The organism is Rhizobium sp. Root1204, from assembly GCF_001424965.1.
GTDB lineage: Bacteria > Pseudomonadota > Alphaproteobacteria > Rhizobiales > Rhizobiaceae > Pararhizobium.
Map to the genome: position 1 here is coordinate 233,078 of NZ_LMCZ01000042.1, position 57,281 is coordinate 290,358.

The window sequence follows — 57,281 nt, forward strand, 5'->3', positions numbered from 1 at the left end:
GCGCGGACTGAAGGACATGGAGGCCGCCCACAAGGCCGGAAAGTGGTTGGCCGGTTTCATGAGTTATGAAGCGGGCCACCTGTTCGAACAGAAGCTTGCCCCCTTCGCCGAAGAAAACCGCCGTACGCCGCTGATGTCGTTCGGGGTGTTCGACGGTCCGGCGGAAGGGCATACGCTGGCGGAGCCTAGGCGCCGCGTCGAAAACGAGCCGTTCATCACCGAGCCGCGCGCCAGCTGGAATTTCGAGACCTACAAGCAGCGCTTCGACCGGCTGCACCAGCATTTGCGCCAGGGTGATTGTTACCAAGCGAACCTGACCATGCGGATTGATGCCCGCTGGAACGGCGATCCACTTTCCGCCTTCTGGTCGCTAATCGAGCGGCAGCCGGTCAAGTATGGCGCACTGGTTTCGCTCGGCGGCCCGATGCTTCTGTCGCGCTCGCCCGAACTGTTCTTCCGGGTCGACAAGGACGGCTGGATCGAGACGCATCCGATGAAGGGCACGGCCCGGCGCGGCGCGACGCCTGCAGAAGACGAAGCCCTGATCCGCGAAATGCGGGAGGACCCAAAGTCCCAGGCCGAAAACCGCATGATCGTCGATCTCCTGCGCAACGACATTTCCCGCATCGCCGAGGTCGGCACGCTCAATGTGCCGAAGCTGTTCGATATCGAGACCTATCCGACCGTGCACCAGATGGTCAGCCATGTGCGGGCAAAACTTTTGCCGGATATCGGCATCACCGAAATATTTGAAGCACTTTTTCCGTGCGGCTCAATCACCGGTGCGCCCAAAATGCGGGCAATGGAAATTCTGCACGATCTGGAAGACGGGCCGCGCGATGCTTATTGCGGCTCGATCGGCTTCATCGCTCCGGATGGCACGATGCGCTTCAACGTCGCCATCCGCACGTTGTCGCTGTTTCCGGACGGCGAGGCCATCTTCAATGTCGGGGGCGGCATCGTCTTCGATTCCACCGCCGAGGCCGAATATGAGGAATGCCTGCTCAAAGCCCGCTTTGCCGTCGGCGATACATGGATTGACCGATGAGCGATTTCTCGCTGATCGAAACCATGCGATGGGAGCCCGGCACCGGCATCGTCCGCCTGCGGCTGCATCTCGCCCGGCTGAAACGATCGGCGGGACGGCTGGGGTTTGCGGGGGCGGAGCAGGCAGCAGAGAAGCTGGCCGACATGCAGGGCGAAAACCTACCCCTCCGCGTCCGCCTGACGCTCAGTCCCGTCGGCGAGATTGCCGTCACCACCGCACCGTTCTCCCCGTTGCCCGAGGACACCATCTGGCGTGTCGCAATCGCTTCAACCCAACTCGATTCAACCAACACACTGCTGCGCCACAAGACCACCCGCCGGGAGATCTACGAAGCTGCGCGCGCCGAATATCCGGCGGCAGACGCGGACGAGGTCCTGTTGCTCAATGAAAAGGGCGAACCCTGCGAAGGAACCATCACCTCGATCTTTCTCGATGACGGCACCGGCATCCTGAAAACACCACCAATCTCCTGCGGCCTGCTGGCGGGCGTGCTGCGAACCGAGCTCATTTGCGCACGCCGCGCCCGCATCCAGCGCCTGACACTGGCCGACCTGCAAACCGGCACGCTTTACATGGGCAACTCGCTGCGCGGACTGATCCGTGCAGAACTCCAGCCGGAAAACTGACGCTATTCAGCGGGCGCCGACCGCCATCCGGTCACGGCCGGAATGCTTGGCATCGTAAAGGGCCGCATCGGCACGCGAATAGATTTCCTTTGCCGTCTCGCCCCGCTGCAGGGCGGCAATGCCGGCTGAGCAGGTGTAGGAAAACAAGGGAACCGACAGCAGCGGGCGGGCCGTGCGCACCGTTTCCAGCACCCGGGCGACGATCCACTCCCCTTCGGCCAGAGTCGTTTCCGGAAAGATCAGCATGAATTCCTCGCCGCCGATGCGCCCGAAGCAATCGTGCCGCCGGACGATCGGGTGAACCCGCCGGGCAAAGTCCAGAAGGATCTCGTCACCGGTCTGGTGGCCATAGAGATCATTGATGCCCTTGAAGAAATCGATATCGAGAATGGAAATGCAACCGCTGACGGGACCATGCTGCGGTTGGCTGCAGATCATCGCCTCCAGCTGCGTCATCATGTAACGGCGGTTGGAGATACCGGTCAGCTCGTCGGTTTGCGACGCCTTGAGCGCGAGGTCACGATCCTGCCGCAGGGTCCGTTCGTCGGCACGCAGATGCGTGATGTCATTGGCGATGCACAACATCCAGCCGCTGCGATTGACCGTCTCGGTCATCCAGAGCCAGCGGCCGTCGACCAGATCGGTCTCGAACGCCCTGAATGGCACCTTGCCGCGCCGCGACTGCGCGGAAACGACCCAGGCCTCGAAATCCGGCACGCTGATCACAGTGCCGAGACCAAGCGCATGATTGCGCCGCATCAGGTCCGGCCAGAGCGGGGTTTCCGTCTCATCCAGCGCAAAAGCTGAACGAAAAGTCCGGTTGGCATAACGCAGGCGATCCTGTTGATCGTAGAGCCCGATGAAGACCGCAGTATCATCCCGCAACGACGCCAGTCTCGCCTGTAAGTCATCCATCGCACTGATTCCGTTTCACCGCAGACACGGCGCCAACCATATCGTTCACCATGTCAAATTAATGCGGAATGTAAGACTTCCCCCTATGGGCAATCCTCATGCTTAACAAAACCTTTCCACATGTAGCAAAGCGAAACAATCCTTGCGCTGCAACCGGTAGCGCCGTTCCTCGATGAAAGACGGCCATTTCGAGGAACCCCGGAGGCTTCCTGACCCGAAACGCAAAAGGCCCTGCCGGTCGACAACCGGCAGGGCCTTTGATGGAGAAATGCCTGTTTACTCGGCGGCCGCCGCCGGCTTCAGCACACCGCGACGGATCTGGTCGGCCTCGATCGATTCGAACAGGGCACGGAAATTACCCTCGCCAAAGCCTTCGTCGCCCTTGCGCTGGATGAACTCGAAGAAGATCGGCCCAATCACGGTTTTCGAGAAGATCTGCAGCAGGATACGCGTCATGCCACCATCGACCACGCCCTCGCCGTCGATCAGAATGCCATGCTTCTTCATTTTTTCGATCGGCTCGTCATGGCCGTTCACGCGGGCATGCGACAGGTCGTAATAGGTTTCCGGCGGCCCCGGCATGAATTTCAGGTCGTTGGCGGCCAACTTATCGGTTGCCTCGTAGATGCCGTCGGTTCCAACGGCGATGTGCTGGATGCCCTCGCCCTTGTACTTGCGCAGATATTCCTCGATCTGGCTGGTATCGTCCTTGGACTCGTTCAGCGGAATGCGGATCTTGCCGCAGGCCGAGGTAATCGCCCGGCTCGTCAGGCCGGTGATGCGGCCATCGATGTTGAAGAAGTGAATCTGCTTGAAACCGAACAGTTCGCGGTAGAAATCCCACCACGTGTCCATGTTGCCGCGATAGACATTGTGGGTGAGGTGATCGAGATAATAGAAGCCGACGCCTGCTGGCTTTGGATTGCGTTCGCCGAGCCATTCGAATTCGGCCTCATAGGGCGAGCCTTTTTGGCCATAGGTATCGATGAAATAGAGCAGTGAGCCACCGATACCGACGATGGCCGGTACGTCCAATGCCTTGTCGGTGCCTTCATAGGGCGTCGCGCCTTTTGAGACGGCATGAGCGAACGCGTGTTTTGCATCCGAAACGCGCCAGGCCATGGACGGCGCACAGGGGCCGTGATCCTCGACGAAGCGCATGGCGTGGCTGCCGGGCTCGGCATTCAGAATGTAGTTGATGTCGCCCTGACGCCAGACGCTGATATCCTTGGAGCGATGCTTGGCAACGCAGGAATAACCCATGCGGGTGAAGAGTTCGCGCAGCTTTTCAGGCTCAGGATGGGCGAATTCAACGAACTCAAAACCATCGGTTCCGGCCGGGTTTTCAACAGTAATGCCGGTCGGCGCGGTATCATGCGGGAAGGGGCCCATCGTTCTCTCCTTTGAACGTCAGAATTTGGGGCCATGATGACGGAAACTCCGCGCATTGTGCTTGCATTCTTGCACGATTTGGCAAAATCTACGCACGGATCATGCGTAACTTGGTGAATTGACGCACAGATGGAACAGCTGGACGGATATGACCTTAAAATCCTCTCCGAATTGCAGGGCGATGGCCGCCTGACCAACAACGAACTGTCGGAACGGATCGCCCTGTCGCCGTCGCAATGTTCGAGGCGGCGGGCAAGACTTGAGGCGGAAGGCTTCATCCAGACCTACCGCGCAGTACTCGATCGCGGCCGGCTGGGGCTTGACCTGTTGATCGTCATCGCCGTGACGCTCGCTACCCACAATCGCGACAATGCCAAGCGTTTTGCTGCGCTGATTGCCGACCTGCCGGAAGTGCTGGAATGCTACGCGCTGACCGGCGAAATGGACTATCACCTGAAAGTTGTCACACCTGATCTGGCCGGGCTTGCCCATTTCGTCAATGACGTGCTTCTGCCACATGACAGCGTGCAGCACGTCAAGACATCGATCGTCCTCGCCACGCTGAAGGACTTTGAAGGGCTACCGGTGCGCCAGCGCGGCAGGTCTTAGCGCGGCCGTTTCGCCATCGCCTTTTCGACGGCGGTCAGCCCCGACGAAAGTGCCTGCAAACCCTCCTGCCCTACCAGTTCGGACAATTCCAGCGAATAGTCGCGCGCCAACCGCGTCAGGTCTTGGTACGCTTTTGCCCCGGCGGTTGTCAGCTCGAGATGCTCGGCACGGCGGTCATCTTCATCCCGTGTCCGCTTCAGCCAGCGGCGCTCCTCCAGCGCAAACACGGCACGGCTCACCTTGGTCTTATGCATGGTCGAATGAGTACCAACCTCCGTCGCCGTCATCCGGCCTGAGCTGCCCAACGCCGCAAGTGTGCGCCATTCCGGCCGCGTCATCCCATATTCCGCCTTGTAGGCGGCGGCAAAGCGCAGGGCGATGAATTCCGCCGCGCGATTGAGCCGGAACGGCAGAAATTGATCGAGATCGAAATCGCCTTGCCCGTCGCTCATGACGTCCTTGATGGTTACAAAATAGACAGTTACATTTGTAACCATTGAATGAAGGAGGAACAAGCCATGCTGGAAAAAAACCGGACGGCCACTGTTGATACACTCGCCAACAGCCCGCAATATATGCCCGGCTTCGGCAACGACTTCGAGACCGAGTCCCTCCCCGGCGCCCTTCCGCAAGGGCAGAACAGCCCGCAGAAATGCAATTACGGTCTTTATGCCGAGCAGCTGTCAGGCTCACCCTTCACCGCGCCACGCGGCACCAATGAGCGCTCCTGGCTTTATCGCATCCGCCCGAGCGTGCACCATACCCGCCGCTTTTCCAATGCCAGCTACCCCTTCTGGAAATCGGCGCCGTGCCTTGACGATCACTCGCTGCCACTCGGCCAGCTCCGCTGGAACCCGATCCCGGAACCGGCTGAAAAGCTCAACTTCCTCTCCGGCATCCGCACCATGACGGCCGCCGGCGACGTCATGACCCAGGTCGGCATGGCGGCCCATGCCTATGTCTTCAACGATGACATGACCGACGACTATTTCTTCAATGCCGATGGCGAACTGCTGGTCGTTCCGCAACTCGGCACCATCCGCGTCTTCACCGAAATGGGCATCATGGACGTGGAGCCCTCGGAAATCTGCCTGATCCCGCGCGGCATGATGTTCAAGGTCTCGCGGCTCGGCGAAGGCTCCACATGGCGCGGTTATATCTGCGAGAATTATGGCGCCAAGTTCACCCTGCCGGATCGCGGCCCGATCGGCGCCAACTGCCTTGCCAATCCGCGCGATTTCAAAACGCCCGTGGCAGCCTACGAGGACAAGGAAACACCCTGCCGCGTACATGTAAAATGGTGCGGCAAATTTTATGTCACCGACATCGGCCATTCCCCGCTCGATGTCGTCGCCTGGCACGGCAATTACGCACCGTTCAAATACGATCTACGCACCTTCTCGCCTGTCGGCGCCATCCTGTTCGACCACCCGGACCCATCGATCTTCACGGTGCTGACCGCGCCGACCGAAGAAGCCGGCACCGCCAATGTCGATTTTGTCATCTTCCCACCGCGCTGGCTGGTGGCCGAACACACATTCCGCCCGCCGTGGTACCACCGCAATATCATGAGCGAATTCATGGGCCTGATCCACGGCCAATACGACGCCAAGGAAGAAGGCTTCGTGCCCGGCGGCATGAGCCTGCACAATATGATGCTGCCACACGGGCCGGATGCGCCAGGTTTCGAGAAAGCCTCCAACACCGAACTCAAGCCGGTCAAGCTCGATCATACGATGGCCTTCATGTTCGAGACCCGCTACCCGCAGCAACTCACACGCTACGCTGCCGAACTCGAAACATTGCAGGACAATTATCTCGAATGCTGGGACGGGCTGGAGCGCAAGTTCGATGGCACGCCGGGGATCAAGTAAGGTGGAAACAGTTGCCCGACCTGCAATGATCCTCGCCCCTCATCCGCCCTGTCGGGCACCTTCTCCCCGTCGAGACGGAGAGAAGGACCAAGCGGCAAACTCTGTAATCCCCTCTCCCCGCCTGCGGGGAGAGGGCTAGGGTGAGGGGCAACCCCGCAAAGACATCCGTCGGCCGTGTACTGTAGAACAAACAACGAAAGCCAAAACCATGAAGCTCGCCACACTCAAGGACTCCACCCGCGACGGCCGCCTGGTTGTCGTCTCTCGCGATTTGACCCGCTGTTCCGAGGTCGGCCATATCGCCCGCACGCTGCAGGCGGCACTGGACGACTGGGCCTATGTCGGCCCGCGGTTGAGCGAGGTGGCCGAAGGTCTGGAGACCGGCGCCCAGCCCTCCATCCGCTTCCACGAACATGAGGCCACGTCCCCCCTGCCGCGCGCCTATCAGTGGGCGGACGGCTCGGCCTACGTCAATCATGTTGAATTGGTCCGCAAGGCCCGCAACGCCGAAATGCCGGCTGCGTTCTGGACTGAGCCCTTGATGTACCAGGGTGGTTCGGACTCGTTCCTCGCTCCCCGCGATCCGATTGTCATGGCGGACGAGGCCTATGGCATCGACATGGAAGCCGAGATCGCCGTCATCGTCGATGACGTGCCGATGGCAGCCACCGTCGAGCAGGCAAGGGCCGAGATCCGCCTGATCATGCTGGTCAACGACGTCTCCCTGCGCGGCCTGATCCCGGCCGAACTTGCCAAGGGCTTTGGGTTCTTCCAGTCCAAGCCGTCTTCGGCCTTCTCCCCTGTTGCGGTGACGCCGGAAGAACTCGGTGATGCCTGGGATGGCGGCAAGCTGCATCTGCCGCTGCTTGTCGATCTCAACGGCAAGCCCTTTGGCCGCGCCGATGCCGGCATCGATATGACCTTTGATTTCGGCCAGCTCGTTGCCCATGCCGCGAAAACCCGGCCACTCCGCGCCGGCACCATTATCGGCTCCGGCACTGTCTCCAACAAGCTCGACGGCGGCCCCGGAAAACCGGTCTCGCAAGGCGGCGCCGGCTATTCCTGCATCGCCGAAATCCGCACCATCGAAACCATCGAGAAGGGCACCCCAGCCACCCCGTTCATGCATTTCGGCGATACAGTCCGCATCGAGATGAAGGACAAGGCCGGCCATTCGATCTTCGGCGCGATCGAGCAGACCGTCACGAAATATGAACCCCGCTGAGGCTGCCCCGATGAACGATACCATTTTGTTCGACTACTGGCGCTCCTCTGCCAGTTATCGGGTGCGGATCGCGCTCAACGTGCTGGCCATCCCTTACAAATCAGTGCCTGTCGATCTTTTACGCGGAGAACACAAACAACCGGAACACCTTGCCCGCAATCCGCAAGGGCTGGTTCCGGCCCTGCAGATCGGCGGTCACATTTTGACCCAGTCGCTTGCCATCGTCGAATATCTGACGGAAACCCGGCCGGACACCACGCTTTTGCCCGCCGATCCACTCGGACGCCACCGCGTCCGCGCGCTATCCTATGCAATCGCGATGGACATCCATCCGGTCTGCAATCTCGGGGTCGCCGCCTATGTCATGCAGCAATCCAGCGATCCCGATGCGGCGCGCTCCGCATGGATGCGCAAGTTCATCGGCGAAGGCCTAACCGCATTCGAACGCCTGCTCGACAACCCAGCAACCGGCAGCTTTTGCCACGGCGACACCCCGAGCATGGCCGATCTCTGCCTTGTGCCGCAGGTCTACAATGCCCGGCGTTGGAATGCCGATCTGTCGGCCTGCCCGCGCACGGTGGAGATCGCCGACAGATGTGCGGCGCTACCGGCCTTTGCCGCAGCCCATCCGGATCAGGTTGCCCCAAAATAACCGCGGCAATTATCAATCCACTTTTCCACGGAAGCCGTTTTTGGCACAAGGGTCATACCGGTCGATGACGGCCGCCTGGGAAGAGGCTTTACCATGGATCAGGATTTTCTCATCGACGGACCGGCCGATGCGGCCGTCACCATCCTGCTTGCCCATGGCGCCGGTGCCCCGATGGATTCCACATCGATGAATGCCGCTACGGCAGCGCTTGCCGCTGCAGGGTTTCGCGTCGCCCGGTTTGAGTTCGGCTACATGGCTGCCCGTCGCAGCGCCGGAACCCGAAAGCCGCCCCCGAAAGCTGAGAAGCTGATCCCCGAATACATGGCGGCCATCGCGCGGCTCGGTGCCAGCGGACCCTTGATCATCGGTGGAAAATCGATGGGTGGCCGCGTTGCCAGCATGGCGGCCGACGATCTTTTGCTGCAGGGTGCCATCACCGGCTTGCTCTGCCTCGGCTATCCGTTCCATCCGCCGGGCAAACCCGAAAACTTGCGCACGCAGCATCTCGCTGAGCTGAAAACGCCGGCGCTCATCTGCCAGGGAACCCGTGATGAATTCGGAACGCGCGAGGAGGTTGCAGGCTACGCGCTGTCCGGCAGCATCCGTATTCTGTGGCTTGAAGACGGTGACCACGATCTGAAGCCGCGCAAGGCGCTCTCCGGCTTCTCAACGGCCGATCACCTGAAGAGCATGGCTGAAACAGTCAGGGACTGGTCCGCCGGAATAATCGGGACAGCTTGAAAACGGCCTCGCCTACCATCCACAAACCTGTCATCGGCGCCGTGCTACAAACCGGCTGAGTTGCCGTGCCGCCCTTTATTGTGACAGAAATCTATGCTCTAGGGCCTTTCAACCAGAGGGCAGTCACGGTATGCCCTCCATATCCAGACGAACCCGTCCGCAGGAGATTAAGCGAAATGGCAGAAACAACCTACCCGATTCACGGCGAAATCACGGGCCCGATCGTCATGATCGGCTTTGGCTCCATCGGCCGCGGCACCCTGCCCCTGATCGAGCGCCACTTCAAATTCGACAAGAGCCGGATGGTTGTCATCGACCCGCGCGAAGACGCAGCCGACATGGAAATCCTTGCCAAGCATGGCGTCCGCCACATCAAGGAATATGTCACCAAGGACAACTACAAGGACCTCTTGAAGCCGCTTCTCACCGAAGGCGGCGGCCAGGGTTTCTGCGTCAACCTGTCGGTCGATACCGGCTCTGTTGATCTGATGAAGTTCTGCCGCAAGCTCGACGTGCTCTACATCGACACGGTTATCGAACCTTGGCTCGGCTTCTACTTCGACAAGAACATGAAGAACTCCGAGCGCACCAACTATGCGCTGCGTGAAACGCTGCGCAAGGAAAAGGCCAAGAACCCGGGCGGCACAACCGCGGTATCCACCTGCGGTGCAAATCCGGGCATGGTCTCCTGGTTTGTCAAGCAGGCGCTGGTGAACCTCGCCAACGATCTCGACATCAAGTTCGAAGAGCCCGACCAGCATGACCGCGAAGGCTGGGCCAAGCTGATGAAGAAGACCGGCGTCAAGGGCATTCATATCGCTGAGCGCGACACCCAGCGCACAAAGCATCCGAAGCCGCTCAACGTCTTCTGGAACACCTGGTCGGTCGAAGGCTTCATTTCCGAAGGCCTGCAGCCAGCCGAACTCGGCTGGGGCACCCATGAAAACTGGATGCCGAAGAATGCCAAGAAGCACAAGAAGGGCAACAAGGCCGCCATCTATCTCGAACAGCCGGGCGCCAACACCCGCGTTCGCACCTGGTGCCCGACACCTGGCCCGCAGTATGGCTTCCTGGTCACCCACAACGAATCCATCTCGATCGCCGACTACTTCACGGTCAAGGACAAGGATGGCGACGTCACGTTCCGTCCGACCTGCCATTACGCTTACCATCCGGCCAATGACGCCGTGCTTTCGTTGCACGAAATGTTCGGCAATGGCGGCAATGCGCAGCCGGTCCACCACGTGCTCAACGAAGACGAACTCGAGGATGGCGTCGACGAACTGGGCGTCCTGCTCTATGGCCACGACAAGAATGCCTACTGGTATGGTTCGCGCCTGTCGCTCGAAGAAACCCGCCGCATCGCTCCCTACCAGAACGCGACCGGCCTGCAAGTGACCTCGGCTGTTCTGTCCGGCATGGTCTGGGCGCTTGAAAACCCGACCGCCGGCATCGTCGAAGCCGACGAGGTCGACTACAAGCGTTGCCTCGAAGTGCAGACCCCGTATCTTGGCCCGGTTGAAGGCCACTACACCGATTGGACCCCGCTCGACGGCCGCCCGGGCCTCTTCCCGGAAGACCTCGACACCAAGGATCCGTGGCAGTTCAAGAATATTCTCGTTCGCTGAACTGACTGATTACGCTTGAATATTGAACGCCCGGGGAACGATCTCCGGGCGTTTTTCGTTGTAGATCGAATAATACCTGCCCTGCTCACGCCCTACTCTTGCATTCAACTCCTGATCACGGCATGGTTTTTTCAATCGAAAGACAGCTTTCCGCGCAGCCTCCGGGAGACACATATGAAGCCGATCGCCATCCTGACAGTTCTGTCCGCCGCAGCTCTGGCCTCCTGCCAGGGCGGGGGACAAGTGCGGGAACTGCCGCAAAACCGTCAGGTCGCACCGGCCGGTGTCGAAGGCGCGTGGGTCGATCCGAACGGCATCGTCTCGACATTCTCGGCGGGAACGTTCACCACCCGCACCACGGATACCAACCAGGTTCTGGCATCCGGAAACTACATCAACCTGTCGCCAAAGCTGGTTGAAATCAACATGACCTCGATGGTCCGCAACACCCAGTCCAAGGTCAATTGCGCCATGGTCTCGATGGCGCAGCTCAACTGCACCACGGATTCCGGCGCACAGTTCTCGTTGTCCCGCAAGGGTTGATGGGCGGCTCCTGCCGTTAGCTGGAAGGTTCGCTGCCCCCGTGACCAACCAGCATCGCCATAGCCTTGGCTGTTGCCGCGTCGGCGGGGAAGAACGCCTCGATCGTGACTTCGGACAGGGTCACATCGACGGCAGTGCCAAACACCGTCGTCGTGCTGAGAAAAGACAGCGGGCCTCTCTCGCCCGCCAGAATGAGCGGCACCGCGATCTCGGCATGCCCCGAGCGCTGCGGCTTGCGTGCAGCGCCAGCCTGCGGCGGCACCGGGTAAGACTTCAATTCCTCAAGAAGCGCCGCAAGCTGCGGATCGGCCGATATATCGATATCGTGCGACAGCCGCTTGAGAATGTGCGTGCGCCATTCCCTGAAATTCAGGATCCGCCCGGCAATCCCGTCCGGATGCATGCTGACGCGCAGCACGTTGACCGGCCCCGAGAGCAGATGTTCGGCAACGCCGGAAAGCAGCACCCCGACCGCCCTGTTTGAAGCCAGAAGCGTCCAGTGCCGATCGACGGCGAGTGCTGGATGCGGATCGTGGCCATCAAGAATGCGCGTGATCACACCCCGCGCGGCTGCAAGCTCTGGCGCATCCAGTGGCCGGTCGCGATAAAGCGGCGCAAAACCTGCCGCCACCAGAATGGCGTTCTGCTCCCGCAAGGGGACGGCCAGCGTTTCCGTCAGCCGCAACACCATATCGCGGCTTGGCAGGGCACGGCCCGATTCCAGGAAGCTCAGGTGGCGTTGCGAAATATCGGCGTCGGCGGCAAGCGCCAGCTGGCTCAGCCGCCGTCTTTGACGCCAGTCACGCAACAGGTCTCCGGCAGAGGACGGTTTCTCGATCATGCCACAAATATGGCCGCATCCGGTAAGATCCGCAATTACCTCAGACGTAATCGACTGGACTACCGGACCGCGCCAACATTGCGGTCAGGGCGCTGCAATGGGTGCAGGCCTGTTGGCGAGAAAACGAGGACGGATCATGCCCAAACTCAACGCACTCTCTTTGAAAACACTGCTGGCGATCGATGCCCTGACCTGCGCAGCGATGGGCGCCGCACTGTTGGTTGCTGCCGCTCCGGCAAGCGCCATCACCCAGATTCCGCAAACTCTTCTGCAGGGTGCAGGTCTGATCCTTCTTCCCATTGCGGCCTTCATGGCTCTAACTTCGGCCTTTGCCTTATCATCGCGCTGGGCGGTCGGCATCGTCATTCTGGGCAACGCCCTCTGGACCGCCGCCAGCATTCTTCTGCCGGTCAGCGGGTTCATTGCCCCCAATGCCCTTGGCTGGGCTTTCCTCATCGGTCAGGCAGCGGTCGTTGCCGTCATTGCCAAGCTCGAACTGGATGCCTCGAGAAACCCGCTGGCCGTCCCGGGCTTGTGAACCGCCGCCAGTCTCCCCGAAAACCGATCAGGCGCCGCTGCCCGCCAGCGGCGCTTTCTTTTGTGCCGCCGCCGATTTTAACCTTGCCGGGAGACCGCCGGGAGATAGATGCAATTACTGCTTGATGTCGGCGCGCCCAAATGAAACCATCCGTTCCGGCCCAAGTGTCAAAGCTGTGCTCGATTATGCTGACAACAAACATGAAAAACGGGAGACATCCATGATCAGACATTTGCGAACCGGGCTGATGACAGCCTCGATTTTTGCACTTTCGTCCGGTGCCGCCTTCGCCGATTATGAATTGAACATCCTGCATATCAACGATCTTCACTCGCGCATCGAATCGATCAACAAGTTCGATTCCACCTGCTCGGCCGAAGAAGAGGGCAAGAACGAGTGCTTTGGCGGCGTCGCGCGTTTGAAAACAGCGATTGACGGGAAGCGACAGGAATTGACTGGCAAGAACGTTCTGCTGCTCAACGCTGGCGACAATTTCCAGGGCTCGCTGTTTTTCACCACTTACAAGGGCGCCGCTGAAGCCGAATTCCTCAATCTGATGAAGTTCGACGCCATGACCATCGGCAACCACGAGTTCGATGAAGGCGAAGGCGGCCTGGTCCCGTTCCTCGACAAGGTCACCTTCCCGGTCATCTCGTCCAATGTTCTGGCGGGTTACAAGTCCAAACTCATCGACCGTATCAAGCCTTCGCTGGTGCTCGACGTCGGCGGCCAGAAGATAGGCATCGTCGGCGCGGTCGCCAATGATACCCCCGAAATCTCTTCGCCAGGCGACGACGTGCTGATCGGCGTCGATGTCGATACCATTACCACCGCAGTGCAGGATCTGAAGAAGCAGGGCGTCGACAAGATCATCGCGCTCACGCACGTTGGCTACCCGCGCGATCTCGCCGTTATCGCCAAGATCCCCGATGTCGATATCGTTGTCGGCGGTCATTCCCACAGCCTGTTGTCCAACACCGACGAGAAGGCCGAAGGCCCCTACCCGACAATGGTCGACAACCCCGGCGGCTACAAGGTTCCGGTCGTACAGGCCGGTTCCTACAGCAAGTATCTCGGCGATCTCGTCGTCAATTTCGACGATACCGGCGTCGTCAAATCCGCCAAGGGCGACCCGATCCTGATCGACTCCAAGTTCAAGCCGGACGAAGCCGTGGTCGCCCGCGTCAAGGAAATGGGAAAGCCGATCGACGACCTGAAAGCCAAGATCATTGGCAAGACGGAAGCGGCGATCGACGGCACCCGCGAATCCTGCCGTGCCAAGGAATGCGAGATGGGCGACCTCGTCGCTGACGCCATGCTCGACCGCGTCAAGGGCCAGGGCGTTACCATCGCCATCACCAATGGCGGCGGCTTGCGCGCCTCCATCGACGCGGGCGACGTTTCCATGAGCGAGGCGATTACCGTCCTGCCGTTCCAGAACACGGTCGCCACCTTCCAGATCAAGGGCGCCGATATTGCCGCGGCACTTGAAAACGGCCTCAGCCAGATCGAGGAAGCCGGCGGCCGTTTCCCGCAGGTGGCCGGTATGAAGTTCTCTTTCGATAGAAGCCGCCCGATCGGCAACCGGATTTCGGTTGTCGAGGTCAAGGAGGGCGAAGCCTATGTGCCGCTCGATGCGGGCAAGACCTACAATGTCGTCACCAACAACTTCATGCGCAATGGTGGCGATGGATACAGCATCTTCAAGACCAAGGCCGAAAACGCCTATGACTACGGTCCGGGGCTTGAGACGGTGCTTGCCGACTATCTGACCGCCAACAATCCCTACAAGCCAATGACCGACGGCCGCATCACCGAGATTGCCGCTGCGACCCCGGCAGAACCATCGACGCAGACTAACACCGATACGGCCGTGACCACCGATGCCAAGCCGGCTGCGACCGAAACGGCAACACCGGAGGCCAAGCCAGCCGCAACCGCCGAAAGCAAGCATGTGATTGCCAAGGGCGACACGCTCTGGGATCTGGCCAAGGCCGTTTATGGCAATGGCGAACTATGGCGGACGATTGCCAAGGCCAACGGCAATCCGGCCCCACGCCACCTGGAAATCGGCAAGGAACTGACAATTCCGGCCAAGTAAGACAATATGTCTCTCGTCAATCGGCCGGTCCGGGGTTCCCCGGGCCGGTTTTTCTTTTTAAGAACGGCATGAACCGCAGGCGCCGCTTGCCGTATAAGAAGCGCCAAACACCGTACCTTGCAGGATAAGCCATGACCGCTGCCACTGAAATGACCACCACCAACCACCCGCCCGTCAAGTTTGGCAAGGTGGGTGTGCTGCTGGTCAATCTCGGCACGCCGGATGGCACCGACAAGGTGTCGATGCGGCGTTACCTCAAGCAATTCCTGATGGACCGGCGGGTGATCGAATGGTCGCCGTTCTTCTGGTACCCGATCCTGTTCGGCATCGTGCTGAACACGCGTCCCGCCAAGGTTGGCAAGGCCTATGAGACGATCTGGAACAAGGATCTGAACGAAAGTTACCTGCGCACCTATACCCGCAACCAGGCGGAGATCATGGCGAAATCCTTTGCCGATCTTCCGGGCGTGCGCGTCGATTGGGCCATGCGCTACGGCCAGCCGTCGATCCAGTCGAAGATCGACGAACTGCAGAAGGACGGCTGCGAAAAGATCCTTCTCTTCCCGCTCTATCCGCAATATGCGGCGGCAACGACTGCGACCGTCAACGACGAGGCCTTCAAGGCGCTGTTGAAAATGCGCTGGCAGCCAGCCCTGCGCACCGTCGCGCCCTATCATGACGACCCGGTCTATATCGAGGCGCTCGCCAATTCGATCACCAACCACCTCGCCACGCTCGACTGGGAGCCGGAAGTGGTGCTCACCTCCTTCCACGGCATCCCGCAATCCTATTTCGACAAGGGCGATCCCTACTACTGTCAGTGTCAGAAAACCGCGAGGCTGCTGCGTGAAAAGCTCGGCTGGGGGAAGGAAAAGCTGCAGGTGACGTTCCAGTCCCGGTTCGGACCGGAAGAGTGGCTGCAGCCCTATACGGACAAGACGGTGGAAAAGCTCGGCAAGGAAGGCGTCAAGCGCATCGCCGTGATCAACCCCGGCTTCGTTTCGGATTGTCTGGAAACCCTGGAAGAAATCGCGGTAGAAGCCGCCGAGACATTCCACCACGCCGGCGGCGAGAAGTTCACGCATATCCCCTGCCTGAACGACAGCAAGGACGGCATGACCGTGCTGGAACACGTGGTACGACGGGAATTGCAGGGCTGGGTCTAAACCCCGCGCCTGTTGCCCCACAAAAGCACATGTAACTGCGGCAAAACGCGCGCGCCGAACCAGCGATCCTGCGTCACCCGGTCCACCAGCCAGCGCATGCGTTCGGCGATACCGTCCATGTCGATCCCCGCATCCACCTCGTCGCCACCCGGCGGCGTGTGGTTGCCCGGCTGCAGATAGACGGGCAGTTGCGGATAGCGCACCGCTGCATCGCGGGCGTAGGCATAGTCCGCTTCGTCGAAGACAACGATCTTCATCACGATTTCCGGCCTCCCGTCAGCGGCCTCAAGACAGCGATCGAACAGAACCCAGTCCGTTTCCATGCCACTGGACGGCGGCTTGGGGCTGAGAACCAGCACGTCGAGATCGGCAAACCAGTCCTTCGCCACGGAGCCCTGCGTTTCCAGCGCAAAACGGTACCCGTCCTCACGCCCGAGCTGGATCAGTGCACCGAGCGGCTGGATCGCGGGGTTGCCGCCGGACAAGGACACCGTGACCGGAACCCCGCCTGAAAGCCGCTTCACTTCTTTCCATACCGCCTGCGGCGTCATCGGCGCCCAGTCGTCACGATACCGGCTGTCAACCGCATGCAGGCTATCGCACCAGGAACAGCGATAATCACAGCCGCCAGTACGCACGAACACGGTCGGTAGCCCGATCAACACGCCCTCGCCCTGGATCGTCGGGCCGAACATTTCCGACACGCGAATGAGGCCGGCTCTCGCCTCGGTCGTCACGGCCGGTATTCCGCCCAGGTCTTGGGCGTCTCGCTGACTTTCACCGAAACCGTTTCCGGCAGGCGCGTCTTGCACCAGTCGTAGAAATGCCGCGCCAGGCACTCCGCCGTCACCCGGTCATGCCCGAGGACATCGTTGAGATGGCGGTGGTCGAAGCTTTCGTCGATATAGCGCTTGAGCGGCGACAACTCGTGATAGTCGCGCACGAAACCGTGTTCGTTCAATTCCTCGGCCGCCAGCTCCACCACGACGACATAATTATGCCCGTGCAGCCGCGCGCATTGATGGTCGGCCGGAAGGCTGGTGAGCTGATGTGAGGCGGAGAAATGAAACTCCTTGCTGATGCGAAACATCATTTCACCTCCGTGGCTGAAAAACCGCCGGTGGCAGAAACCCAGAAATCGGCATCCTCGTAGTCCGTCGGATCGGCGATGCCTGCGAGATGAAAGGCCTCGCGCCGTTCGACACAGGTGCCGCAACGTCCACAGTGACGCAGGCCACCCTTGTAGCAGGACCAGGTCTCGGCGAACGGCGTATAATGCCGTGCACCGTCCTTAACGATATCGGCCTTCGATCCGTTCACATAAGGTGCGTAAAGCGTGACGCTGGCATAGCCTTCCGTCGCGTGGTTCTGCATGGCCTGGAACGCGTCGATGAAACCTGGGCGGCAATCGGGATAGATGAAGTGATCGCCGCCATGCACGGCGGTCGCCACAGCATCCGCCTTCTGCGCAGCGGCAACGCCAAAGGCAATTGCCAGCATGATGGCGTTGCGGTTCGGCACGACTGTCGCCTTCATCGTTTCCTCGGCATAATGCCCATCGGGAACGGCGATATCGTCAGTCAGCGCCGAGCCGGTCAGATGCGCTCCGATCTGACCGATATCGATGATGTGATGCGGCACGCCAAGCCGGACGGCGCAGGCTGCGGCGAAATCCAGCTCCTTTTTGTGGCGCTGGCCGTAGTCGAACGAGAGAAGCGCTGTGAGCGTATGTTCGGCTGCCACCTTGTGGGCAAGCGAAACGGAATCCAATCCGCCGGAGCAGATCACGATGGTTTTCATATCTTAGTCCTTGTTTTGACCGGGTAGGCTGCGACCGGTAAGCGAAGGGGCTCTTTAAGCCAAAGAACCCGGTTTGTGAATGGGGAAATCCGCTGACTTCTCAGCCCCGGTTGCGTAGAGTGCGGTGAAGCAAACCATCAAGGGAGAATCACCCCCATGCCCCTGGCCGGACTGGACATCGTCGTCATTGCCTTCGTCGTACTTGTTGTTCTCGTACTTTTCGCAGGCATCAAGACAGTACCGCAGGGATTTCGCTACACCGTTGAACGGTTCGGGCGCTATACCCGCACGCTGGAGCCCGGCCTCAACATCATCATCCCGTTCATCGACAAGATCGGCGCACGGATGAACGTCATGGAACAGGTGCTCGACGTCCCGACACAGGAAGTCATCACCCGCGACAATGCCAGCTGCGCTGCCGATGCCGTCGCCTTCTACCAGGTGCTGAATGCCGCCGAGGCCGCCTATCAGGTCTCCGACCTGCAAAGCGCCATCCTCAACCTGACGATGACCAACATCCGTTCCGTCATGGGCTCGATGGACCTCGATGAACTCCTGTCCAACCGCGAGATCATCAACGACAAGCTGCTGCATGTGGTCGATGAAGCCGTCGGCCCCTGGGGCATCAAGGTGACCCGTGTCGAGATCAAGGACATCCAGCCGCCGAAGGATCTGGTCGATGCCATGGCCCGCCAGATGAAGGCCGAACGCGAAAAGCGCGCTCAAGTGCTGGAAGCCGAAGGTTCGCGCAATGCCCAGATCCTGCGCGCCGAAGGTGCCAAGCAGTCGGCCATCCTGCAGGCCGAAGGTCAGCGGGAAGCCGCTTTCCGCGACGCTGAAGCCCGCGAACGTCTGGCCGAGGCCGAAGCCAAAGCCACCAAGATGGTTTCCGAAGCCATTGCCGCCGGCGATGTACAGGCAATCAACTACTTCGTCGCCCAGAAATATACCGAAGCGATGGCCTCGATCGGCACCGCCCCCAATTCCAAGATCGTGCTGATGCCAATGGAAGCTTCCTCGCTGATCGGTTCGCTCGGCGGCATCGGTGCGATTGCCCGCGAAGTCTTCGGCAATGGCGGCGGTGATACACCCGCACCGGCACGCCAGGTAACGCCGCGCACGGTTCCCGTCCGCAATCCGTTTGATACGGCCAGGCAGGAAGGATGATCGATGATCGAACGCATCATCCTCGAACTTGGCCCCTGGTGCTGGTGGGTGCTTGGCCTCGTACTCCTGGCAGCTGAAGTCGTCGCGCCCGGCGTCTTTCTTGTCTGGATCGGCATAGCCGCCATTATCACCGGCGCCCTCTCGCTTCTGTTCTGGGAGGCCGGTTTCTGGGTCTGGCAGGCGCAACTGGTGTTTTTTGCCATTCTCTCGGTCGCGGCCGCCGTCATCGGCCGCCGGCTCCTTGCCCGTTCGGGCAATACATCGGACGAACCGCTGCTCAACCAGCGCGGCGCGCGTCTCATCGGCCGCACCGCCGTGCTGGAACAGCCGATTCTCGAAGGGCGCGGCCGGATCCGGCTCGACGCAACCACCTGGCCCATCAACGGACCGGACCTGCCGGCGGGTAGCCGCGTCAAGGTGACTGGCAGCAGCGGCAGCCACCTGATCGTCGAAAGCGCCTGAAATTAAAGCCGAATGCCATTTCGGAAAGGAATGGTTAACTACATCCGTTTACGGTTGCTCAACACTGGTAAACGGATTTCCGGGCATTCGGCAGATGACGCCATTCTACCCACGCACGAAGAGGACGAACCTCCCGCGCCCGGCAGCTGCTGCGGCCTGGTTGATGGCTGGCTGCGCGATGTTTTTGCCGCAAACTCTCTCCGCTCAGGCCCTTCTTCCCGCAACGGACGGCACGGCTGCAAGCAACACAACCACGCCGAATGCCGTAACGCTTCCTGGCGCCACGCCGGTGCAGGATGCAGCAATCACCACCGGCTCGATCAGCACCGATGCCGGCGAACCGCTGCTCAACGACCCGATGATCGATGAGGACATGGCCCGCACCAACCTGCGGGAAAATACCGTCGATGGCCTCCGGTCGCAGCTCGATATCGATCGCAACGATGCGCAGGGGATCCGCCTGGGTAGCTTCACCCTGAAGCCGACGCTTGGCCAGACCTACAATTTCGAGAGCAACAAGACCGGCGACTCGAAGGAAAACCGCAGCTATCTGGAGACCGGCCTGAAAGGCACGCTCACCTCGGACTGGTCCCGTCACCAGTTGACGGTCACTGGCGAAGGCACATGGCAGCGCAATGTTTCCGGCACCGGCGAGACCGAGCCGACGGCCGACATCGAAGCGGCCCTGCGGCTCGACCTGTCCGAGCAGACCACAGCGACGCTGAAGGCCGGTTACCATTTCGAGCGCGAGGATTCGTCCGATCCAAACGCCATCAGTAGGGCGACGAGCCAGTCCGACGTCAACCAGTATACACTCGGCGCCGGAATAGAACGCGATTTCGGTATCCTGCGGGGTTCCGCCAAGGTCGATTTCGATCGATACACCTATGGCGACGTGGAACTTGAGAACGGCAGCAGCCTGTCGCGCAAGGATCGAAACCGCAATGCGGGCGCTGTCACCGTACGGGTCGGTTACGAGCTTTCGCCCGCGCTTATTCCCTTCATCGAGGCATCGGCCGGCAAGTCGATTTACGACCTTCGCAAAGACATGCTCGGATACGAGAGATCCTATGACAGCTACGGTGCCCGCGCTGGTATCGAGGCCGATCTTGGCGAGAAGCTCAACGGCGAGATCGCGCTCGGTTATCAGACTTACAGGTTCGACGACAACCGGCTCGATGAGTTGAGGGGCTTCACCGTCGACGGCACGATCAACTGGTCACCGCAGCGCGGTACCAATATCGCCTATGGCGTCTCCACCGGTCTCGATCCATCGACGACCCCGGGGGAAAGCGGTGCCATGGTCTATACGCTGAGCAGCCGGGCAACCCACGAACTGCGCACCGCCCTCGTGGCGCGGCTATCCAACAGCCTGACCTTCCGCAATTTCCCCAGCGGCAATTCAGATGACGAAAAAGTCTGGCTGACGGGTGCCGGCCTTACCTGGGATCTCAACCGCTACCTCGCCCTGACCGGCGATGTCAGCTATGAGCACACGGATCGCGACAGCGGCCCTTCGACCAACATCGCTCGCGTCGGCGTCGGGCTGACGCTGCGCCGCTGATCCGGAAAGTGGTCAAACAAGAGCCCCCACTGACGGTTTCGTCAGCGGGGCTCTTTTTCTATCGGCTGGGCTTATTTCAGGCCCTGAAGCAAAGCCTTCAGCGGGCCTTCCACGCCCGGCCGGATGTCGCCGCGCGCCAGGGCAAACGCGACGTTGGCCAGGATGAAGCCCTCTTTCATGCCGCAGTCATAGGTGTTGCCGCGGAAATGATACCCGGCAAAATCCTGCGTCTGGGCAAGCTTCAGCATGCCATCGGTCAGCTGGATCTCGTTGCCGGCGCCGCGCTCCTGGGTGGCGAGGATCGAGAAGATTTCCGGCTGCAGGATATAGCGGCCGTTGATGAAGAAGTTCGACGGGGCCGTGCCCTGCGGTGGCTTTTCGACCATCTTGGTGATCTTGAACCCGTCGCCGACCTTTTCGCCCGCGCCGACGATCCCGTATTTATGGGTCTGGTCGGGGGCACATTCCTCGACGGCGATGACGTTGCCGCCGCTCTGCTCGTAAAGCTCGACCATGCCCTTGAGGCAGCCCTTTTCGGCCTGCATGATCATGTCGGGCAAAAGCAGCGCAAAGGGCTCGTCACCAACCAGTTCGCGCGCACACCAGACGGCATGGCCAAGACCGAGCGGCGATTGCTGGCGGGTAAAGCTGGTGCTGCCGGCAACCGGCAGAATGCCTTCAAGCAGCGTCAGTTCGGCCGTCTTGTTGCGTTCACGCAAGGTCTGTTCCAATTCGACCTGGATGTCGAAATAATCCTCGATCACATGCTTGCTGCGGCCGGTGACGAAGATCAGATGTTCGATGCCGGCGTTCAGCGCCTCGTCCACCACATACTGGATCACCGGCTTGTCGACGACAGTCAGCATTTCCTTGGGAACGGCTTTGGTCGCGGGCAGGAACCGGGTTCCAAGACCAGCGACGGGGAAAACGGCTTTACGAACTTTACGCTTGTCAGTCATTGACATCTCCAGGATCACGGCACTGTGATTTAAATCGGTTAGGGTTTGTATCAATAGGGAATAAACGTCAAATTGCTATTTTTTTGCAAAGGAAGACCTTACCACCCATTCATGGTAAAGAATTTGTTGACTTCATTTTCGTAAGATTCCGGTCCTGGCGGTTGCCTCCTGGGCCGGACAGCCCGAGAATGGAACCACATGTATGCAACCCATACATGAAGCTGGCTCTAAAACTGTAAATTTGCGCACCGCCGGTCAACCTCCTGATCGCAGCAGAGCGCCGACCAACGGAAACGACAGCTGATGACAAAGACCCGAAACACTCTTCTTCGCTGTGCTGCCGCCGCGTTCATGACCGCCGCAGCCCTGTTTTCCCCGTCGACAGCCTCGGCTGACGCGGGCTTCGAGACCTGGATCAACAGCTTCTATGCCACGGCAGCCAAGAGCGGCATCACCAAGGCAACCTACCGCCAGGCCTTTGCCGGCGTGAAGACACCCGATCCCGATGTGCTGCAAAAGGCTGCCTATCAGCCCGAGTTCAAGAGCAAGATCTGGGAATATATCGACAGCCGCGTCAATCCCTACACCCGCAAGGTTGGTCAGGAGATGTCGGTCAAGCATGGCCGTACGCTCGCCGCACTTGAGAAGCATTTCGGTGTCGACAGGAACGTGCTCTTGGCCATCTGGTCGATGGAATCCAATTATGGTGCCGTCCTGGAAAAGGACGATCGCCTGCATTACGTCCCACGCGCACTCGCCACTTTGGCCTATGCTGACCCGAAACGGTCCAAATATGCCAAGACGCAGCTGATCGCCGCTCTGAAGATCCTGCAGAATGGCGATGTGACCCCGCGTGAACTGAACGGTTCCTGGGCGGGCGCCATGGGCCACACGCAGTTCATTCCGACCAGCTACCTGCTCTACGCGATCGATGCCGACGGCAATGGCCACAAGGACATCTGGAACTCGGTGCCGGACGCCTTGGCGACGGCGGCCAACCTGTTGAAGAAGAATGGCTGGCAATCGGGGCAGACCTGGGGCTATGAAGTCGCGCCGCCGAGAAACGGCAGCCAGTATGCCGGCCAGACGAAAACGGTTGCCCAGTGGGCAGCCCTCGGGTTCACGCGCCCCAACGGCAAGGGCTTCCGCAACGGCGACACCCGGGCTGAGCTGAAAATGCCCGGCGGCGATGGTAGCCCCGGCTTCCTGATGACCAAGAATTTCTTCGTCATCAAGCGCTACAACGCGTCCGACTCCTATGCCCTGGGCGTCGGTCTTCTGGCCGACGAGATTGCCGGCTATGGCGGCATGCAGCAGGCCTGGAGCCGCCCGGATGGTTCGCTCGACATCAAGCAGAAGTTCGAGCTGCAGACCCGACTGAAGGAGCTCGGCTATTACGACGGTGAAGTCGATGGCAACTTCGGCTCCGGCTCGAAAGCCGCAATCCAGGCCTTCCAGAACCGCAATGGCCTCTCCCCCGACGGTGAGCCGACGCAGCACCTGCTGAAGGCCCTGCGGAAATAGGTGCGGCCGGGAGCATCAGACGCTCTCAATTGCGGCACAATGCGGATGCATGCTTCGCGCAACGCCTTTCGAAGGAGAGGCGTTGCGCATTTGTCTAGAGACACTTTCAACGTCAGTGCAGATCAGTACGGAACAGGTGCATGAGCGGCAGAAACAGCAGCAACGGCTTTCACCGGTTGTTCAACGGTCTGATCGTCGTTGCGATCGGCTTGACTGCATTCGTCATGGAACCACCACGCCCGGCGCAGGCGCAGGAGCGCCGTACCATTCTCGACATGCTGTTCGGGTTCGGCCGCCGCCAGCCGCCACCGGTTTATGACGACGCTCCGATCTACGAGCCGCGGCAGAGACAGCCACAACAGCAGCAACGCCCGAAGGCCAGAAAGACGCAGCAGAAAGCGAAACCGGCCCCGGTCGAACCCGCTCCTGTCGTCGTCGAAAAGCTGGAGACCGCCAAGAAAGTCCTCGTCGTCGGCGACTTCATGGCCGGCAGCCTCGGTGACGGATTGAAGACTGCCTTCGAGACAACCCCCGGCATCGTTATCGAAACCCGCGCCAACGGCTCATCGGGCCTCGTGCGTGAGGATTATTTCAACTGGCCGGAAAACCTGCCCGCCTACATCACTGAGACGAAGCCGGCGCTGATTATCATCAGCCTCGGTGCCAATGAGCGCCAGCAGATGGCGATCGGCAGCGAGAAGGAAAAGTTCCGGACTGACAGTTGGCTTGCCGAGTACACCCGCAGGACCGGCGCCTTCGCGGCCCTTGCCCGCAAGGACAAGACGCCGCTGCTCTGGGTTGGCATGCCGCCCTTCCAGTCGACATCGATGACGGCCGACATGGTGACGCTGAACGGTATCTTCCGCACGGAAACCGAGAAGGTGGGTGGCACGTTTGTCGATATCTGGGACGGGTTCGTCGATGAGGACGGCAAGTTCGTTATGACGGGCTCCGACATCAACGGCCAGCAGGTCCGCCTGCGCGGATCAGACGGCATCAACCTCACCAAGGCCGGCAAGCGCAAGCTTGCCTTCTACGTGGAGAAGGACATCCGCAAGCTGTTGGGCGATGCAGCTGCCTCGGCCCAGGACATTCCCGGCGCCGACGGCATGAAGGATCTGGTCGTGGCTGCCCCCACCGCCAACGAAGACATCATCCAGACCCAGCCGATCGGTCTTGACGATCCTGAACTTGACGGCAGCGCCACGCTGCTCGGCGGCGGCGCCACCCTGACCAGCAACGGCAAAAGCCCGCGCGACCGTCTCGTCGAAAAAGGCGAAGTCGCCGAAGCCCCCGTGGGCCGGGTGGATGATTTCCGGCTGTCAAAACCGGAAACGGTGATCAGCAATCCCGTCATTCGCAACTGATACCAGGGATCCTTCGGCAAACAGAGAAACCCCATCCTCCTTCCGCCAGGAGGATGGGGTCTTCAGCAGCCCGCATCTTGCGAATAAGGCTGCCAACCGAGGTCAGGCGGCCGCGAACGGCACTGCGATAAAGGTCTTCTGATCACCGCGCTCGATGAGCAACAGCACCGACTTGCGGCCGGTCTTCACCGCATTGGCGATCGCTGTCTTGACGTCACCGGCACTCACGACAGCCTTGTCGTTGACTGAAACGATGACATCGCCTGCCTGGATACCGGCCGCGGCAGCCGGCTTGTCCGGGTTGACCTTGGCAACGACGGCACCCGTGACATTGTCAGGCAGGTTCAGTTGCTGGCGGACATCCGGCGTCAGGTCGGCAAGCGCCACGCCGATGCTCGGCCCGGTCTGCACCTTGCTGTCATCCTTGGCGGCGGACGCCTGCTTCTGGTCGCCATCATTGCCACCGACAGTAACGCTGAGGTCGACGATCTTGCCATCACGCCAGACGGTCATGGCTTCCTTTGCACCCGGCGACAGATCGGCAACCAGCCGCGACAGATCGTGCGGCGACTTCACGGCCTCATTGCCGACCGTCATGACGATATCGCCCGTCTTCAGGCCCGCCTGTGCTGCGGGGGTACCCGCATTGACGGCAGCCACCAGAGCGCCTTCCGCCTTGGTCAGGCCAACGGCGTCGGCAACGTCTGCCGTTACCGGCTGGATCTGCACGCCGAGATAACCGTGATCGATCGATCCGCTCTTTTCGAGCTTGGCGACGATCTTCTGCGCCTGATCGGAGGGGATGGCGAAACCGACACCAACACTACCGCCATTCGGCGAGTAGATCGCGGTGTTGATGCCAACGACATTGCCTGAGTGATCGACAAGCGGGCCACCGGAATTACCGTGGTTGATCGGTGCGTCGATCTGGATGAAGTCGTCATAGGGGCCGCTGTGCAAATCGCGGCCACGGGCCGAAACGATACCGGCCGTCACTGTCGTGCCAATGCCAAACGGATTGCCGATTGCCAATATCTGGTCGCCCAGCTTCAGGGTATCGGAATCGCCCCAGGCGAGTGTGGCAAGCGGCTTACCGGCGGTGATCTTCAGCACGGCGAGGTCGGACTTCGGATCCGCGCCCAGAAGCTTGGCCGGCAGTTCCGTTCCGTCATCAAGCGTTACCTTGATGTCGATAGCGTTGTCGATGACATGATTGTTGGTGACGATGATGCCGTCGCTGCTGACGATAAAACCGGATCCGAGAGCCATGGCGCGTTCACCGTCCTGGTGTTGCGGCGCCTGTTTCGGCATCGGAATACCCTGCTGCTCGAAGAACTGGCGGAACTGCTCGTCCATCGGCGAATTGCTGCCGCTATCGCTCACGTCGGTCGCCTTCATCGTCGTGGTAATGGTCACGACCGCCGGCTTGTCGAGAGAAACGACATCCGCGAAAGATCCGTTGGTGGCGAGCGGCGCGATGGCAGGTGCGGACGCTGCCATTGCAGTTGTTGAATGGATGGTGAAGGGCAACGCCGCCGCGCCGACCAAGAAGGCGGCTCCGACCAGCGCTGCGGCACGGTGAGTCAGGAGAATGTTAGACATGACAAAGGGTCCCTTACGAACTCGTTGGGGTGCGGCGTCATGGTTCCCGGTCATGGGAACGCGGCGTCGGGTGATCGGCAGCGTTCTTTTCAAGAAGAAACTTCAGAAAACCGTCAGTATTGGCGGAAAATACTGAACTCCCAAGAATTACGCTTGAGATGAATATTATAGGCACTACGAATATTTACAAATTAAAGGTTTATTACCGTTTCATTGCAGCAAGTTAATGTTGCATCGATTCGCGCCGCCATCATTGAGCCCAATTTCCAGCAGTCGCAGAACGGCAAACGCCGCGCACCAGACGGCACGCGGCGTTCCAAACCGGTTTCACCCGCGACCGCGCTGGATCAGCGCGGCAGGGTCGTCGAGCCCATCAGGGCTTCATCGATCGCCCGAGCCGCCTGGCGGCCCTCGCGGATCGCCCAGACGACCAGTGATTGGCCACGGCGCACATCACCGGCTGCCCAGACCTTGTCGACCGAGGTCCGGTAGTCCTTGTCATTGGCAGTCACGAAGGAGCCGCCGCGCTTGTCCTTGCCGATAACCAGCTTGTCGCCCAGATCCTTCAGCACGCTGTCCTTGCCCGGGCCGCTGAAGCCGATGGCGATGAAGGCGAGATCGGCCTTGATGACAAACTCCGTACCGGCAATCGGCTTGCGGCGCTCATCGACCTGACAGCACTTGACGCCGGTCAGCACGCCGTCTTCGCCGACGAATTCAAGTGTCGCCACCTGGAACTCGCGCACGGCACCTTCGGCCTGCGATGACGAGGTGCGCATCTTGGTCGCCCAGAACGGCCAGACGGCCAGCTTGTCTTCCTTTTCCGGCGGCTGCGGCCGGATGTCGAGCTGGGTGACCTTGACGGCGCCCTGGCGGAAGGCGGTGCCAACGCAGTCGGAGGCCGTATCGCCACCGCCGACAACGACGATGTGCTTCGCGCCGGCCAAGATCGGGTCCGACGGCCAGCCGGCGCTGTCGATGTTTTCGCGGCCGACACGGCGGTTCTGCTGGACGAGATAGGGCATCGCGTCATGCACGCCAGTGAATTCGACGCCTGGAATACCGGCATCGCGCGGCGTTTCCGCACCGCCGCAATAGAGCACGGCATCGTGTTCGGCGATCAGGCTATCGACGGTGCGGTCGACACCAACGTTGACGCCGCAATGGAACGTCACGCCTTCGCCGCGCATCTGGTCAACGCGGCGGTCGATGAAGTTCTTCTCCATCTTGAAGTCCGGGATGCCGTAACGCAGCAGACCGCCGGGCTTGCTCTCGCGCTCGAACACGTGAACCTCATGACCAGCGCGGGCCAGCTGCTGAGCCGCTGCCATGCCGGCAGGGCCTGAACCGATGATCGCCACCTTCTTGCCGGTCTTTGTAAAAGCCGGTTGCGGCACGATGTAGCCCATTTCATAGGCCTTGTCGGCAATCGCCTGCTCGACGGTCTTGATCGCTACCGGCGCATCTTCAAGGTTCAGCGTGCAGGCTTCCTCGCAGGGCGCCGGGCAGATACGGCCGGTGAATTCCGGGAAATTGTTGGTCGAGTGCAGGTTGCGGATCGCCTCGTCCCAGTTGCCGGTATAGACCAGATCGTTCCAGTCAGGGATCTGGTTGTGCACCGGGCAGCCAGTCGGGCCGTGGCAATAGGGGATGCCACAGTCCATGCAGCGCGCCGCCTGTTTCTGCACTTCGGGTTCCGACATCGGGATTGTGAATTCGCGGAAATGCCGGATGCGATCCGATGCCGGCTGATACTTCGCCAGCTGCCGGTCGATTTCCATGAAGCCTGTAACCTTGCCCATCGTGAATTCCTGATATCTCTAATCCGAGTAGACGCTCGCTGTGAGCGCGCCAGATGCACCCCCGCGCCTTTCGGCCACCGGGGTGCGTTGTCACAGATCGGCGGTTATTCCGCCGCAATGCCCATCCGCATGCGCTCCATTTCCTCAAGCGCACGCCGGTATTCGATCGGCATGACCTTGCGGAATTTCGGCCGGAACTCGACCCAGTGATCGAGAATTTCCTTCGCACGGGGCGAGCCGGTGTAGTGCAGGTGATTGGAGATCAGCTGGTAAAGCCGCTCGTCGTCATGGCGCGTCATGTCGCCGGCGACATCGACCATGCCCTTGTGCATGAGGTCTCCGCCGTGATGATGCAGCTTCTCCAGCATGTCGTCTTCTTCCGGAACCGGCTCGAGTTCGACCATCGCCATGTTGCAGCGCATGGGGAAGTCTTCACTCTCGTCCAGGACATAGGCGACGCCGCCCGACATGCCGGCTGCAAAGTTGCGGCCGGTTTCGCCGAGCACCACGACAACACCGCCGGTCATGTATTCGCAGCCATGGTCGCCCACGCCTTCGACAACCGCGATGGCGCCGGAGTTGCGCACGGCGAAGCGTTCACCGGCAACACCGTTGAAGTAGCACTCGCCGGAGATCGCGCCGTAAAGCACGGTGTTGCCAACGATGATCGACTTGGCAGCGACGATCTTGGAATTTTCCGGCGGGCGCACGACGATGCGGCCACCCGAGAGCCCCTTGCCGACATAGTCGTTGCCGTCACCGATCAGCTCAAAGGTGATGCCGTTCGCCAGGAACGCGCCGAAGGATTGTCCAGCCGTACCGGTGAGCTTCACCGTGATCGTATCATCCTTCAGGCCCTTGTGACGGTAACGCTTGGCCACTTCACCGGAGAGCATCGCACCCGCCGAACGGTCGACGTTCTTGATATCGACTTCGATCGTCACCGGCGTCTTCGATTCCAGCGCAGGCTTTGCTTGCTCAATCAGCTTGCGGTCGAGAATGTCGTGGATCGGATGGTTCTGCTTTTCGGTCCAGTAGGTCTTTTCCTTCGGCGCATCGACCTTGTGGAAGATGCGGGAAAAGTCGAGCCCATTGGCCTTCCAGTGCGAGATCATCGCATCCTTCTCGAGCAGTTCGGAAAGTCCGATGACCTCGTCGAACTTGGCAAAGCCGAGCGACGCCAGGATTTCACGCACTTCCTCGGCCACGAAGAAGAAGTAGTTGACCACATGCTCGGGCGCACCCTTGAAGCGCTTGCGCAGGACCGGATCCTGCGTCGCCACGCCCACCGGACAGGTGTTGAGATGGCACTTGCGCATCATGATGCAACCGGCAGCAATCAGCGGCGCCGTCGAAAAGCCAAACTCGTCGGCACCGAGCAGCGCGCCGATGATGACGTCGCGGCCGGTCTTCAGGCCGCCATCGACCTGCAGCGCGATGCGCGAACGAAGACCGTTCAACACCAGGGTCTGATGGGTTTCGGCAAGACCGATTTCCCACGGAGATCCGGCATGCTTCAGCGATGTCAGCGGCGAAGCACCGGTGCCACCGTCATAGCCAGAGACGGTGATATGATCGGCGCGCGCCTTGGCGACACCGGCCGCAACCGTGCCGACACCGACCTCCGAGACCAGCTTGACGGAGATATCCGCTTCCGGGTTGACGTTCTTCAGGTCGTAGATCAGCTGCGCCAGATCTTCGATCGAATAGATGTCATGGTGCGGCGGCGGCGAAATCAATCCGACGCCCGGCGTCGAATGGCGGGTCTTGGCAACAGTCGCGTCCACCTTGTGGCCGGGCAGCTGGCCGCCCTCGCCGGGCTTGGCCCCCTGTGCCACCTTGATCTGCAACATGTCCGCGTTGACCAGATATTCGGTCGTCACGCCAAAGCGGCCGGAGGCGATCTGCTTGATCGCCGAACGTTCCGGATTGCGCGAGCCATCGTAGAGCGGCAGGTAACGGTCGGCTTCCTCGCCGCCCTCACCGGTGTTCGACTTGCCGCCGATGCTGTTCATGGCGACAGCCAGTGTCGTGTGGGCTTCACGCGAGATCGATCCGAACGACATGGCGCCGGTCGAGAACCGCTTGACGATATCGGCTGCCGGCTCGACTTCGTCGATTGAGATCGGCTTGCGGCCGATGGCGTCAGCGCCCTTGATCGAAAACAGGCCACGAATGGTGTTCATCCGCAGAGCCGCACCATTCACCATCTCGGCGAATTCGCGGTAACGGTCCTCGGCATTGCCGCGAACGGCATGCTGCAGTGAGGCAACAGCGTCCGGCGACCAGGCATGGCCTTCGCCGCGCATACGGTAGGCATATTCGCCACCGATATCGAGCGTGTTCTTCAGGAGCGGATCGGCACCGAAGGCTGCCTGATGGCGGTTGAACGTTTCCTTGGCGATCTCTTCAAGGCCGATGCCTTCGATCTGCGTTGCCGTACCGAAGAAATAGCGGTCGACCAGTTCGGAGCTCAAACCGATCGCGTCGAAGATCTGTCCGCCGCAATAGGACTGGTAGGTCGAGATGCCCATCTTGGACATGACCTTGAGGATGCCCTTGCCGACCGCCTTGATGTAGCGATAGACGACTTCGCTGCCATCGACTTCCTTCGGGAACTCACCGCGCTTGTGCATGTCGGTCAGCGTGTCGAAGGCGAGATAGGGGTTGATCGCCTCGGCACCATAGCCTGCCAGCAGGCAGAAATGGTGCACTTCGCGCGGCTCGCCGGTTTCAACGACGAGACCGACGGAGGTGCGAAGCCCCTTGCGGATCAGGTGGTGGTGCACAGCCGCCGTGGCCAAGAGTGCCGGGATCGCCATGCGGTCCGGGCCGATCTGACGATCGGAGAGCACGATGATGTTATAGCCGCCCTTGACGGCCGCTTCCGCCCGCTCGCACAGCCGGTCGAGAATTTCCGGCATGCCTTCGGCACCGCGCGTCACGTCATAGGTGAAGTCGAGCGTCTTGGTGTCGAACCGGTCTTCGGTGTGGCCGATCGAGCGGATCTTTTCGAGATCACCGTTGGTCAGGATCGGCTGGCGCACTTCCATCCGCTTGGCATGCGCCATGCCGGCATGGTCAAGCAGGTTCGGGCGCGGGCCGATGAACGAGACCAGGCTCATCACCAGCTCTTCGCGGATCGGGTCGATCGGCGGGTTGGTGACCTGCGCGAAGTTCTGCTTGAAATAGGTGTAGAGCAGCTTGGTCTTGTCCGACATTGCCGAGATCGGCGTGTCGGTTCCCATCGAGCCGATGGCTTCCTGGCCGGTCGTCGCCATCGGCGACATCAGGATTTTCGTGTCTTCCTGGGTGTAGCCGAACGCCTGCTGACGATCGAGCAGCGATACGTCGCGGCGCAGCGCCCGGGGCTCGACCGGCTTCAGGTCTTCCAGGATGAGCTGGGTGTTGTCCAGCCACTGGCGGTAGGGATGCTGGTTGGCAAGGGTCGACTTCAGCTCATCGTCGGAGATGATCCGGCCTTCCTCCATATCGATGAGCAGCATCTTGCCCGGCTGCAGACGCCACTTCTTGATGATGCTCTCTTCGTTGACCGGCAGTGTACCGGCTTCGGAGGCGAGGATGACGCGATCGTCGTCGGTCACGAGGTAGCGCGCCGGACGCAGGCCGTTGCGGTCGAGCGTCGCGCCGATCTGCTTGCCATCGGTAAAGCAGACGGCGGCGGGGCCATCCCATGGCTCCATCAGGGCGGCATGATATTCGTAGAATGCCTTGCGCTCGGGCGCCATCAGCTGGTTGCCGGCCCAGGCTTCCGGGATCAGCATCATGACGGCATGCGACAGCGGATAACCGCCCTGCACGAGGAATTCGAGCGCGTTATCGAAACAGGCGGTATCCGACTGGCCCTCATAGGAAATCGGCCAGAGCTTGGAGATATCGTCCCCGAACAGCGGCGAGGAGACCGACGCCTGACGCGCCGCCATCCAGTTGACGTTGGCGCGCAGCGTGTTGATTTCGCCGTTATGGGCGACCATGCGGTAGGGATGCGCCAGCTTCCACGATGGGAAGGTGTTGGTCGAGAACCGCTGGTGCACGAGGGCGACAGCCGATTCAAAGCGCGGATCGGCGAGGTCCTTGAAATAGGCCGCGACCTGATAGGCAAGGAACATGCCCTTGTAGACAATGGTCTTGGTCGACAGCGACACCGGATAGAAACCGGTCTCCGCACCTTCGAATGCATCATAGATGCGGTTGGAAATCACCTTGCGCAGGGTAAACAGGCGGCGCTCGAATTCAGCATTGGTCGCAGCATCGCGGCCAGCGCCGATGAACACCTGAACATGATACGGCTCGGTCGCGGCGATATCGGGAGCCTTGGACAGTGAAGCATTGTCGACCGGCACTTCGCGGAAGCCGAGCAGCGTCTGGCCTTCTTCAGCCACGACCTCGGAGATCACCTGCTTGAAATGGGCGATCTGCGCTTCGTCCTGCGGCATGAACAGGTAGCCGACGGCATATTCTCCGGCCTTCGGCAGAATGACGCCCTGCAAGGCCATTTCCTCACGGAAGAAACGGTCGGGGATCTGCACCAGAATGCCTGCGCCATCGCCCATCAGCGGATCGGCGCCGACAGCGCCGCGATGCGTCAGGTTTTCCAGGATGAACAGGCCATCCTTGACGATCTGGTGGGACTTCTTGCCCTTCATATGGGCGACAAAGCCGACGCCGCAGGCGTCATGCTCGTTGCTTGGATCATAAAGACCCTGTTTTTTCGGCAGGCCCGGAAATGCGGTTGTTTTCTCAACCGTCGCCGCTTGGCGCACAGTGTTGAGACCAGTTACGGTGGATGGCGTAAAGTCCGTCATCGTCTTCCCTCCTGTTAACCCGGCATGGCCGGATATTTCCGCAGTCCAGGCAGGCTTTTGCGGGCAAGAGTCCCGTCGAGGCCGGCACCGGCATTATCGTTGCATGATCCTGATGCGGTCGCAAATGAACCATCGATGGCATCAGGCACAGAGTGCTCACGACCATCGAGACTGTCCCGCCGGCCCGGACGACAGAGCGTCCGGCGCGGTCTACAATCGTCAGCCGGCAACCGCATCAGGCGGGCTTTCCGGCGTCTTTCCGGTCTTGAGACCGAAATAGGACAGTCATACTGTCCTATTTCATAGGCTCTATGCCAGAAAGCCCCCTCTTCCGCAAGACCACTAATGCAAAATATTCGACCGAATTTTGCCGAACATTGCGGTTAATTTCGTCTTTTTGTAATTTTCTTTCGACAACTCCTCATTTTCTTCAATTTGGTTTCAAACTGGTCTGACATTGTCCCTATCTCGCTTCGAACGGATTGATTGCCGCCACAGCATCCTTATGGTCACTCCGGACCAATCAATTCGGGGCATTTCCCCCGAAATAGCAGGATCACATCATGATTTTCTCTTCCGACAACTGGGCGGGCGCCCATCCCGTGATTGCCGAAAGCCTCGTCAAGGCGGCCGGTGGCTTTGCCTCCGCCTACGGCACCAGCGAACTCGACAAACGTGTGGAAAAGAAGCTCTCCGATGTGTTTGAGCGCGACGTCGCGGTGTTCTTCGTCGCCACCGGCACCGCCGCCAATTCCCTGGCGCTGGCCAGTACCAATCGCCCGGGCGGCCACGTGCTCTGCCACCGTGAAGCGCATGTGAACGCCGACGAATGCGGCGCGCCGGAATTCTTCTCGCACGGCGCCAAGCTCGCCCCGGTCGATGGCCCCATGGGCAAGATGGATCCGGCCCGTCTGGAAAAGGAAATCCAGCGCACCCGTGGCGGCGGTGTCCATGGCGGCCAGCCGATGGCCATCACCATGACGCAGGCGACCGAAGCTGGGACCGCCTATACCCTCGACGAAATCGATGCGATCGCTGCCATCGCCAAGTCTGCAAAGCTCCCCTTGCATATGGATGGCGCCCGTTTTGCCAACGCGCTTGTGACACTCGGCACAACACCGGCCGAAATGACCTGGAAACGCGGCATCGACCTGCTCTCCTTCGGCGGCACCAAGAACGGTTGCTGGTGCGCCGAGGCGCTGATCCTGTTCGATACGTCGAAGGCCGAAGAAATGGGCTACTTGCGCAAGCGCTCCGCCCAGCTTTTCTCGAAGTCCCGCTTCATTGCCGCCCAGTTCGATGCCTATCTCGAAGGTGATCTCTGGCTCGATCTCGCCCGCCATGCCAACAGCATGGCAGACCGGCTTGCCGCGGGCATCGAACGGTCGAACAGCGCCCACCTTGCCTGGCCGACCGGCTCCAATGAGCTTTTCGTCGTCCTGAAAAAAGAGGTTGCCGCAAAACTTCAGGCAGACGGCGCCGTCTTCTATGACTGGCCTGTGCCTCATGCGCTGGCGGATTCCGTTTCAGAAGACGAAGGCCTCTACCGCCTGGTCGCCAGCTTCGCGACCACACCGGAGAATGTCGACCAGTTCCTGAAAGCCCTCTGATCAGAGCGTTGATTTCCCTGTCGCGGCTGCGGCCTGCGGGCCGCCGACCGTAGTCAGGATCTCGCCGGACAGGGCCTCCACCAGTGCCCTGTCCGCGCCACGCCGCGCCACCAGCACGAATTCCACATCCTCAAGCCGCGGCAGCCGATCCGAGGTGATTTCCCGCAAGCCCGCCGGTGCCATGCTGCGTGGCTGCACCAGAACGCCCATGCCTGCACGCGCCGCAGCCGTCAGACCGCTGAGACTGCCGCAGGTGCAGACGATCCGCCACGGCACACTCGCCCGCTCAAGCGCTTCCAACGCCACGCTGCGGGTAATGCTCGGCGGCGGAAAGGCGATTAGAGGCAAGACATCACCGCGCATCACCCGTTCGGGATCACGCGCCAGCCAGACCAGCGGCTCGCGGTAAACCAGCTGGCCCCGCGCATCGCCGATCCGCCGTTTGGCCAGCACCAGATCGAGCGCGCCCTCATCCTGCATCTGGTAAAGCGTGCCGCTCAAGGCGACGGTCAGCTCGAGATCGACCGAAGCATGCGCCCGGGTAAAATCCTCGAGCACCGCCGGAAGGCGGCTCATGACAAAATCTTCCGACACGCCAAGATGCAGCCGCCCATGCAGGCTGCGCTCGGCAAACAGCGACTTCACCTGCCCATCCAGCGACAGCATGGCGCGGGCCGGCCCCAGTAGCGCTTCACCATCCGCCGTCAGCGACACCCGATGCGTATCGCGCTCGACCAGCTTGCGGCCAAGATCGGCTTCCAGCCGGCGGATATGCTGGCTGACCGTCGATTGCCCGAGCCCCAGCCGCTCGGCCGCAAGCGTAAAACTCGCCATCTGCTCGACGGCGAGAAAACTGCGAAGCTGCACCAGATCCAGCATTGATCATCCTGAAATGTGATAATCGTTATTTCTTGCATTCGATATCATAATGACAATGATGCCGCCATCTGCTTTCCGATGACCTGGACGATCAATATGCGCCGCTTCCTGCCCGATACTTTCACCATCCTGCTCGTCTGTACGGTGATCCTTGCATCGCTCTTGCCCATTTCCGGCAAACCGGCAGAGTGGTTTGGCCTGGCGACGAAAATCGCCATCGGCCTTCTGTTCTTCCTGCATGGAGCGCGGCTGTCGCGCGATGTCGTGGTGGCCGGTGTGCTGCATTGGCGGCTGCATCTCGTGATTTTGGCGTCGACCTTCGTGCTCTTCCCGCTGCTCGGTCTGGCCATCGGCTTCCTGCCGGAAAGCGTTCTGCCCCCTGCCCTTTACACCGGCATCCTCTTCCTTTGCGTCCTGCCCTCGACCGTACAATCGTCGATCGCCTTCACGTCGATGGCGGGCGGCAATGTGCCCGCAGCGATCTGCGCCGCGTCCGCTTCCAACATTTTCGGGATGTTCCTGACACCGCTGCTGGTCGGCCTGCTGTTTGCCTCCGGCGGCCAGGGAGGCTTCTCGCTCGATGCCCTGGAGCAGATCCTGCTGCAGTTGCTTGCCCCGTTCATCCTCGGTCAGATCCTGCAGCCATGGATCGGCAACTTCATCCGCGCCCGCAAGAAACTATTGATGCCGGTCGATCGCGGCTCGATCCTGATGGTCGTCTATCTCGCCTTCAGCGAGGCGGTGACGGAACACATCTGGAGCACATTCTCCATCCGCGACATCACGGTCGTCATCGTGCTCGACATCCTGCTTCTGGCCATCGTGCTGATCGTCACCATGTATGGCAGCCGCCTGATGGGCTTTTCGCGGGAAGACGAGATCGCCATCACCTTCTGCGGCTCCAAGAAAAGTCTTGCCAGCGGCGTGCCGATGGCCAACGTCATCTTCGCCGGCCAGGGCATCGGCAGCATCGTCCTGCCGCTGATGCTGTTCCACCAGATCCAGCTGATGGCCTGCGCGGTGATCGCCCAGAAATATGCCGAACGCTCACGGCGCCTCGCGGTTGCCGCGGCGGAGTAAAGCCGCCGGAGTTTAGAAAAACTCGTCCAGCAATTGATAATAAGCGAGCTTGGCGCGATCCGGCTGAGGGACACCGTAGAGATCAAGGAAGGCTTGTCCCCAAGCCTCGCCAAAATCGTCACAAACACTGCGATAGGCAAGCGCCAGGTCCTGATAGCGGTCAGCGACGCCCAGACGGGCGCAGTCGATAAACCCGCTGAACCGCCCATCCTGCGCCAGCAGGTTCGGCAGGCACGCATCGCCATGCGTCACAACGAGGTCGGCGCCGTCAGGCTTTTGTGTTTCAAGAAGCTGGAAGAGGTCTTCGGCCGATTGATCAAGCCGCGCCTCATCAAAGTCGTCCTCGTCAACCTCGCCTGCCTCCATCCGCGCCTTGGCTAGCGCCAGCCGGCCGGAAAGGCTTTGGTCGAACGGGCAGGTCCGGATATCGATGGCGTGCAGCAGCTGCAAAGCGGTGGCCAGGATTTCGATGCACTGTTGCGGCGTGATCGGCGCAACCGACAAATCACGCCCCGGGATAGCGCTGAGCAGCAGCCAGTTCTGGCCGTCGTGAACGTCCGGCGCAACAACGTTCGGGCAGGCAATCCCCGCCCCCGCCAGCCATAGCAATCGTGTTGCCTCGTCGGGCAATTCGCCAAACGGCCCAGCCGGCTCGCATTTCACAAAGAGGTCTGGCTTTCCATCCCCGACCAGCTTGAAGACGCCAGCTGCGGACTGACCAACCTCGTCGCGCTCGAAATGATAGGACGACAGCCGGATACGCCACTCCGGTGGCAGTGCCTCAACGGGCAGCACGGGGGACAATTCGCTCATCAAACCCTCTTTTTCTCCAGCGCAAAATCGCCGCCTCGCTGCTATTACAGCGGCGAGACTCCCTCATAAAAAAAGCCGTTTGCAACACGCGGCTGCAAACGGCTCTGGATTATCAACAGCGCCCGCTCAGACGCTGCATCGTCTCATCAACAGCTTAGTTGGTGCTGCCGGTGACCTGCGTGGCTTCGATCTGCTTCGGCGCCGACTGGGCGGCAACGATGTCGATGCGGCGCGGCTTGGCGGCTTCCGGGATCTCGCGCAGGAGATCGATGTGAAGCAGGCCGTTCTTCAGCGAAGCGGACTGGATTTCCACGTGGTCGGCGAGCTGGAAGCGGCGCTCGAAGGCGCGCTTGGCGATGCCGCGATACAGAAACTGGTTTTCAGTTGCCTTTTCTTCGCTCTTCTCGCCCTTGACGGTCAGCGTGTGCTCGCGGGCTTCGATCGAAAGTTCACTTTCGTCAAACCCGGCAACGGCCATGGTGATCCGGTAGGTGCTCTCGCCGGTCCGCTCGATATTGTAGGGCGGATAGGTCTGCGACTGGTCCGGCTGGCCGAGACTGTCGAGCATGGTGAAGAGACGGTCGAAACCGACGGTGGAACGGTAAAGGGGGGAAAAATCAACGTGACGCATGGTGTCCTCTTGTGAGCAACTGGTGTGCGATCTTGGCTCCGTCATCCCGTATGCGGCGATGGCAGAACCGGTGGAACGAGCCCGACTTCGGCGCCCGTGAGAAGGAGATGGGAATTGTTTTTACGGCCTTCAAGCCCCCTTCGACACAAGAGTAAAACACCGCCGCAAAAGCGCAATCCGCCGATAAACGCAGGATGAACGGCCGGTTCCGGAACCGTTCAGCTTGAGGGCGGTAAAACCACAACATCGGAGACGAGGCTGGCAGCGGCGGTGAGCGTCCCTTCTCCCACATGCTGCCTGTCCTCACCCGATCGACTGTCTCTGGCCGGGAACGGTATATCGTCCCCCACCGTTTCCGGCCCTTTTCCCATCCTTTTCTTTGACGGGACAAATCCTCTGCCGTATCTCTGCTTTCTGGCCTGCACCCTTCCTTAATCGCTATCGATCAAGGATGCGCCATCACACATCCGGTGCATTGCCGGCGCATCCTGTGCCGCTATCGCATCCGCAAAGACCCGCCGGACACGGACCTGCCCATGACGCCTACGCTTTACTCCACCCCGGACAATCCGATCCCCGGCAATCATACCGTCGGTTTCTTCGAAGGCGTGGGTAATCGCAAGATCCGCTATGCAATCTTCAAGTCGGATACACCCGTTGCCAAGGGCACGGTCGTGCTGTTGCAGGGCCGCAATGAATCGATCGAGAAATATGCCGAGACGATCGGCGAACTGACGGCGCGCGGCCTGTGGGTGGCAACCTTCGACTGGCGCGGCCAGGCCGGTTCAGAACGCCTGTTGAAAAACCCGCGCCGCGGCCATGTCCGGCGCTTCGCCGACTATGAGAGCGACCTCAGCACGTTCCTCGAAAAGATCGTCCTGCCAGATACGCGGCTGCCCTTCTTCATGCTGGCCCATTCAATGGGTGCGCTGGTGGCCCTGTCGCAGGCACCGATGCTGGCGAGCCGCATCGACCGGCTTGCCGTTGCCGCCCCGTTCGTGGCGCTCGGTGGCCAGAAGGTCGGTCATGGCATGATCGGTTTCATGGCCGCCGCGTTCAGCCTCTGCGGCCTGGGTTCCCTGCCGCTGATGCGTGACAAGGGTTCGCGGCCCTTTTCGGAAAACCTTTTGACATCGGATGCCCGCCGCTTTGCCCGTAACACGGCATTGACCGATGCCCATCCGGAGCTGGCGCTCGGTCCCCCCTCCGCCCGCTGGCTGCATGAGACCTTCAAGGCAATCAAGCGCATCGCCAGCCGCGAGCACCTGACGCAAATCCGCGTGCCGACCATCGTGCTGGCGCCGACGCAGGACAAACTGGTGCCGCATCTGGCGGTGGAGACCCTTGCCCGCAATTTCCGTGCCGGCCACATGATCCCGATCGACGGCGCCCGGCATGAGCTTCTGCACGAAGCCGACCATTACCGCGCCCAGGCGATCGCCGCCATCGAGGCCTTCATCCCCGGCAGCACCGCGGAAATGGCCTTGATGGAAAAGGAAGACCTCACGGCCTAGTTTGGCTGTCAGCCCTTCAGAATGGCCAAAGCCTGTGCGTGAACTTCGGCGCTGCCGGCTGCAATGACTTCGCCACCCATTTCCGCCGGGCCGCCATTCCAGCTGGTGACGATGCCGCCTGCCTGTTCGATGAGCGGTATGATCCCGCCGACATCATAGGGCTTCAGGCCGCATTCGATGACCAGATCGATGTGACCGGCCGCCAGCAGCGCGAAAGCGTAGCAATCGCAGCCGTAGCGGGCGAGCTGCACCTTGCTTTGCACCGCTTCGAAACGAGTCTTGATATCACCGGTGTAGAGATGCGGCGACGTGGTGAACATGATCGCCTGCGAGAGATCGGCGCAAGGCCGCGTCGAAACGATCTTGTCCTCGCCCGGCCCGCGATAATGGGTCTTCTTGCCATCGGCAAAATAGCGCTCGCCGGTAAACGGCTGGTCCATCAGCCCCATCACTGCCTCGCCTTTGTGATAAAGGCCGATCAGCGTGCCCCAGACCGGCAGGCCGGAAATGAAGGCGCGTGTTCCGTCGATCGGATCGATCACCCAGACGTAATCGCGGTCGAGGCCAACATTGCCGAACTCTTCGCCGAGAATGCCGTGCTCGGGGAAATGCGCCTCGATCAGCGCCCGGATTGCTGTCTCGGCTGCCCGGTCGCCCTCGGTCACCGGGTCGAAACCGGCAGCTTCCTTGTTGGCAACGCTGATGCCGGTGCGGAAACGCGGCAGGGTCTGTGCCTTGGCAGCATCGGCAAGGCGATCGAAAAACTCACGGTCCGGCAGCATGAAACCTCACGAAAATCGGGAATTGGAAGGCTGAATCTGCTTATGGCACATTTTTTTGAAAAAGAAGTCTTGAACGGAAAAATCGGTAAAAATCGTGCCAGCCGGCCATCGCGGAAGCGGTCCTGCCCCGAAATTTCGAAGAACGTGCCTCAAAAATCGAAAACAAGGACAACATCGCCTGTTTTATGGCAGATCGGCGCCGATACGGCTTTGATGCAACGCACCAATTACGGTCAAGTCTTGCTTGACAATTGTGCAATGCAATATTAGCTTTTTCCTACAGCCACTTGTGGCTGTAAATACCCTCCTTGGGTGTTTCCTCCCTAGACTTAGCCGCGCCACAAGCGCGGTTTTTTTTGTCTTTGTGTCAGGGAAAAGACCGGCCTATTCGGCCGCCAGCGAGGTGCTTGGCGAATAGGTCTGCACATGGGCCGCCAACCCGCCGAGAAACATCCCGATCGCTTGTGCCAGCATCGGAAAGTCCTTCTTCTTCTGCAGGGTCGCTTCGTCGACATAGAGACCGCGATTGATCTCGATCTGCAGTGCGTGCAGCCCGCGGGCCGGGCGGCCGTAATGCTCGGTGATGAAACCGCCGGCATAGGGCTTGTTGCGGGCGACGGAAAATCCGAGATCCTCCAGCAGCGACACGGCTGCCCGTGACAGATCCGCAGACGCGCTGGTGCCGTAGCGGTCGCCGATGATGAAATCCGGCCGCTGGCCCGTACCGGCCAGCCGGATATTGCCCGGCATCGAATGGCAATCGATCAGAACCGCCAGCCCGAACTGCACATGCGTGCGGGCGATCAGCCGCCGCAGGCAGGCATGATAAGGCTTGTAGATCGTCTCGATCCGATCGAGCGCCTCTGCGACTGGAAAGCGGCTGCGATAGATTTCCATGTTTTCCGCCACCAGCCGCGGCACCGTGCCGAGACCGCCGGCCACCCGCATGGAGCTGATATTGGCAAAAGACGGCAAAGGCCCGTCGAACATCTTCGGGTCGAGTTCATAGGGCTCGCGGTTGACATCGAGGAAGGCCCGCGGGAAATGCGCCATTAACAATGGCGCGCCCATATCTGTTACGGAATGGAACAGTTCGTCGACGAAATGATCCTCCGACCGGCGGATCGACACATCGTCCAGACGGGATTTTTCCAGGAAGGACCGGCTGTAAACCCTGCCGCTGTGGGGGGAATTGAAGACAAAGGGAATGCGTTGCATTTCCGGCTCGCGAACTTCGAACTGTTCGGTTTCGCTGACGTTCTGCGTCATCGCAGCCCTTTTTTACCATGTCACAATCTTGATAGTTCGTGTATGTTGCCAGCAGGCAGCAATCATGTCCATAGTCGTTTCCTGCCTGTGAACGGGGTTTGACCTCATGTCTTCACCGGATATTTACTCAACTGCGGTTTCATGACGTTACCGCAATTCCCGACATCGACATTTAAGGTGCAACGGCTTTAATCCATGAGTCCAAAAATTCTCCTCGCCGAAGACGATAACGACATGCGCCGCTTCCTGGTGAAAGCCCTGGAAAAGGCCGGCTATAAGGTATTGTCGTTCGACAATGGCGCCAGCGCCTATGACCGGCTGCGCGAAGAGCCGTTTTCGCTTCTTCTGACCGATATCGTCATGCCTGAAATGGACGGCATCGAGCTCGCCCGCCGGGCAACCGAACTCGACCCGGACCTCAAGGTCATGTTCATCACCGGCTTCGCTGCCGTGGCGCTCAATCCTGATTCGAAAGCTCCGAAGGATGCAAAGGTGCTGTCGAAGCCCTTCCACCTGCGTGATCTTGTGGATGAAGTGAACAAGATGCTGGCCGCATAGCCTGCGCCGCAAGGGCCGCAAAACTTCCTGTCAAAAAGCCGAAAAAAGCCTATTGACGCCCCAGGAGGTTTATGGTCTATGCGCCGACATCGGATGGGCGTGTAGCTCAGCGGGAGAGCACTACGTTGACATCGTAGGGGTCACAGGTTCAATCCCTGTCACGCCCACCATCCAGTTTCTAAAGGCCTTTCGGGAAACCGGGAGGCCTTTTTCGTTTGGCACTCGCCTGTCCCGACCCTATCTTGTCTGTAGGCCAGCAGGCTTTGCACCGGCCGTCGCGATCACGCTCGGCGCTGAGGCGCCCATCAACGATACACCACGAACCAAGGATGATTTTCACCCGTGAACGAACCACGTTACGATCTTCGTCAGGAGAAGAATGGCACCTGGACTGTCATTGACGTCGTCACAAGCCTGCCTGCAGCCTCCGATGGCCGTGATCTGACAGGCCTTGAGCGCGACGACGCCAGGGACATTATGGAGGCACTGAACAGGGATCACCTCGCAGGCCGCAAAAGCCCGCTGGTGTAGCTCCAAAAATCCCCTCCCCGTTGCCGGAGAGGAGATTGGTAAAATGGTTTACGTGCTAAAATTGCTGGGTTGCAAAGTGTCCAGCACCGTCAGTAAAGAATGAAATGCTGCACTGCGCATCCCCCAAACAAGGTAGGCAGAGACCGTTATTCTTCGAAATCAATATGTTGGGCAGAAAACCGGCCCAGAATGGCCACGATTTCACCAAGACCGCACAAACCTGCAATTCAGAGCTAGGACGCCGATTGGCAAATCCCTCGACGCGTGCAGCGCGCAAAGATCCATGCTATGATCCCTCTCCAAAAAACACGAAATATTGTTACGAAATTCGTGACGCGGGCGCAGTTTTGCGATACGAACCGCTGAAATTGTGGTCCCTGAACCCTATATCTGCCGTTCACCCAGACAAGATCAAGGAAGACGTCCATGCCTGCCTATCGCTCCCGCACCACCACCCACGGCCGCAACATGGCCGGCGCTCGCGGCCTTTGGCGGGCGACGGGCATGAAGGACAGCGATTTCGGCAAGCCGATTATTGCAGTGGTCAATTCATTCACCCAGTTCGTGCCCGGCCATGTGCACCTCAAGGACCTCGGCCAGCTGGTTGCCCGCGAAATTGAAGCCAATGGCGGCGTCGCCAAGGAATTCAACACGATCGCCGTCGATGACGGCATCGCCATGGGTCATGATGGCATGCTCTATTCGCTGCCGTCGCGCGAGATCATCGCCGATTCGGTCGAGTACATGGTCAATGCGCATTGTGCCGATGCGATGGTCTGCATCTCCAACTGTGACAAGATCACCCCCGGCATGCTGATGGCGTCGCTGCGCCTCAACATCCCGGTGATCTTCGTCTCCGGCGGCCCGATGGAAGCTGGCAAGGTCGTGCTTTCCGATGGCAAGATCCACGCGCTCGATCTGGTCGACGCGATGGTTGCCGCCGCCGATGACAAGATGTCGGACGAGGACGTCAAGACCATCGAGCGCTCCGCCTGCCCGACCTGCGGTTCCTGCTCCGGCATGTTCACGGCCAACTCGATGAACTGTCTGACCGAGGCACTGGGCCTGTCCCTGCCCGGCAACGGCTCGACTTTGGCGACCCATTCGGATCGTGAAAAGCTGTTCCTCGAAGCCGGCCGCCGCATCGTCGGTCTTGCCAAGCGCTATTATGAAGCCGAGGACGTCACGGCACTGCCGCGCACCATCGCCTCGAAGGGTGCCTTCGAGAATGCGATGGCGCTCGATATCGCCATGGGCGGCTCGACCAACACCGTTCTGCACATCCTGGCTGCCGCCCATGAAGGCGAAGTCGATTTCACCATGGATGATATCGACCGGCTGTCGCGCAAGGTTCCGTGCCTGTCGAAGGTCGCACCGGCCAAGGCCGACGTGCACATGGAAGACGTGCACCGCGCCGGGGGCATCATGGCGATCCTCGGCGAACTCAACCGCGCCGGCCTTCTGAATGCCGACCTGCCGACCGTGCATGAAAAGACGCTCGGCGATGCGCTCGCCAAGTGGGACATCGCCGTCACCGACAATCCGGCAGCACTTGAACTGTTCAGTGCCGCCCCCGGCGGCGTGCCGACCCAGGTCGCGTTCAGCCAGAGCGCCCGCTGGAAGGAACTCGATACCGACCGCGAAAACGGCGTCATCCGCGATGCCCAGCATCCATTCTCCAAGGATGGCGGCCTGGCAGTCCTCAAGGGCAATATTGCCATCAACGGCTGCATCGTGAAAACGGCCGGCGTCGATGAATCGATCCTGAAATTCTCCGGCCCAGCCCGCGTCTTCGAAAGCCAGGATTCGTCGGTCAAGGCGATCCTTGCCAACGAAGTCAAGGCCGGCGACGTCGTGGTCATCCGTTATGAAGGCCCCAAGGGCGGCCCGGGCATGCAGGAAATGCTCTATCCGACCAGCTACCTGAAGTCGAAGGGTCTCGGCAAAGCCTGCGCGCTGATCACCGACGGCCGTTTCTCGGGCGGCACTTCGGGTCTCTCGATCGGCCATGTCTCGCCGGAAGCGGCGAATGGCGGTCTGATCGGCATCGTGCGCGAAGGCGACATGATCGACATCGACATCCCCAACCGGACGATCTCGCTGCGCGTTGACGAAGCCGAAATCGCTGCCCGCCGCACTGAACAGGACGCCAAGGGCTGGAAGCCGGTCGAACAGCGCAAGCGTAAGGTCACGACGGCGCTGAAGGCATATGCCGCATTCGCCACCTCGGCCGACCGTGGCGCCGTCCGCGATCTGGGCGATCTCGGCTAGCCAGATCGACCTGCCGCCTCCTTCTCATTCAAAAATGTGAAATCGCCGCATCGGCGATTTCACATGGCACTGATCGGGCCTCTCGCGCTCTGGCCTCAGTCGCATGCTGTCTGCTATGATCCAACCTTCTGGAGGAATGACCTTTGGAGGGGGGAATGACGAACGTTGCCACGTTGCTCGGGACCTGGCGTATGCTCAGCTGGAAGAGGACATTCATCACCACCGGCGAAGTGGCTGATGCCATGGGGGCTGATCCCGTCGGCTATATTTGTTATCACGCCGATGGACGCATGATGGCGTTGGTCGTCAATCGCCATCGGCCTGCGCTCAGGGGAACGACGCCGGCGGACGATGAAAAAATTGCTCTCTTCGATTCCATGCTGGCCTATGCAGGCACCTATACGGTTGAGGACGGCAGGGTCATCCACCACGTCGACACCAGCTGGAATCCTGCCTGGGGCATAACCGACCAGGTGCGTCCCTTTTCGATTGTCGGCGATAAGCTGATCATCAGCGACGCGCCGGGCGTTGACCCGGTAACGGGACAGGACGTCATCTATCACCTCGAGTTCAGCAGAGTTTGACGGAACGGCGCTGAAGAGGCTTCGGCAATCCCTTGCAACCCCCCGCCCCGTCTGCCTGTTCGATGGTGCTTACATACATATTTGCTATTCCTGGCAAAGCCGCCATTCGGCCGTCATTCTACCCTAGGCAAATATTCCAAACGCACCCACAATCGCACGTCAAGCCTCCTAGCCCCGAGTAAACCCATGCAAGCCGAACAGACCATCCTGAAAATATCCATCGGCATGACAATCCTGATTGCCTGTTCCGGTATTCTCTTCGGCATCATCACCGGCTCATTCTCGATTGCATTCGACGGCGTTTATTCGCTTGCCGACGCCAGCATGAGTACGCTGGCGCTGGTGGTCGCCCGGCTGATCGCCATCGATGCGGACCCGAGCCGCGGCAAGGGCAAGCTGCGGGCGCGGTTCTCCCTCGGGTTCTGGCATCTCGAGCCGATCGTGCTCGGGCTGAACGGCATCCTGTTGATGAGCGTCGCTGTCTACGCGCTGATCAACGCCATCATCAGTATCCTCTCCGGTGGTTATGTGCTGGAGTTCAACTATGCCATCCTCTATGCGGCCATCACACTCGTGGCGTGCCTGACGATGGCAATTGTCGTCCGGAAGAAAAACACAACGATCCGCTCCGAATTTCTGGCGCTTGATGCCACCGCGTGGATCATGTCTGCCGGCATCACGGCAGCCCTGCTCATCGCTTTCATCGCCGGGTTTTTCGTTGAAGGTACAACGTTCGCCTGGATCGCGCCCTATATCGATCCGGCCATTCTGGCGCTGGTTTCGGTCGTCATCATCCCGATGCCGATCGGAACAGTGCGCCAGGCGCTATCGGATATCCTGCTGCTGACGCCGGAACCGCTGCGGGCAAGGATCGACGACGTGGCAGCAGACGTGGTCAAGGAACAGGCTTTCCTCTCCCACCGCGCCTATGTCGCCCGCATCGGCCGTTTAATGCAAGTGGAACTCTATTTCATCGTCCCGACGGGCATGCCTGCCCGGACGATCGAGGAGTGGGATCAGCTGCGCGACGACATCGGCGCCCGCATCGGCAGCGAAGGCCCCAACCGCTGGCTGACCATCGCCTTTACGGCGGATACGGAATGGGCGGAATAGCCCTTGCTTCCCCAAGCTGAACCTGGCGCTGCTACTTACGCGCAGAAACCAGAAGGAACATCGGCCGCTCGCGCTCATCCGCCCATTCCGGATGAGCGGCCACCTGCTCCAGCGACGGCCCCCATTCCTCGACATGCTCGAGCGTGAAGCCGAGGCGGATCAGCATATTCAGGAGCGTCCCCAACGTCCGGTGCTGCTTGACGACGCCCTTGGCCAGCCAGTCCGTCGTGCGCGGGCCTTCATCGAGATAGCCATTGACCGGCCATGTTGCACGTCCATAGGCATCCTTAGACCAGCCGGGATGGGCTGGCGCCATGTAGATCGGATGCTCGACCGAAAACACCAGCTGGCCGCCGGTCACCAGCGCCGCATGGACGCGCGCCAGCAGGCGATCCAGGTCTTTGAGGTAATGAAAGGCGAGCGAACTGTAGACGAGATCGAAGGATGCCTTGGGCAGTTCCAGCACTTCAAGATCGGCCCGTTCATAGCGGATGGCCGGATCGGACGTTGCCACGGCCCGCGCCAGCATGTTCTCCGACACATCGAAACCCAGCACGCTTTCGGCGCCCTCCTGCTTTGCAAACCGGCAAAACCAGCCGAAACCGCAACCGAGATCGACGACCCGCTTGCCCTTCAGATTAGGAAGCAGCGCCCGGATCGATGTCCATTCCGCCGCCCCGTCCAACCCCTCGACCGACCGCCCAAGCTGGCTATAGCCCTCGAAGAATTCGGGATTGTCGTAGACGTTCTGCGTCATGGTTCACCATTCTTTCTGCGGTCGACGGACAGATACCGACATGCTCGGTGCGTGCCGTCATGTCAGCCTTTTGTGGTGGGAATTGTAGGTTTGCAATGAATTTGCCCAAATGAGTCCCGCAAAGCGAGGCGTCAGCCTTGTGGGCAAACCTTATCCTCCGTCATCCTCGCCCTTGTGGCCGGAATCCAGCCACGGCGCGTCCGCGCCATGAGAGAACTGTTCAATCGGAACTTCTCGCATCTTACGCCGTAGACGCGGCGCATCCCTGAGCATCCGCGAGGGCCACGATCAACCCGCCGCCTGCGGCTCCATATAAGCCAGCTCCCAGACATGACCATCCGGGTCCTGAAAACTGCAGCCATACATAAATCCATAGTCCATGATCGGCCGCCATGCCTTGCCACCCAGCGACAGCGCCTTGGCCAGCGTATCGTCCACCTCCTGGCGGCTGCTCGCAGACAGCGCCGTCAGGACTTCCGTCGATTTGCTCGTATCGCTGATCTCGTCGATGATGAATTCCTTGAAACGGGCCTCGTGCATCAACATGACGAAGATGTTCTCCTCGACGATCATGCACAGCGTCTCGTCGTTGGAAAAATCCGGGTTGAAGCCGAAACCGAGCCCGGTGAAAAACGCTTTCGACCGGGCAACATCCTTCACCGGCAGATTTACGAAAATCATCCTCATTGACAGTCTCCTCGTTGATTATCGGGATTGCCGCCCTCAGGCGGGGTGAAAATGGATGGTTAGGCAAGCGCCAGAAGGTCTGAGCGCAGCCGCTCCGGGCGCCCCTCGCCAAGTGCCGCATCGACCTCGGCATGAGTGCTCTTCCAGATCGGCACCGCCAGGGACAACAAGGCATGGCCTGCCGGCGTCAGCTGCATCCGCCGCAACCGGCGATCCTTGTTATCTGTCATGACAGTCACCAGCCCACGCTTCTCCAGCGGTTTTAGCGCTGCCGTCAATGTGGTACGATCCATGGCCAGCAGATGGGCAACCGGCCCCATGCCCGGCGGCTCCGGACGATTGAGCGACATCAGCAGCGAAAACTGACCATTGGTCAGATCCAGCGGCCGCAAGGCTTCATCGAATTTCCGCGCCAAGGCTCGCGCCGCACGCTGCACATGAAGGCACAGGCATGTGTCGCGCACATGAAGGGTGGTCTCGAAGGGAATCACGGCAGGCTTTGACATGTGCTAATAATGTTGATATCAACCTATTCAGTCAAGCGGAACGAAACGCGATTTTCTGAGGAGGAATGAACGATGTTGAGCAATCCGGTTGTATCACGCGAAGAGTGGCTGGAAGCCCGCAAGGCGCTGCTCGCCACCGAAAAGGAAGAAACAAAGCTGCGCGACAAGATCCGCGCCGAACGGCAGAAAATGCCGTGGGTCAAGGTCGACAAGACCTACACATTCAATACACCGGCGGGCAAAAAGACCCTGGCTGACCTATTCGACGGCCGCAGCCAGTTGATGATCTATCATTTCATGTTTGGCCCCGACTGGGAGGCCGGCTGCCCGGGCTGCTCTTTCCTGTCCGACCATATCGACGGCACGCTTACCCATCTCAACAATCACGACGTCACCTATGTCACGGTCTCCCGCGCACCGCTCGACAAGATCGAAGCCTACAAGAAGCGCATGGGCTGGAAGTTTCCCTGGGTCTCGTCGTTCGGTAGCGATTTCAATTTCGACTACCACGTCTCCTTCACCAAGGAGGAGCTGGAAAGCGGCAAGGTTTTCTACAATTTCCGCGAAACTTCCGGCGACGATGCCCATGACGAGCTGCCCGGCATGAGTGCCTTCATTCGCGACGAGAGTGGCAATGTCTATCATACCTATTCGGACTATGCCCGCGGCGGCGAGGAAATCCTGACGACGCTGATGATCCTCGACCGGGCACCAAAAGGCCGCAATGAAACGTCAACATTGAGCTTCGTGAAACGGCATGACGAATATGAAACGCAGCCGAAGGCGCACTCCTGCTGCGCCTGACGGAGACTGACCCGCAATCGCGCACAAGAGGAGAAAGACGCGATGAAGGCAGACCTTGTTGACGAACACCGCTGGCTTCAGCAACTGACCGGACGATGGCGCCTCGCCTTCGATATGCCGCAGCAAAGCGATGAGCCGGACGCGGGCGGCACCTGGGAAGAAAACGTACGCTCGCTCGACGGCGCCTGGATCGTTGCTGAGATGACCGGCACGATGCCGGACGGCAGCTCTGCAACCAATATCTTGGCGCTCGGCTACGATCCGGCAAAGAAGCGCTATTCCGCGATGTCACACCTGTGGATCTACGAAGGCAGGCTCGATGACACCGGCAAGGTGCTGACGCTCGATTGCGAAGGCCCGGATTTCGACACCGTTGGCCGGACCGCGCCTTATCAGGACATCATCACCATCAAGGACGAGAACACCCGCAATTTCTCGTCCCGCATCCGCCTTGCCGATGGCTCGTGGAAGTCTGTCATGTCCTGCGACTACACTCGAATTGAATAGAGCCGGGCGGCCGCTTCCGGCCCGTTGGCGTGAACATCAAACAGGAGGAATACGATGAAAAAGCCGCATGGCGCGTTCGTCTGGTACGAACTGATGACCACCGACACCAAGTCCGCCGAAGCTTTCTACGATGACGTGGTCGGCTGGACCTCTGCCGATTCCGGCATGCCGGATGCGAACTACACGCTGTTCAAGACCAATGGCCTGCGTGTCGCCGGCCTGATGACCATGCCGCAAGGCGCCCTCGACATGGACATTCCGCCGGCCTGGCTCGGCTATGTCGGCGTCGATGACGTCGATGCCGCAGCCAAGAAGCTCGCCAAGCTCGGCGGTACCGTGCACCGGCAGCCGGAGGATATTCCGGGCGTTGGCCGCTTCGCCGTCGTCGCCGATCCGCACGGCGCTGTCTTTGCCCTGTTCGGGTCCGATGATGGCGACATGCCGGATATCAAGCAGATGGACCCCGGCAGCATCGGCTGGCATGAACTGATGGCCGGCGACCTTGCTACCGACCTGCCCTTCTACCAGGAGATGTTCGGCTGGACGAAGGACGAGGGTCTGGATATGGGCGATATGGGTGTCTACCAGCTCTTCTCCCATGATGGCGCACAGATCGGCGGCATGATGAAAAAGCCGGAAGCCATCCCGGCACCGCCCTATTGGGGCTTCTACTTCAACGTCGATGCTCTCGACGCCGCCATCTCAAAAGCAACCGCCAAGGGCGGCAAGGTCGTCAATGGCCCGATGGAAGTTCCCGGCGGCGCCTGGGTCGTCAACTGCGTCGATCCGCAAGGCGCCTACTTCAATCTTGTGGCGATGAAGCGTTAAATCCACTCCTCCCGCGGCAAGGCACCGGCACAAATCGCCGGAGCCTTGCCGCCGGCTGCTCCCGGAGCCCCCATGAAACTGGATGCAATCGAGGTCATCACCCTGTTCGTCGATGATATCGACAAAGCGAAAGCGTTCTACCAGACGGTCTTTACGCCGGAGATCGTCTACGAAGACGAGGTATCCGCCGTGCTGAAGTTTTCGGGCACGATGATCAACCTGCTCAAATCAACCGAAGCACCCGGGTTGGTCGCACCGTCAATCGTCGCCAAGTCATCATCCGGGTCCCGGGTTCTCCTGACAATCAAGGTCGATGATACCGATGCTACCTGCACCGAGCTGCGCCGCCGCGGCGTAACGCTGCTCAACGGTCCAATCGATCGCCCTTGGGGCCGCCGCACCGCCGCTTTTGCCGATCCCTCGGGCCATGTCTGGGAGATTGCCCAGGAAATCACTTGATCACGCATTCCCTCCGGCAGCAAATACGCGCGGCTGCACTGCCTCCAAACGGGGCATTTCTGCAACCGCTAAAATATGCTAGATGTCGCCCACCAGTCCGGGTCAAACATCATGTCCAATTCGCTGCTCGACGCACTGACCGCTGCAGAACTTCACTGTCCGGTGATCACGGCCGGCGATCCGGACTATGATCGCTATCGCCGTGTCTGGAACGGGATCGCCGACCGGCGGCCTGCCGCGATCGTGCGCCCGCAGGATATCGAGGATGTTCAAAGGGCCGTGCGGGCGGCGGCCGCCTCCGGAGCCTTGCTCGCCGTGCGCGGCGGTGGCCATAGCTTGCCCGGCCTGTCCACCTGCAATGACGGCCTGGTGCTTGATCTGTCGTTGATCCGTTCCGTCGTCATCGACAACACCGCCCAGACCGTCGAGGTCGGCGGCGGCGCCTTGCTTGGCGATCTTGACCGCGCAACAGTTCCGAAAGGCTACATCGTCCCGGCGGGCGTGATTTCCCATACCGGGGTCGCCGGCCTGACGCTGGGTGGAGGCATGGGCTGGGCAAGCCGGAAATATGGGCTGACCATCGACAGCCTGCTGGGCGCCGAAATTGTTCTCGCCACCGGCGATGTCACCTGGACGAGCCCGACCTGGAACCCGGAACTCTTCTGGGCCATCCGCGGCGGCGGCGGAAATTTCGGCGTCATTACCCGCTTCAGGTTCCAGTTGCATCCGTTCAGCGGCATCGTCGCAGGTCAATGGCTCTACCCGATAGAGCGTGCGCGGCAGGTCTTATCGGGATTGCGCGGCCTAGCGCGTGAACAATCCAACGATTTTGCGGTATCATTCACCGTATCCCCGTCCGGCATCAACGTCACAGCCGTCTGGTACGGAGACGCCGGGCTCGCAAGAGCCGCCTTATCTCCTTTCGGTACCCTGGCGGACGGCGCCACCGGTGGCCTCGAGAACCTGCCTTATCTCACTTTACAGAGCCGCAACGACGCGGCCTTCGCATGGTCGCGCCGTTATTATGCCAAGGGCGGCTTCTGGCCCGATATCAGCGACGGGGCAATCGAACATATTGTGGCGGCGATCACCCAAGCACCGACGCCGGATTGTGAGATTTACGCCATCCAGCTCGGCGGCGCGATCCGCGATATACCGGACGACGCAACCGCTTACACCGGAAGAAGCGCAGGCTACTATTGGCTATCCGAACCGATCTGGGATGACATGGCCGACGATGACAGTTGTATCGAATGGGGTCGCACCACCGGTCGGTTGCTGTCCGATAGTTCGATCATCGGCAACTATGTCAACGAGCAGGGTGACAGCGGTTCAAACATCGCCCGCGATGCCTATGGTCCCGAAAAATACCAGCGCCTTGCCCGACTGAAGGCCCGCCTTGACCCGGCAAACCTGTTCCGCCTCAATCAGAATATCGAGCCGCAGGAATAACTGTCACGCATACGCGGATACTCCTGCGGCGCATGAATCCCTCCGTCGGGAATTGCGCCTTGCAATCTCTCTTCGCATTGCACAAAATCCCTTCAATGGCGGCATAGATCCGCCTTTAAGGGGACAGCATGGCGATCAAGGCAAGCATCTATCACCTGACGCATTACAAGTATGACAAGCCGGTACGGCTCGGCCCCCAGGTGATCCGGCTGAAACCGGCCGCCCATTCCAAGACCAAGGTCATCAGCCACTCGCTCAAGGTCACGCCGGAAAACCACTTCGTCACGCTGCAGCAGGACCCCTACGGCAACTATCTTTCCCGTTACGTCTTCCCCGATCCCGTCACCGAGTTGAAGATCGAGGTCGATCTCGTCGCCGACATGACGGTCTACAATCCCTTCGACTTCTTCATCGAGGAAGAGGCCGAGATATTTCCGTTTACCTACCCGGAAGACATCCGCGACGACCTGAAGATTTACATGCAGCCGGAACCGGTGAGTCCGGCACTGCAGACCTATCTGGACGGCATCGACCGGACGCCCACCCGCACCATCGATTTCATCGTCGGCCTCAATGCCCGCCTGCAGCAGACGGTCAACTACGTCATCCGCATGGAGCCCGGCGTACAGACGCCGGAAGAGACGCTTGCGCTGGCGCTCGGCTCCTGCCGTGATTCCAGCTGGCTGCTTGTGCAGATCCTGCGTAATCTCGGCCTCGCCGCGCGTTTTGTCTCCGGCTATCTCATCCAGCTCGCCCCTGACCTGAAGGCGCTCGATGGCCCGTCTGGCACCGAAGTCGATTTCACCGATCTGCATGCCTGGTGCGAGGTCTATATCCCCGGCGCCGGCTGGGTCGGGCTCGACCCCACCTCCGGGCTTTTGACCGGAGAAAGCCACATCCCGCTCGCAGCCACACCGCATTACCGCAACGCCGCACCGATCTCCGGCGGCCTCTATGGCGATGCCAACACCACCTTCGACTTCGACATGAAGGTGGCGCGCGTCGCCGAGCATCCGCGCATCACCAAGCCTTTTTCAGAGGAAAGCTGGCAGGCGCTGAATGCCCTCGGCGAACATGTCGATACCGTGCTCAACGATGCCGATGTGCGCCTGACCATGGGCGGCGAACCGACCTTCGTCTCGATTGACGACTTTGAATCGGAGGAATGGAACACCGGCGCCGTTGGCCCGACCAAACGCGACAAGGCCGACGAACTGATCCGCCGGCTGCGTGAGCGCTTCGCCCCCGGCGGCTTCCTGCATTATGGCCAGGGCAAATGGTATCCCGGCGAGAGCCTGCCGCGCTGGACGTTCTCGCTCTACTGGCGCAAGGACGGAAAGCCGATCTGGCACGATCCGGCCTTGATTGCCGCGGAAGGCCAAAACACCGCAGTGACGGAAAAGCATGCCGCAGACCTCCTGGCCGGCATCGCGGCGGCTCTCGAGATCGAGCCGGACATGATCATCCCGGCCTTCGAGGATCCGGCCGAATGGATCATCAAGGAAGGCAGCCTTCCCGAAAATGTCGACCCGTCCAATTCCAAACTCGAAAGCGCCGAGGAACGCGCCCGTATCGCCAAGGTGTTCGAGCGTGGCCTGACGACGGCAACCGGCTATATCCTGCCCGTTCAGGCGTGGAACGCCAAGGCCGATGGACGCCGCTGGATCAGTGAAAAATGGAAAACCCGCCGCGGCAAGATTTTCCTGATCCCCGGCGATAGCCCGATCGGCTTCCGTATGCCGCTCGGCACCCTGCCTTATGTGCCGCCGTCGCAGTACCCATATATCCATCAGGCCGACCCTTCGATCCCGCGTGGCCCCCTGCCGGATTACAGCGCGCCGTCCGGGACGCTGGCGCAGGCATCGCGTAGATCAAGCGAACCGCAGCAGGACCGCAACGAACAAACGATCGCCGGTTCGCCGGATGACATCCGCGGCGCCGTGCGCACCGCCATGAGCGTCGAGCCGCGCGATGGCCGCCTCTGTGTCTTCATGCCGCCGGTCGAGCGGATCGAGGACTATCTCGATTTGGTCGCGGCCGCCGAAAAGGCAGCCGCCGATCTCGGCCTGCCGGTTCATATCGAAGGCTATTCACCGCCGCAGGACGAGCGCATCAATATCATGCGCGTTGCGCCCGATCCCGGCGTCATCGAGGTCAATATCCATCCGGCGTCCAACTGGGCCGACTGCGTCGCCATCACCACGGCGATCTACGAGGAAGCCCGCCTCACCCGGCTTGGCGCCGACAAGTTCATGATCGATGGCCGCCATACCGGCACCGGCGGCGGCAACCATGTGGTTGTTGGCGGCGACAATCCAGGCAACAGCCCGTTCCTGCGCCGCCCGGACCTTTTGAAAAGCCTGGTGCTGCACTGGCAGCGCCATCCATCGATGTCCTATCTGTTCTCCGGCATGTTCATCGGCCCGACCAGCCAGGCGCCGCGCGTCGATGAAGCCCGGCACGATACGCTCTACGAACTGGAAATCGCCATGGCGCAGGTGCCGCCGCCCGGTGCGGGACAACAACCATTGCCCTGGATGGTCGACCGCTTATTCCGCAATCTTCTGACCGACGTCACCGGTAACACCCATCGCTCGGAAATCTGCATCGACAAACTGTTTTCCCCGGATGGCCCGACCGGCCGCCTCGGCCTCGTCGAATTCCGCGGCTTTGAAATGCCGCCGAATGCCCGCATGAGCCTTGCCCAGCAACTGATGGTGCGGGCGCTGATCGCCCGCTACTGGCAGAACCCGGGCGAAGGCAAGCTGGTGCGCTGGGGCACGACGCTGCACGACCGGTTCATGCTGCCGCATTATGTCTGGCAGGATTTCCTCGACGTGCTCAACGACCTTAGAGCCAACGGCTTCGACATCCGCCCGGAATGGTTCGAAGCCCAGCTCGAATTCCGTTTCCCCTTCTGCGGCGAAGTCGAATATGGGGGCGCCAAGCTGGAACTGCGCCAGGCGCTGGAACCCTGGCATGTGATGGGCGAGGAAGGCGCGATCGGCGGCACCGTGCGCTATGTCGACAGTTCCGTCGAGCGCCTGCAGGTCAAGCTGGAAACCGCCAATCCCGAGCGTTATACCGTCGCCTGCAATGGCCGTGCATTGCCGCTCACCAAGACCGGCTTTAATGGCGTGTCCGTCGCCGGGGTGCGCTACAAGGCCTGGCAGCCCGCGTCGGGTTTGCATCCCAATTTGCCGGTTAACACGCCACTTACATTCGATATTTATGATACATGGTCGAAACGCTCGATCGGCGGCTGCATCTACCATGTTGCCCATCCGGGTGGACGCAATTACGACACGTTCCCGGTGAACGGCAATGAAGCGGAAGCCAGAAGGCTCGCCCGTTTCGAACCGTGGGGGCATACCGCCGGAGCCTTTGCTCTGGCGCCGGAAGCCCCATCGGCAGAATTTCCCCTGACGCTCGATTTGCGGCGTCCGGCAGGCATGTAGGACCTTGATGTCAAAGAAACAGACGGCCCAGGCGACACGCAGCGAAGACCGGATCGGCAACGATCCGGTCTTCGGCTATCGTGCACTCCCCGGCATTGCCGATGAAATGCTCGATACGCAAGGCAATGTCCGGCCGGTCTGGCAGCATTTTCTATCCTCCATCGGCCGCATGGACGAAACGGAACTCTCCAACCGCTTCGCCCGCGCCGACCGCTACCTGCGCGATGCCGGCGTGTTCTACCGGGCCTATGGCACCAAGGAGAATTCGGAGCGCAACTGGCCGCTTTCGCATGTCCCCGTGCTGATTGACGACACCGAATGGCAGGCCGTCTCCAAGGGGCTTGTCCAGCGCGCCGAACTGCTGGAGCGCATCGCCGCTGATATCTACGGCCCGAACCGGCTTGTCGCCGAAGGGTTCCTGCCCCCGTCGCTGGTCGCGGGCAATCCGGAATTCCTGCGCCCGATGGTCGGGGTTCTGCCGGCCGACGGCCATTTCCTGCATTTCTGTTCCTTCGAAATCGGCCGCGGCCCGGACGGCAATTGGTGGGTGCTGTCGGACCGCACCGAGGCCCCGTCCGGCGCCGGTTTCGCGCTCGAAAACCGCGTCGCCACCACCCGCGCCTTTTCCGATCTCTATGCCGAAACCCATGTCCACCGCCTCGCGGGCTTCTTCGGTGCCTTCCGCGACGAATTGCAATCGCGCAAGAAACATCCGGACGACCGCATCGCCGTTCTGACGCCGGGCGTCGCCAACGAGACCTATTTCGAACACGCCTATATCGCCCGCTATCTCGGCTTCATGCTGCTGGAAGGTGAAGACCTGACGGTGGTCGATGGCCGCGTCATGGTCCGCACCGTCGCTGGTCTGAAACCCGTCGGTGTCCTCTGGCGCCGCCTCGATGCCGCCTTTGCCGATCCGCTGGAACTGAACCAGAGCTCGCATATCGGCACGCCCGGCATTGTCGAGGCGCTGCGCTCCGGCTCTGTCTCGATCGTCAATTCACTCGGCTCCGGCATCCTCGAAACCCGCGCCTTTCTCGCCTTCATGCCGACCATCTGCCGTCATCTGCTTGGCGAAGATCCCGTGCTGCCAAGCATCGCCACATGGTGGTGCGGCCAGCAGCCGGAACGTGATCAGGTAGCGGGCAATATCGAGAAGATGGTCATCGGCCCGGCCTATTCCACCCGGCCGTTCTTTGACGATAACGGCCAATCC

General features: G+C 60.5%; 52 protein-coding genes and 1 tRNA gene (2 of these 53 running past the window's edge). 34 read left to right on the forward strand and 19 right to left on the reverse strand.

All coding sequences use genetic code 11. The features are described 5' to 3' along the window. Positions 1-1,048, forward strand: the 3' portion of a protein-coding gene (locus ASC96_RS29120; RefSeq protein WP_060506525.1) for an aminodeoxychorismate synthase component I. Its footprint begins 110 nt before the window's first position; only the last 1,048 of its 1,158 coding nucleotides appear in the window; its start codon lies beyond the left edge, outside the window; it ends in the stop codon at positions 1,046-1,048. Further along, entirely contained in the window at positions 1,045-1,674 is a 630-nt protein-coding gene (locus tag ASC96_RS29125; RefSeq protein ID WP_060506526.1) for an aminotransferase class IV family protein, read from the forward strand. The genes ASC96_RS29120 and ASC96_RS29125 overlap by 4 nt, the downstream gene beginning before the upstream one ends. 6 nt (positions 1,675-1,680) lie before the next feature. Here the strand turns inward: ASC96_RS29125 and ASC96_RS29130 are convergent, their stop codons facing one another. Next, the gene (locus tag ASC96_RS29130; protein WP_060506527.1) at positions 1,681-2,589 is read right to left on the reverse strand and encodes a GGDEF domain-containing protein; all 909 of its coding nucleotides are present in this window, start codon (positions 2,587-2,589) and stop codon (positions 1,681-1,683) included. A gap of 276 nt (positions 2,590-2,865) precedes the next feature. Further along, positions 2,866-3,981 carry a 4-hydroxyphenylpyruvate dioxygenase gene (hppD, locus tag ASC96_RS29135; protein WP_060506528.1) on the reverse strand — a complete coding sequence of 372 codons (1,116 nt, stop codon included), beginning with the start codon at positions 3,979-3,981 and terminating at the stop codon, positions 2,866-2,868. Between the two features lie 129 nt (positions 3,982-4,110). Here hppD and ASC96_RS29140 point away from each other — a divergent pair, with 129 nt between their 5' ends. Beyond that, positions 4,111-4,590 (forward strand): Lrp/AsnC family transcriptional regulator, encoded by a 480-nt coding sequence (locus ASC96_RS29140; protein ID WP_060506529.1) that lies wholly within the window; start codon positions 4,111-4,113, stop codon positions 4,588-4,590. Here the strand turns inward: ASC96_RS29140 and ASC96_RS29145 are convergent. After that, a complete protein-coding gene (locus ASC96_RS29145) occupies positions 4,587-5,042 on the reverse strand; it encodes a MarR family transcriptional regulator (RefSeq protein WP_060506530.1) in 456 nt (151 codons plus the stop codon). The two genes, ASC96_RS29140 and ASC96_RS29145, sit on opposite strands and share 4 nt — an antisense overlap. A 66-nt stretch (positions 5,043-5,108) precedes the next feature. On the opposite strand from ASC96_RS29145, the gene hmgA reads away from it, so the two are divergent. From hmgA to omp10, 6 genes are all read left to right on the forward strand, one after another. Further along, positions 5,109-6,464, forward strand: coding sequence for a homogentisate 1,2-dioxygenase (hmgA, locus tag ASC96_RS29150; RefSeq protein ID WP_060506531.1), 1,356 nt, complete (start codon positions 5,109-5,111; stop codon positions 6,462-6,464). Between the two features lie 208 nt (positions 6,465-6,672). Beyond that, on the forward strand, positions 6,673-7,689 hold the full coding sequence (locus ASC96_RS29155; RefSeq protein ID WP_060506532.1) for a fumarylacetoacetate hydrolase family protein: 1,017 nt from the start codon (positions 6,673-6,675) through the stop codon (positions 7,687-7,689). 10 nt (positions 7,690-7,699) lie between these two features. Beyond that, entirely contained in the window at positions 7,700-8,341 is a 642-nt protein-coding gene (maiA, locus tag ASC96_RS29160) for a maleylacetoacetate isomerase (RefSeq protein ID WP_060506533.1), read from the forward strand. A gap of 93 nt (positions 8,342-8,434) precedes the next feature. Continuing rightward, entirely contained in the window at positions 8,435-9,082 is a 648-nt protein-coding gene (locus ASC96_RS29165; RefSeq protein ID WP_060506534.1) for an alpha/beta family hydrolase, read from the forward strand. Positions 9,083-9,258: 176 nt separating this feature from the next. Continuing rightward, the gene (locus ASC96_RS29170; RefSeq protein ID WP_060506535.1) at positions 9,259-10,710 is read left to right on the forward strand and encodes a homospermidine synthase; all 1,452 of its coding nucleotides are present in this window, start codon (positions 9,259-9,261) and stop codon (positions 10,708-10,710) included. Between the two features lie 174 nt (positions 10,711-10,884). Beyond that, the gene (omp10, locus tag ASC96_RS29175) at positions 10,885-11,253 is read left to right on the forward strand and encodes an outer membrane lipoprotein Omp10 (RefSeq protein WP_060506536.1); all 369 of its coding nucleotides are present in this window, start codon (positions 10,885-10,887) and stop codon (positions 11,251-11,253) included. A gap of 16 nt (positions 11,254-11,269) precedes the next feature. Here the strand turns inward: omp10 and ASC96_RS29180 are convergent, their stop codons facing one another. After that, positions 11,270-12,094 carry a helix-turn-helix transcriptional regulator gene (locus tag ASC96_RS29180; protein ID WP_060506537.1) on the reverse strand — a complete coding sequence of 275 codons (825 nt, stop codon included), beginning with the start codon at positions 12,092-12,094 and terminating at the stop codon, positions 11,270-11,272. Positions 12,095-12,230: 136 nt separating this feature from the next. Here ASC96_RS29180 and ASC96_RS29185 point away from each other — a divergent pair, with 136 nt between their 5' ends. From ASC96_RS29185 to hemH, 3 genes are all read left to right on the forward strand, one after another. Beyond that, on the forward strand, positions 12,231-12,632 hold the full coding sequence (locus ASC96_RS29185; protein ID WP_060506538.1) for a hypothetical protein: 402 nt from the start codon (positions 12,231-12,233) through the stop codon (positions 12,630-12,632). Between the two features lie 220 nt (positions 12,633-12,852). After that, the gene (locus ASC96_RS29190) at positions 12,853-14,733 is read left to right on the forward strand and encodes a 5'-nucleotidase C-terminal domain-containing protein (protein ID WP_060506609.1); all 1,881 of its coding nucleotides are present in this window, start codon (positions 12,853-12,855) and stop codon (positions 14,731-14,733) included. 131 nt (positions 14,734-14,864) lie between these two features. Further along, complete coding sequence (gene hemH / locus ASC96_RS29195) at positions 14,865-15,899, forward strand: ferrochelatase (protein ID WP_060506539.1); 1,035 nt, start codon at positions 14,865-14,867, stop codon at positions 15,897-15,899. On the opposite strand, the gene queE is transcribed toward hemH, so the two are convergent. Genes queE through queC form a run of 3 tightly spaced genes read right to left on the reverse strand, consistent with a single transcriptional unit; the run spans position 15,896 to position 17,699 of the window. Then, positions 15,896-16,636, reverse strand: a complete 741-nt coding sequence (gene queE, locus ASC96_RS29200; protein WP_277996009.1) for a 7-carboxy-7-deazaguanine synthase QueE — start codon at positions 16,634-16,636, stop codon at positions 15,896-15,898. The two genes, hemH and queE, sit on opposite strands and share 4 nt — an antisense overlap. Next, positions 16,633-16,989, reverse strand: a complete 357-nt coding sequence (queD, locus tag ASC96_RS29205; RefSeq protein WP_060506540.1) for a 6-carboxytetrahydropterin synthase QueD — start codon at positions 16,987-16,989, stop codon at positions 16,633-16,635. The genes queE and queD overlap by 4 nt, the downstream gene beginning before the upstream one ends. Beyond that, positions 16,989-17,699, reverse strand: a complete 711-nt coding sequence (gene queC / locus ASC96_RS29210) for a 7-cyano-7-deazaguanine synthase QueC (protein WP_060506541.1) — start codon at positions 17,697-17,699, stop codon at positions 16,989-16,991. Before queC ends, queD begins: the two co-directional genes overlap by 1 nt. Positions 17,700-17,855: 156 nt before the next feature. Between queC and ASC96_RS29215 the strand changes: the two genes are divergently transcribed. The 3 genes from ASC96_RS29215 (at position 17,856) to ASC96_RS29225 (ending at position 20,892) form a co-directional block, all read left to right on the forward strand. Beyond that, positions 17,856-18,866: an SPFH domain-containing protein gene (locus tag ASC96_RS29215; RefSeq protein WP_060506542.1), complete on the forward strand. Its 1,011-nt coding sequence runs from the start codon at positions 17,856-17,858 to the stop codon at positions 18,864-18,866. A 3-nt stretch (positions 18,867-18,869) separates the two neighbouring features. After that, the gene (locus tag ASC96_RS29220; protein WP_060506543.1) at positions 18,870-19,328 is read left to right on the forward strand and encodes an NfeD family protein; all 459 of its coding nucleotides are present in this window, start codon (positions 18,870-18,872) and stop codon (positions 19,326-19,328) included. A gap of 178 nt (positions 19,329-19,506) precedes the next feature. Then, the gene (locus tag ASC96_RS29225) at positions 19,507-20,892 is read left to right on the forward strand and encodes an outer membrane beta-barrel protein (RefSeq protein WP_244482367.1); all 1,386 of its coding nucleotides are present in this window, start codon (positions 19,507-19,509) and stop codon (positions 20,890-20,892) included. A 71-nt stretch (positions 20,893-20,963) separates the two neighbouring features. Here the strand turns inward: ASC96_RS29225 and galU are convergent, their stop codons facing one another. Then, complete coding sequence (gene galU / locus ASC96_RS29230) at positions 20,964-21,851, reverse strand: UTP--glucose-1-phosphate uridylyltransferase GalU (protein WP_060506545.1); 888 nt, start codon at positions 21,849-21,851, stop codon at positions 20,964-20,966. A gap of 303 nt (positions 21,852-22,154) precedes the next feature. Between galU and ASC96_RS29235 the strand changes: the two genes are divergently transcribed. Together ASC96_RS29235 and ASC96_RS29240 are read left to right on the forward strand one after the other, a co-directional pair. Beyond that, on the forward strand, positions 22,155-23,375 hold the full coding sequence (locus tag ASC96_RS29235; protein WP_060506546.1) for a lytic murein transglycosylase: 1,221 nt from the start codon (positions 22,155-22,157) through the stop codon (positions 23,373-23,375). A gap of 224 nt (positions 23,376-23,599) precedes the next feature. Next, entirely contained in the window at positions 23,600-24,742 is a 1,143-nt protein-coding gene (locus ASC96_RS29240; RefSeq protein ID WP_082512313.1) for a DUF459 domain-containing protein, read from the forward strand. 102 nt (positions 24,743-24,844) lie between these two features. On the opposite strand, the gene ASC96_RS29245 is transcribed toward ASC96_RS29240, so the two are convergent. Then, positions 24,845-26,344 carry a DegQ family serine endoprotease gene (locus tag ASC96_RS29245; protein WP_060506548.1) on the reverse strand — a complete coding sequence of 500 codons (1,500 nt, stop codon included), beginning with the start codon at positions 26,342-26,344 and terminating at the stop codon, positions 24,845-24,847. Here ASC96_RS29245 and ASC96_RS33105 point away from each other — a divergent pair. Continuing rightward, positions 26,343-26,480 (forward strand): hypothetical protein, encoded by a 138-nt coding sequence (locus ASC96_RS33105; protein WP_156393909.1) that lies wholly within the window; start codon positions 26,343-26,345, stop codon positions 26,478-26,480. The two genes, ASC96_RS29245 and ASC96_RS33105, sit on opposite strands and share 2 nt — an antisense overlap. 211 nt (positions 26,481-26,691) lie before the next feature. Here ASC96_RS33105 and ASC96_RS29250 read toward each other — a convergent pair whose 3' ends face one another. Then, positions 26,692-28,146, reverse strand: a complete 1,455-nt coding sequence (locus ASC96_RS29250; RefSeq protein ID WP_060506549.1) for a glutamate synthase subunit beta — start codon at positions 28,144-28,146, stop codon at positions 26,692-26,694. 104 nt (positions 28,147-28,250) lie between these two features. Continuing rightward, a complete protein-coding gene (gene gltB / locus ASC96_RS29255; protein ID WP_060506550.1) occupies positions 28,251-32,972 on the reverse strand; it encodes a glutamate synthase large subunit in 4,722 nt (1,573 codons plus the stop codon). Positions 32,973-33,535: 563 nt separating this feature from the next. Between gltB and ASC96_RS29260 the strand changes: the two genes are divergently transcribed. Next, positions 33,536-34,582, forward strand: a complete 1,047-nt coding sequence (locus ASC96_RS29260; protein ID WP_060506551.1) for a low specificity L-threonine aldolase — start codon at positions 33,536-33,538, stop codon at positions 34,580-34,582. On the opposite strand, the gene ASC96_RS29265 is transcribed toward ASC96_RS29260, so the two are convergent. Then, a complete protein-coding gene (locus ASC96_RS29265; protein WP_060506552.1) occupies positions 34,583-35,461 on the reverse strand; it encodes a LysR substrate-binding domain-containing protein in 879 nt (292 codons plus the stop codon). It abuts the gene before it with no gap. A 96-nt stretch (positions 35,462-35,557) separates the two neighbouring features. On the opposite strand from ASC96_RS29265, the gene ASC96_RS29270 reads away from it, so the two are divergent. Next, positions 35,558-36,541 carry a bile acid:sodium symporter family protein gene (locus ASC96_RS29270; protein ID WP_060506611.1) on the forward strand — a complete coding sequence of 328 codons (984 nt, stop codon included), beginning with the start codon at positions 35,558-35,560 and terminating at the stop codon, positions 36,539-36,541. A 12-nt stretch (positions 36,542-36,553) separates the two neighbouring features. Here ASC96_RS29270 and ASC96_RS29275 read toward each other — a convergent pair whose 3' ends face one another. Together ASC96_RS29275 and ASC96_RS29280 are read right to left on the reverse strand one after the other, a co-directional pair. Then, positions 36,554-37,354: an APH(3') family aminoglycoside O-phosphotransferase gene (locus ASC96_RS29275; protein ID WP_060506553.1), complete on the reverse strand. Its 801-nt coding sequence runs from the start codon at positions 37,352-37,354 to the stop codon at positions 36,554-36,556. A gap of 154 nt (positions 37,355-37,508) precedes the next feature. After that, positions 37,509-37,985: an Hsp20 family protein gene (locus ASC96_RS29280; RefSeq protein WP_037100077.1), complete on the reverse strand. Its 477-nt coding sequence runs from the start codon at positions 37,983-37,985 to the stop codon at positions 37,509-37,511. A 536-nt stretch (positions 37,986-38,521) separates the two neighbouring features. On the opposite strand from ASC96_RS29280, the gene ASC96_RS29285 reads away from it, so the two are divergent. After that, entirely contained in the window at positions 38,522-39,499 is a 978-nt protein-coding gene (locus tag ASC96_RS29285) for an alpha/beta hydrolase (protein WP_060506612.1), read from the forward strand. 8 nt (positions 39,500-39,507) lie between these two features. Here ASC96_RS29285 and hisN read toward each other — a convergent pair whose 3' ends face one another. Both hisN and ASC96_RS29300 read right to left on the reverse strand, forming a co-directional pair. Then, entirely contained in the window at positions 39,508-40,281 is a 774-nt protein-coding gene (gene hisN / locus ASC96_RS29290) for a histidinol-phosphatase (protein WP_060506554.1), read from the reverse strand. Between the two features lie 384 nt (positions 40,282-40,665). Next, complete coding sequence (locus ASC96_RS29300) at positions 40,666-41,550, reverse strand: N-formylglutamate amidohydrolase (protein WP_060506556.1); 885 nt, start codon at positions 41,548-41,550, stop codon at positions 40,666-40,668. 195 nt (positions 41,551-41,745) lie between these two features. Between ASC96_RS29300 and cpdR1 the strand changes: the two genes are divergently transcribed. The 6 genes from cpdR1 to ASC96_RS29330 all read left to right on the forward strand — a co-directional run bounded on the left by cpdR1 (position 41,746) and on the right by ASC96_RS29330 (position 46,607). Next, positions 41,746-42,108: a response regulator CpdR1 gene (gene cpdR1, locus ASC96_RS29305; protein ID WP_018327941.1), complete on the forward strand. Its 363-nt coding sequence runs from the start codon at positions 41,746-41,748 to the stop codon at positions 42,106-42,108. Positions 42,109-42,203: 95 nt separating this feature from the next. After that, positions 42,204-42,278, forward strand: a tRNA-Val gene (locus tag ASC96_RS29310). 172 nt (positions 42,279-42,450) lie between these two features. Beyond that, positions 42,451-42,639, forward strand: coding sequence for a hypothetical protein (locus ASC96_RS29315; protein WP_060506557.1), 189 nt, complete (start codon positions 42,451-42,453; stop codon positions 42,637-42,639). 426 nt (positions 42,640-43,065) lie between these two features. Then, positions 43,066-44,910: a dihydroxy-acid dehydratase gene (gene ilvD / locus ASC96_RS29320; protein WP_060506558.1), complete on the forward strand. Its 1,845-nt coding sequence runs from the start codon at positions 43,066-43,068 to the stop codon at positions 44,908-44,910. Between the two features lie 155 nt (positions 44,911-45,065). Next, on the forward strand, positions 45,066-45,494 hold the full coding sequence (locus tag ASC96_RS29325) for a lipocalin-like domain-containing protein (protein ID WP_060506559.1): 429 nt from the start codon (positions 45,066-45,068) through the stop codon (positions 45,492-45,494). 186 nt (positions 45,495-45,680) lie between these two features. After that, positions 45,681-46,607 carry a cation transporter gene (locus ASC96_RS29330; RefSeq protein ID WP_060506560.1) on the forward strand — a complete coding sequence of 309 codons (927 nt, stop codon included), beginning with the start codon at positions 45,681-45,683 and terminating at the stop codon, positions 46,605-46,607. Between the two features lie 31 nt (positions 46,608-46,638). Here the strand turns inward: ASC96_RS29330 and ASC96_RS29335 are convergent, their stop codons facing one another. From ASC96_RS29335 to ASC96_RS29345, 3 genes are all read right to left on the reverse strand, one after another. Further along, a complete protein-coding gene (locus tag ASC96_RS29335; RefSeq protein ID WP_060506561.1) occupies positions 46,639-47,364 on the reverse strand; it encodes a class I SAM-dependent methyltransferase in 726 nt (241 codons plus the stop codon). A 288-nt stretch (positions 47,365-47,652) separates the two neighbouring features. Further along, the gene (locus ASC96_RS29340; RefSeq protein ID WP_060506562.1) at positions 47,653-48,051 is read right to left on the reverse strand and encodes a VOC family protein; all 399 of its coding nucleotides are present in this window, start codon (positions 48,049-48,051) and stop codon (positions 47,653-47,655) included. A 59-nt stretch (positions 48,052-48,110) separates the two neighbouring features. Next, positions 48,111-48,557, reverse strand: a complete 447-nt coding sequence (locus ASC96_RS29345; RefSeq protein WP_060506563.1) for a MarR family transcriptional regulator — start codon at positions 48,555-48,557, stop codon at positions 48,111-48,113. A 75-nt stretch (positions 48,558-48,632) separates the two neighbouring features. Between ASC96_RS29345 and ASC96_RS29350 the strand changes: the two genes are divergently transcribed. The 7 genes from ASC96_RS29350 to ASC96_RS29380 all read left to right on the forward strand — a co-directional run. Beyond that, positions 48,633-49,361 (forward strand): thioredoxin family protein, encoded by a 729-nt coding sequence (locus ASC96_RS29350; protein ID WP_060506613.1) that lies wholly within the window; start codon positions 48,633-48,635, stop codon positions 49,359-49,361. A 42-nt stretch (positions 49,362-49,403) separates the two neighbouring features. Beyond that, positions 49,404-49,868: a DUF1579 domain-containing protein gene (locus ASC96_RS29355; protein WP_060506564.1), complete on the forward strand. Its 465-nt coding sequence runs from the start codon at positions 49,404-49,406 to the stop codon at positions 49,866-49,868. Positions 49,869-49,922: 54 nt separating this feature from the next. Then, on the forward strand, positions 49,923-50,696 hold the full coding sequence (locus ASC96_RS29360) for a VOC family protein (protein ID WP_060506565.1): 774 nt from the start codon (positions 49,923-49,925) through the stop codon (positions 50,694-50,696). A 72-nt stretch (positions 50,697-50,768) separates the two neighbouring features. Next, complete coding sequence (locus tag ASC96_RS29365; RefSeq protein WP_060506566.1) at positions 50,769-51,155, forward strand: VOC family protein; 387 nt, start codon at positions 50,769-50,771, stop codon at positions 51,153-51,155. 111 nt (positions 51,156-51,266) lie between these two features. Further along, complete coding sequence (locus ASC96_RS29370) at positions 51,267-52,607, forward strand: FAD-binding oxidoreductase (RefSeq protein WP_060506567.1); 1,341 nt, start codon at positions 51,267-51,269, stop codon at positions 52,605-52,607. Positions 52,608-52,735: 128 nt separating this feature from the next. After that, entirely contained in the window at positions 52,736-56,065 is a 3,330-nt protein-coding gene (locus ASC96_RS29375; protein ID WP_060506568.1) for a transglutaminase family protein, read from the forward strand. A gap of 7 nt (positions 56,066-56,072) precedes the next feature. Then, a protein-coding gene (locus ASC96_RS29380; RefSeq protein ID WP_060506569.1) for a circularly permuted type 2 ATP-grasp protein crosses the window boundary here: on the forward strand, positions 56,073-57,281 show its 5' portion. It continues 1,206 nt past the right edge of the window; the window shows 1,209 of its 2,415 coding nt (coding positions 1-1,209); it begins with the start codon at positions 56,073-56,075; its stop codon lies beyond the right edge, outside the window.

What these genes read in the sequence shown, in the direction of transcription:
- ASC96_RS29185 (WP_060506538.1), top strand. Translation starts at nt 12,231, where the DNA reads ATGCCCAAACTCAACGCACTCTCTTTGAAAACACTGCTGGCGATCGAT.
- ASC96_RS29280 (WP_037100077.1), bottom strand. Translation starts at nt 37,985, where the DNA reads ATGCGTCACGTTGATTTTTCCCCCCTTTACCGTTCCACCGTCGGTTTC.
- ASC96_RS29370 (WP_060506567.1), top strand. Translation starts at nt 51,267, where the DNA reads ATGTCCAATTCGCTGCTCGACGCACTGACCGCTGCAGAACTTCACTGT.
- ASC96_RS29145 (WP_060506530.1), bottom strand. Translation starts at nt 5,042, where the DNA reads ATGAGCGACGGGCAAGGCGATTTCGATCTCGATCAATTTCTGCCGTTC.
- ASC96_RS29235 (WP_060506546.1), top strand. Translation starts at nt 22,155, where the DNA reads ATGACAAAGACCCGAAACACTCTTCTTCGCTGTGCTGCCGCCGCGTTC.
- ASC96_RS29270 (WP_060506611.1), top strand. Translation starts at nt 35,558, where the DNA reads ATGCGCCGCTTCCTGCCCGATACTTTCACCATCCTGCTCGTCTGTACG.
- galU (WP_060506545.1), bottom strand. Translation starts at nt 21,851, where the DNA reads ATGACTGACAAGCGTAAAGTTCGTAAAGCCGTTTTCCCCGTCGCTGGT.
- hisN (WP_060506554.1), bottom strand. Translation starts at nt 40,281, where the DNA reads ATGCTGCCGGACCGTGAGTTTTTCGATCGCCTTGCCGATGCTGCCAAG.
- ASC96_RS29265 (WP_060506552.1), bottom strand. Translation starts at nt 35,461, where the DNA reads ATGCTGGATCTGGTGCAGCTTCGCAGTTTTCTCGCCGTCGAGCAGATG.
- ASC96_RS29325 (WP_060506559.1), top strand. Translation starts at nt 45,066, where the DNA reads ATGACGAACGTTGCCACGTTGCTCGGGACCTGGCGTATGCTCAGCTGG.
- ASC96_RS29215 (WP_060506542.1), top strand. Translation starts at nt 17,856, where the DNA reads ATGCCCCTGGCCGGACTGGACATCGTCGTCATTGCCTTCGTCGTACTT.
- hppD (WP_060506528.1), bottom strand. Translation starts at nt 3,981, where the DNA reads ATGGGCCCCTTCCCGCATGATACCGCGCCGACCGGCATTACTGTTGAA.
- ASC96_RS29330 (WP_060506560.1), top strand. Translation starts at nt 45,681, where the DNA reads ATGCAAGCCGAACAGACCATCCTGAAAATATCCATCGGCATGACAATC.
- ASC96_RS29190 (WP_060506609.1), top strand. Translation starts at nt 12,853, where the DNA reads ATGATCAGACATTTGCGAACCGGGCTGATGACAGCCTCGATTTTTGCA.
- ASC96_RS29170 (WP_060506535.1), top strand. Translation starts at nt 9,259, where the DNA reads ATGGCAGAAACAACCTACCCGATTCACGGCGAAATCACGGGCCCGATC.
- ASC96_RS29220 (WP_060506543.1), top strand. Translation starts at nt 18,870, where the DNA reads ATGATCGAACGCATCATCCTCGAACTTGGCCCCTGGTGCTGGTGGGTG.
- ASC96_RS29285 (WP_060506612.1), top strand. Translation starts at nt 38,522, where the DNA reads ATGACGCCTACGCTTTACTCCACCCCGGACAATCCGATCCCCGGCAAT.
- ASC96_RS33105 (WP_156393909.1), top strand. Translation starts at nt 26,343, where the DNA reads ATGACAAAGGGTCCCTTACGAACTCGTTGGGGTGCGGCGTCATGGTTC.
- ilvD (WP_060506558.1), top strand. Translation starts at nt 43,066, where the DNA reads ATGCCTGCCTATCGCTCCCGCACCACCACCCACGGCCGCAACATGGCC.
- ASC96_RS29240 (WP_082512313.1), top strand. Translation starts at nt 23,600, where the DNA reads ATGGAACCACCACGCCCGGCGCAGGCGCAGGAGCGCCGTACCATTCTC.
- queC (WP_060506541.1), bottom strand. Translation starts at nt 17,699, where the DNA reads ATGAAAACCATCGTGATCTGCTCCGGCGGATTGGATTCCGTTTCGCTT.
- ASC96_RS29155 (WP_060506532.1), top strand. Translation starts at nt 6,673, where the DNA reads ATGAAGCTCGCCACACTCAAGGACTCCACCCGCGACGGCCGCCTGGTT.
- ASC96_RS29125 (WP_060506526.1), top strand. Translation starts at nt 1,045, where the DNA reads ATGAGCGATTTCTCGCTGATCGAAACCATGCGATGGGAGCCCGGCACC.
- ASC96_RS29365 (WP_060506566.1), top strand. Translation starts at nt 50,769, where the DNA reads ATGAAACTGGATGCAATCGAGGTCATCACCCTGTTCGTCGATGATATC.
- omp10 (WP_060506536.1), top strand. Translation starts at nt 10,885, where the DNA reads ATGAAGCCGATCGCCATCCTGACAGTTCTGTCCGCCGCAGCTCTGGCC.
- ASC96_RS29300 (WP_060506556.1), bottom strand. Translation starts at nt 41,550, where the DNA reads ATGACGCAGAACGTCAGCGAAACCGAACAGTTCGAAGTTCGCGAGCCG.
- ASC96_RS29275 (WP_060506553.1), bottom strand. Translation starts at nt 37,354, where the DNA reads ATGAGCGAATTGTCCCCCGTGCTGCCCGTTGAGGCACTGCCACCGGAG.
- ASC96_RS29260 (WP_060506551.1), top strand. Translation starts at nt 33,536, where the DNA reads ATGATTTTCTCTTCCGACAACTGGGCGGGCGCCCATCCCGTGATTGCC.
- ASC96_RS29345 (WP_060506563.1), bottom strand. Translation starts at nt 48,557, where the DNA reads ATGTCAAAGCCTGCCGTGATTCCCTTCGAGACCACCCTTCATGTGCGC.
- ASC96_RS29340 (WP_060506562.1), bottom strand. Translation starts at nt 48,051, where the DNA reads ATGAGGATGATTTTCGTAAATCTGCCGGTGAAGGATGTTGCCCGGTCG.
- ASC96_RS29355 (WP_060506564.1), top strand. Translation starts at nt 49,404, where the DNA reads ATGAAGGCAGACCTTGTTGACGAACACCGCTGGCTTCAGCAACTGACC.
- ASC96_RS29360 (WP_060506565.1), top strand. Translation starts at nt 49,923, where the DNA reads ATGAAAAAGCCGCATGGCGCGTTCGTCTGGTACGAACTGATGACCACC.
- ASC96_RS29375 (WP_060506568.1), top strand. Translation starts at nt 52,736, where the DNA reads ATGGCGATCAAGGCAAGCATCTATCACCTGACGCATTACAAGTATGAC.
- queD (WP_060506540.1), bottom strand. Translation starts at nt 16,989, where the DNA reads ATGTTTCGCATCAGCAAGGAGTTTCATTTCTCCGCCTCACATCAGCTC.
- ASC96_RS29250 (WP_060506549.1), bottom strand. Translation starts at nt 28,146, where the DNA reads ATGGGCAAGGTTACAGGCTTCATGGAAATCGACCGGCAGCTGGCGAAG.
- ASC96_RS29165 (WP_060506534.1), top strand. Translation starts at nt 8,435, where the DNA reads ATGGATCAGGATTTTCTCATCGACGGACCGGCCGATGCGGCCGTCACC.
- ASC96_RS29180 (WP_060506537.1), bottom strand. Translation starts at nt 12,094, where the DNA reads ATGATCGAGAAACCGTCCTCTGCCGGAGACCTGTTGCGTGACTGGCGT.
- maiA (WP_060506533.1), top strand. Translation starts at nt 7,700, where the DNA reads ATGAACGATACCATTTTGTTCGACTACTGGCGCTCCTCTGCCAGTTAT.
- ASC96_RS29335 (WP_060506561.1), bottom strand. Translation starts at nt 47,364, where the DNA reads ATGACGCAGAACGTCTACGACAATCCCGAATTCTTCGAGGGCTATAGC.
- ASC96_RS29225 (WP_244482367.1), top strand. Translation starts at nt 19,507, where the DNA reads ATGTTTTTGCCGCAAACTCTCTCCGCTCAGGCCCTTCTTCCCGCAACG.
- hmgA (WP_060506531.1), top strand. Translation starts at nt 5,109, where the DNA reads ATGCTGGAAAAAAACCGGACGGCCACTGTTGATACACTCGCCAACAGC.
- hemH (WP_060506539.1), top strand. Translation starts at nt 14,865, where the DNA reads ATGACCGCTGCCACTGAAATGACCACCACCAACCACCCGCCCGTCAAG.
- gltB (WP_060506550.1), bottom strand. Translation starts at nt 32,972, where the DNA reads ATGACGGACTTTACGCCATCCACCGTAACTGGTCTCAACACTGTGCGC.
- ASC96_RS29140 (WP_060506529.1), top strand. Translation starts at nt 4,111, where the DNA reads ATGGAACAGCTGGACGGATATGACCTTAAAATCCTCTCCGAATTGCAG.
- cpdR1 (WP_018327941.1), top strand. Translation starts at nt 41,746, where the DNA reads ATGAGTCCAAAAATTCTCCTCGCCGAAGACGATAACGACATGCGCCGC.
- ASC96_RS29130 (WP_060506527.1), bottom strand. Translation starts at nt 2,589, where the DNA reads ATGGATGACTTACAGGCGAGACTGGCGTCGTTGCGGGATGATACTGCG.
- ASC96_RS29245 (WP_060506548.1), bottom strand. Translation starts at nt 26,344, where the DNA reads ATGTCTAACATTCTCCTGACTCACCGTGCCGCAGCGCTGGTCGGAGCC.